Consider the following 54,967-nt stretch of genomic DNA (forward strand, 5'->3'; position numbering starts at 1 on the left):
CGCGGCTGTCCGGGGACAGCGATCACGGTGTTCGACTGGAAATTGGACCGCATCACGAGGCTGGACCGAGACGGCAACTTGATCGACACTCGGGCGCTTGCCGTGACCGGAGTGCAACCGTATGGCAGCCCCACCTGCTCGCCCGACGGCAATCTGGTTTTTGCTCCGTGGCCGGACGACGAGTGGAGCATCGAGCAGAGGGTAGCCGACCGTGAGGCATATCGTTGGAACATGACGGTGAGTTGGGAACGGTATAATGACGGCGTAGTAACGCTGGCGCAGGGAATCCCCGGAACGGAGCGCCGACGCTATGCCCACACTTCCGGTCCGAGAACGTGGGGGAAAGACATGGCCTTCGCGGTCACGGCCACCGGCGTCTGGTACGGATCGGCCGATGACTACGAACTCGAACATGTGGATTGGAACGGTAGAGTCACCCGCATCGTGCGATGGGCGGGGCCGGATCTCGAAGTCACGCGCGAGCACCTGAACCGCTTCCGGGACGCCTACCTGGCCCGGTACGAAACACCTGAGGAACGCCGACGCTTCGAGAGGGAACGGTGGCCGTGGATTCGGGACGACGTTCCGGAGCGCTTTCCCGCCTATGTATCAGAGGGCCTCGTGTCGCTCCCGGACGGCAGCGTGTGGGTGGTGCCACACCCCTGGCGAGACATGGGTGGCGACGAGTTCCACTTGTTGGGTCCGGACGGCGATTGGCTCCATCGCCTCACGATCCCGTCCGGCCGAACCCTGCTCGACGCCGGTCCGGGCTGGGTACTGCTGCTTGAACAAGGCGAGTTCGACGAACAGAGCGTGGCTGTCTACGAGTTGGTGGAGGGCTCCTGATCAGCGCATGACTCGCGAAAGGGTTGGCGGCTCGATTCCGAGCCGAAGGTTTCGCATCGGGGATTCCCTCATGTTCCCCGGTTGCTCCGACGCACCGGAACCTGCTACTCGACAGGATCCATCCACGCCGTCGGATGCCCCACGTGAAGTTGTGGTGACCACGACCATGACGACAGAAGATCTCGCGAGCGAACGCGTCTGTCTCGATCAAGGAGGACCTCACGTACTCGAAGCGGAAGCGGCATCTGAGAATGCGGCAACGGGCTTTCTGACCGTTGATCACGGAAGAACCTGCTCCTGCTCGTCGAATTCCAAGGAAGAGCCGAAAGGTTCATGGCGCTGCGGACGAGCACGTACGCGCCGGACGAACTCGTCCCGCTGGTGCTCGGGCTGGCCCGCAACCTTCAGGCGGAGGACATGGCGGCGCAGTTGGCGGCGGTTCGTCGGCCGGTGGACGAACACCGGGACCCGGAGCTGAGCCGATTCATGGCGGAAAAGGTGAACAACACGCTAGGTTTGAGGAAGTATCCGGAAGAAATGAAAACGGAGGGAGCGAAGATAATGGCGGAAGTGGTCGACGTGTTCCAGCGCAGCTTGGACGATCTGGTCGAGAGGGGAAGGCAGCAGGGCATGCAGCAAGGGGCTCGGGAAGAACGCGTGTCGGTCCTGCACCGGCAGGTCGCACGCAGGTTCGGCAACGATGCGGCCGGTTGAAGAGCCCCCCGAAGCCGAGGTGACTTACCCGTTCGGGGTCGATCCGAATATCGCCCGGGCGCGAACTCTCCCGGCGGAAATCTACCGAAGCGCGGCCGTCTTCGACCGGGCCCGCGAACGCATCTTCGCGCGCAGTTGGCAGCCCGTCGGAGAGCTGGCGAGTCTGAAGGCGCCCGGACGTGTCGTCCCCCTGACCATGCTCGAGGGCTGCCTGGACGAGCCCTTGGTTCTGACGAGGGCCGAAGACGGAGAGCCGCACTGTCTGAGCAACGTCTGCACCCACCGGGGGGCCTTGGTGGTGGAGGGCGAAGGCCACCGGCAGAGTCTCCGCTGTCGGTATCACGGCCGCCGCTTCGGGCTCGACGGCCGCATGAGGTTCATGCCTGAATTCGAGGAAGCGGAAGGTTTCCCCTCGCCGGCCGACGATCTGCCTCGCGCCCCGTTGCGGGAATGGGGGCCGCTCTTCTTCGCCTCGATCGACCCGGGATGGCCCTTCGAGGAGTGGATCGCCCCGGTCGAGGAGCGGACGGACTGGCTCCGGCCTCACCGCTTCATACTCGATCCGACCCGCTCGAGCGACTATCTGATCGAAGCCAACTGGGCCCTCTACTGCGACAATTTCCTCGAGGGCTTCCACCTTCCCTACGTGCACGGAGCCAGCCTCGGCGACAAAATCGACTACGCCGGCTACCGCACCGAGCTCTTCGACTGGTGTAACGTACAGGTCGGCACCGCACGGCGCGACGAACCTGCGTTCGATCCGCCCGTCGGCCATCCCGACGAGGGCGAGCGCGTGGCCGCCTGGTACTTCTGGCTCTTCCCGAACATCATGCTCAACTTCTACCCCTGGGGACTCTCGCTCAACGTGGTCCAGCCCCTGTCGCCATCCCGGACCCGCGTGCTCTTCCGGTCTTTCGTCGGAGATGCCGCCAAGCTGGATCAGGGGGCCGGAGCCGAACTTCACCGCATCGAGATGGAGGACGAGGAGATCGTGGAATCGGCGCAGCGGGGCGTCAGGTCGCGACTATACGACCGAGGCCGCTACTCCCCGACCCGCGAAGAGGGGCCTCATCATTTCCACCGCCTCCTTGCCCGATTCCTGGCGGTCTGGGCGGCGCTCTTCTGCCTTGCCGCCATCGCCGCTCCGGCCGACGCCCAGAGGCGCGGCCGACCCCAACCCGCGGAGCGAGGGTGGCCTCCCATCCTCGTCGGATTGCATGCGGGCAGCGACAACCTCTCCAACGCTAGCACTCTCGGAGCGCACGTGGTCATTCCCGTGCTCCCGGGCGGGCAGGTCGAGCTGGGAGGAAACGCGGACATCTTCTTTCTCAACGACCTGCGTGAGCGACAATTCAACCTGGACGGCTACCTTTACCCGCTCTCCTGGTTCGGAACGGAGGCGGGGCCCTACGCGGGCGGAGGGATCGGCTGGCGCAACACCATCTTTCTTGGAGATACCGAGAGGTCGACCCGGAGCTCCTACAGCGTCGTCGCCGGTGTGCGTTCGGCCGTGGTGGGGCCGGTAAGCTTGCGCATCGAGGCCCGTTGGATTTTCGTGGAGGACGTCGAGTACGATTCCCGCCATCTCACGATCGGGGCCAGCTTCCCGCTCTGGGGGCGCGGTAGTCGCGGACCGTTCCAGCCGGGAGGGTAACCGCCGCCTCGCCGGGCGGCTAAGCCGGCGACCTGCGGACGGACCTCTCACGGCATTCGAACGGCGCTGTATCCGCGGTTGGCCCCGGTCAGGCCAGAAGCTCGTCCACGTCGGCCCCGGTCGGGATCCCCCAGTCTTCGCGGTAGCCGAAGGTCTCGCGGATCGAATTTCCGTGGAAGTGGCCGTCCAGAACCTCGAGGTGATCGGCGGTGAGCAGGGCGGGGTGGGGGACTCCGCAGGCTCGGCTGATCAGCTTCAGCTCCTTGCGCAGGGTGACGACGTAATTTGCAAGCCTGCCTGCCTTGCTTGTCGGATCGAGCCCGCGCACGAGCCATCGGTTCTGGGTCGCCACGCCGGTCGGGCAGTGCCCGGTATGGCAGCGTTGGGCCTGGATGCACCCGACCGCCATCATCGCCTCTCTCCCCACGGCGATCATGTCCGCGCCGAGACTGAACGCCACGGAAGCGGTCTGTGGGAAACCCAACTTGCCCGAGCCGATCCAGACCACGTTCTGGTTGACGCCTCGCTCGGCGAAGACGCGATAGACCCTGCTGAAGGCGACCTTGAAGGGTAGCGCCACATGGTCGGCGAACGAGAACGGGGCCGCGCCCGTGCCGCCCTCGCCTCCGTCGATGGAGATGAAATCCACGCCCCGATCCTCCTCGGCCATATGCTCGGCCAGCTCTTCCCAGAACCCGAGCTGACCCACGGCGGACTTGATGCCGACCGGAAGGCCCGAACTCTCGGCCAGTTCCTCCACGAAGTCGAGCATCCCGTCCACGCAGGAGAACTCGCGGTGATAGTGCGGACTGACCACGCTGCGCCCTAGCTCGACCCCGCGGATGCCGGCGATCTCGGCGGTCACCTTCTCGGCGGGCAGCACCCCGCCCAGTCCGGGTTTGGCGCCCTGGCTGAGCTTGATTTCGACGGCCCTGATAGGGTGGGCGTCCACCTTCTCCATGAACTCGGCCCGATCGAAGCCGCCGTCCGGAGCTCGAGCGCCGAAGTAGCCCGTGCCGAGCTGCCAGATCAGCTCGCCGCCATTGAGGTGGTAGGAGGCGACGCCGCCCTCGCCGGTGTTGTGCAGACAGCCGGCGATCTCAGCGCCCCGGTTCATCGCCTCGACGGCGGCGGCCGAGAGCGAGCCGAAGCTCATCCCGCTCACACCCACGACCGAGCGCGGCCTGAAGGCGAGTCGCCGGCCCCGACGCCCACCCAGCACTCGCGCGCATGGCAGGAGATAGCGGTCACTCCCTCGGGCGACTCCGTCCGCGTCGGCCGTCCCGTCCTCCGGTCTCTGCAGGGTGTCGTGCTTGATGATCAAGTAGTTGCTGGAACGCTCCAGGTCGTTGTCGGTCCCGAAGCCGGAATAGTTGTTCTGCCCTTTCGCGGAGGCGTAGATCCAGCTTCGCTGATCACGCGAAAATGGGCGTTCCTCGTCGTTGGATGTGACGATGTACTGGCGCAGCTCCGGCCCGACCATCTCCAGGAGATACCGCAGATGGCCGATGATGGGGAAGTTCCTCAGGACCGCGTGTCGCTTCTGGGCGATATCGTAGATGGCGAGGACCACGAGTCCGCCGAAGACGAGAATGAGGATGAGCGGAGTCATGCCGAAGGTCCGCGAATGCTTCGTCCGCGGGCTGCTGGAGGTACGTCCACGGCCGTTACGTCCAGATGTGGTTTAGGTAGCGCTCGGGGGCGTTCAGGAAATCCCGAACCAGGTTGACCGGTTCGAGATCGTCGAAAGCGGCATGGACGATCGGGACCTCGTCGAACGAGAGCAGGTCGGCCCCGGGTATCGCCATGAGAATGGGCGAGTGCGTGGCAATGACGAACTGGGACCCGTCATCCACCGCTGCCTTGAGCATGCTCATGAATCCGAGCTGGCTCTGAGGCGAGAGAGCGGCCTCGGGCTCGTCGAGCAGGAAGAGACCTCGAGGCGAAAGCCGCTTGGCGAAGAGGTTGAGGAAGGCTTCGCCGTGCGACCGGGCGTCGGGATCGTTTCCGTAAGCGCTCGTCAAGGCGCCGAGCGAAGCGAGGTGGGTCCCCCGCGCCAGCGTCCGCGCCAGATCCGACGCTTCCGCGAATTCCTCGTCCACCCGGACCAGTTCGGCCTCGTGATCGCTCCGGGTGCGAGCGACCTTCCTCTGGAATCCGAAGAAATCCTCCGCTCTCAGAAAGAAGCCGCGCCGGTTGCGCCGCCTCCAGGTGATAACGAGCTCCTTGGCGAGCTCCCTCTGCCGGGCCAGCGTCGGGTCGGTCTCCAACCTTGCCGAACCTACCGCGGGCAACTCGCACGCGATCGCGAGCGCTTCCAGAAAGGTGGACTTCCCGCTGCCGTTCTCCCCCACCAGAAAGGTGACCTGGCTGGAGATTTCGAGCCGCTTCAGGGTGGCGACGGCGGGAACGGTGAACGGGAACTTCCCGGATCGCGCCGCAGGCGACGGGCGCCGGGTCACAGCGACCAACTGCGCGGCGCTCATTAACGGTCGGCGGTCCGCAGACAACGGCCGATGGTCCGCGGACGTCGTTCCGCAGGAGGCTCCACGGACTGCTCGGCTCCGTTCGGCATCCGCCTGGCTTCGAAACTCAGAACTCGCGCTTGAGCTGGAGAAGAAGAAGCCGTCCGATATCGGGGGCGCCCACGAATTCCGTGTGCCGGTGGTTCAGGATGTTGGATCCTGTGAGACCGATGCTGGTTCCCGCCCAGCCCGGAAGGTCGAACCGCACGGAGGCGTCGACGACGGCGTAGGCGTCTATTTTTCCGATGTAGACCCCGGAGTTCATGGGGAAGGAACCTGTGGCACGGACCTTGAGCCGAGCCGAGAAACCGCGCTCGAAGTCGTCGAAGCCGGCCCCGACGGAGCCCTTGTGGCGCGGCGCGTTCACCGCAACGTCGTGTACCGAGCCGCAGCTGCCGTCGTCGTTCAAATCGAAGCAGTCCGAGCTGAGGTGGGAGTATGAGCCGTCGATCTGAAATCGGTCGTCGAGCAGGAAGCGAAAGCCCAGATCCGCGCCCCAGTACTCGACCTCTCCGTAGTTCCTGTAGGAGAGTACCAGATCCGAACTCCCCTCCCCGTCGGGAGCCACCGTGCCCAGAGCGCCCGAGCTCAGCGAGCGAGCGAGCGTAGTCGCGCGGAGAGGCGTGATCGCGCCTTGGTCGATGAGCTCCTGCAGTCTGCTGAGAACGAAGCGCTCCACGCTGGCGGCGTCGAGGAATACGTTGGGCGACTCGATCTTGAGGCTGCCCATGAAATCCCGCGCCCGCGCAGCGAACAGATCCACGGAGACCAGGAGTTTGCGGCCCAGGACGCCCTTGTAGCCGACCTCGGCGGTGTTGTGGATGGTCGAACGCAGAGGCTCGGCCCCCTCGGGCAGGCCGTCCACCGCCACGTAGGGGTCGGTGGATCCGGACTGAGCGGCCACCAGGTCGAACGTGCGCAGTACGGTGACCAGTTCCGGGTCGCCCTCCCCGCCCGGACCGTACAGGAGTGCGCGAAGCTCGGCGGGTACCACGAGGTCCACAAGCCGATTCCAGACCGCCGTTCCGTTCGCCGGCAACCGTCCCGCGACGATCGGCGAGTACATGCAGAGCGAGAGATAGCCGCTCTCGCAGCGGTCCCCGTAGGTGAACCCGTCGACGGCGCCCCGCCCCCTGAGCTGGAAGGGCAGCGCCCGCGGCCCCATCGGAATAAGGCTGAGCGGCAGGTCTACGAAGAGGTTGTTGGTCGAGGGCGTCGCGAAGGCCCGGTTCACGGTGGCTCGGAAGCTGTGATCCGTAGTGGGTTTGACGACGAGCGCGATCCTGGGTGAGAGGTTCAGTTCATCGAGGCGGGCATGCCGGTCGATGCGCAGGGCCGTGACCAGGTCGAGCCTCTCGGAGAGCCGGGTGACGGAGTGGAGGTAGCCACCGACCTCGACCCAGTCATCGTCGTCCTCGAAACGGCCGTTGATGGTGCCTTCGGTACGTGGAGTGGTGGTGGTGAGATCGAGGCCGTAAATGAAGCTCTGCGCCCCGTCCCGAAGCTCGATTCCGTGCTGGAACTGGCCGCTCGACGAGCTGGAGCGGTCGACGAGTTTCTTGCCGGTGCGGAGGAGGTACGACTCGCCCGCATTGTTGCCGTTGTGGAAGAGCTGCGCGAAGAAACGTCCGCTCGAGAAGCGCGCCTGAGCGTACCAGGTCGTCCAGTCAACCCCCTGAAGAGCACCGATCTCACTGAGTTCGATGCTGCTCGGGGTCCGGTTGAGGCCGCTGGCCACCACGAGCGATCCCCCACCGAAGCGCCAGTCGACCCTTCCGTCCACCGATCCCCGCTTGTTCAAGGGAAGCCGGTTGCCGATGCGCGGATTCGACGGATCGATCAGGGCCGCGGCCTTTTCGAAAGGATCTTCGTGCTCGAAGTCGCGTCCCGAAAAGTACTGGCCGGAGATCTTGAAACCGAGATTGTCGCTGAGCGCGTGCGCGGTCCGGAACTGGCCGTGCAGAACGGTCCGCTCGCCTCCCATCAGAGAAACCGTCGTGCCGGTGCGGTCGAGCGGGGAGGTGGTGACGATGTGCATGACCCCGGAAGCCGCGTTTGGTCCGTAGAGGGCCGCGCCCGGTCCCAGCGACACCTCGATGCGCTCGATGTCGAGCTCGGTCGTGGGAATCATGTGGTGCGCGTTGAAACGCATGGACGGGACGCGGGCATAACGGTTGTCGACGATCGTCAGCAACGTTCCGGACATGACGGCGTTGAATCCGCGAGCCACCACGGTGTGCTGGTTCAGCCCGGTGCGAACCGCATCCACTCCCGGCAGCGAGCGTACGTGCTCGACGGGAACGAGGGTGGAGATTCTGGCCATCTCGAAGGCGGAAACGCTGCCTACCGACGCCGGTGCTTCCAACGCCTTCTCTCGGGTGCGCGAAGCCGTGACCACGATCGGATTGAGCTGCAGGGAGCGGGGCACTAGCGAGATCTCGATCGGACCGGCCGCGACGCGGGCCTCCACGCCCTCCATGCGCATCGTCTCGTAACCGATACGGGAAATGAACAGGGTGTGAGCGCCTTCGGCGACCGAGATCAGAAAACGCCCGTCGTCGTTGGTGACGTGCAGGTCTTCGCTGCCCGGCAGAGTGATCGAGGCTCCCGGCACCGCTTCGCCGGTTTCGGCGTCGACGACCCGACCGACGATCCGGCCGTCCTGTGCCGCGAGCTCCTCGCCGAGGCCGAAAAGCGAGGCTCCGCACACGGCTGCTAGGATTACCCGACGAAACCTGCTTTCCGGGGTGCGAATCGATCCGATCATGTCTCTTGCCCGGGTGAGCCGCCCCGCGAACCGGCGCCGCCTGTTCAAGGTTAGACGATAAGCGGGGCCGATGCAAATGGGGCAGCGGGGGTGGGGTGTGTCGGCCCGGCCGTCAAGGGGGAGCGCCTGGCCGAGGCGCGGTCCGCCTTCGGGGGTTTGGGGCCTTGGCGGACCACCGCACCGACGAGCGAGGCTGGCGCTGCCGGCACGCCTGCCCGATAATACATCCGCCGAGAACACATCCGGTCCCCCTCGAAGCGGCGCCCGACTCGAGGGATCGCCCGCGAACCTCCGAGCCCGCATCGCCATGTCCGTCTCCGCTTGTCCGAACCGTTTCGTACCCGTCCAGGCATCGTTGGTTCTTGCCTCCGCCTTGGCTCCACTCGCGGTCGGGCCGCTCGAAATCTCGGCTTCGCTCGAAGCCCAGGAGATGGTCGAAGACGTGCTCGACGTCATGCGGCCACGCGAGATAGGCCCGGCCCTGATGGGCGGCAGGGTCGCCGACCTCGCTCCCGTCGAGTCCGACCCCGAGCGCTTCTACGTGGGCTTCGGTTCCGGCGGAGTGTGGTTCACCGAGAACGCCGGCGCCTCCTGGACGCCCCTCTTCGACGACCAGCCCTGCGCGTCCGTGGGAGACGTGACCGTCTTCCAGGCCAACCCCAACATCGTATGGGTCGGTACGGGAGAGCCCCAGAATCGGCAGAGCTCCCAGTACGGCTGCGGCGTATTCAAGTCGATGGACGGCGGAAGAAGCTGGAACTTCATGGGCCTTGAGGAAACGCGGCACATAGGGCGCATGGCGCTCCATCCGTCCGATCCCGACATCGCCTACGTTGCGGCGGTGGGAGAGCTTTTCGGAGCGAATCCCGAACGGGGCGTCTACCGCACTCGGGACGGCGGCACGACCTGGGAGAAGGTCCTCTACGTGGACGAGCACACCGGGGCGATAGACCTGGTGATGGACCCCGACGACCCGCGCGCGCTCTACGCTGCCCTCTACCAGCGCAGACGTACGGCCTTCGGCTTCAGCGCGAGCGGCTCGGGCAGCGGGCTGTACCGCACTCTCGACGGCGGAGAGAGCTGGACGGAGCTCACCGACGGCCTGCCCGAGGGCGACAAGGGACGCATCGGCATAGACGTCTACCGCAGGGACGGGAACCTGATCTACGCCCTCGTCGAATCTCGCGGAGACGGCCGGGGCCTCTACCGTTCGACCGACCGGGGCGGAAGCTGGGAAAAGATATCCGACCGCAACCCGAGGCCCATGTACTTCAGCATGGTGCGGATCGACCCCGGCAACCCCGAGCGCATCTACCTGGGCGGGGTTTCGTTCTCCGCCTCGGACGACGGCGGTCGCACCTGGTGGGACGGAGACGCCGCCGAGGGCATCCACGTCGATCACCACGCCCTCTGGATCGACCCCGCCAACTCCGATCACGTGATACTCGGAAACGACGGGGGCGTGGCCGTCAGCCGCGACGGCGCCCGGACCTGGAGGCACCTCAACAACCTGGCCGTCGGGCAGTTCTACGAGGTCGGCGTCGACATGAGCGATCCCTATCTCGTCTGCGGAGGCCTCCAGGACAACAGCTCCTGGTGCGCACCGAACGAGACCCGCACCGGGTACGGTCTCCGCAACGGCGACTGGTTCGACGTCTGGGGCGGAGACGGCTTCTTCAACCAGTTCGACCCAACGAACCCGGACATCCTCTACACCGAGTCGCAGGGAGGGAACTCGGGCCGCGTGAACCTCGCGACCGGCGAGTCGGCTCCCATGCGTCCCACCCCTGCGGACCCCGAAGACGAGTACCGTTGGAACTGGAACGCGCCCATCGCGGTCTCGCACCACGCCGCCGAGGCCGGCGGCATGAGGACGGTCTACGTGGCCAGCAATTTCCTGCACCGCTCCACCGACGGCGGTGGGAGCTGGGAGGAAGCGAGCCCGGACCTCACGCGTGCGATCGACCGCGATACCCTTACCATCATGGGCGAGCTCGTGACCGATCGAACCCTCTCCCGCCACGACGGGCAAAGCCGCTACGGCACCATCGCCACGGTGTCGGAATCGCCGCTCTCCGCAGAGATTATCTGGGTCGGCACGGACGACGGCAACGTCCAGGTGACCCGCGACCGCGGGGCGACATGGACCAATGTGGCGTCGGCGGTCCCCCGCGTGCCGGACGGAACCTACGTGTCCCGGATCGAAGCCTCGAACCACTCGCCGGGTCGAGCCTACGTCACCTTCGACGGCCACTGGTCCGCCGACTACAGCCCCTACGTCTTCGTCACCGAGGACTTCGGCGAGAGCTGGCGCGACCTCTCGGAAGGACTGCCGGAATGGTCCGTGAACGTCGTGCGCGAACACCGGGACTCCGAGGGGTTGATCTTCGTGGGAAGCGAGAACGGCGCCTTCGTCTCGGTCGACCGAGGTTCGAACTGGCATCGACTCGAGGGTCTCCCTCCGGTCCCGGTGGACGACATGACCATCCACCCGCGCGACGACGATCTGGTCATCGGCACGCACGGCCGGAGCATATGGATCGTGGATGATCTGATGCCGCTGCGGGCGCTGGCAAGAAACGCCATGGACGCCGGGGCGGATGGCGATGATGGTGACGCAGCGGGTGGGGCGATGCTCTTCCGCCCGCCCGGGGCCCTCCTCCACTTCCCCATGGGAGGCTGGCCGTTCGCGGGCGAGATGTTCGAGGGCGAAAACCCGCCCGAGGGCGCGGTCGTCAGGTATTGGCTGGCTGCGGACGCCGACTCGGCGACGCTCGCGGTGGAGAGCGAAAAAGGGGTCGTGCGCGAGCTCGAGGTGTCGGGAGACGCCGGCGCCCACCAGGTGGTCTGGGACTTGCGCGAGGGAACTCCGGTGGAGGTGCCGGCCACCGGTGGCGGCTTCGGCGGCGGAGGTTCCTCTCGCGGCCCGCTGGTTCTGCCCGGCGAGTACGGCCTCCGCCTGATCGCGGGCGACGTTACCGCGGAGAGCAGCATTCAAGTGCGCATCGACCCACGGGTCACGACCACGACCGCCGCCCTGGCGGCACGTCAACGCGCTGCCCGCGAGGCGGCGACTCTGAGCGGGTCCGCGACCCTCGGGCTGAACGCGCTCAGGGAGGCCCGGACGCAGTTGAGCGCCGCGCTCGAGCTTCTTCCCGACGACGCCGACGAGGCCGAGGAGGGATCTCTGACCGCCACGGCCACCGAGTTGGAGGAGCAGCTCGACTCCCTGCAGGCGAGCCTCGGGCGAGCGCGGCCGGGTCGCGCGGCATCGGGGATCGAACGCCATGCCGGATCCCCGACCCCCGATCAGCAGCGGGCACTAGATTGGTCGTGGGAGACCATGCCCGGGGCGCTGCGGGAGCTGAACGCCCTATTGACGGATGAACTGCCCAAATTCCTGGCCAGGATCTACCGGCCCGAGCTCGTCCCCCAGACCATCGATCCCGTACCCGTACCCGAACGCTGAAAAAGACCATGCCGCTCAGCCATCGCTCGTTCTCCATCGCCATTGCTTTCGCCTCCGCCGTCCTCATCGCGAGTTTCCCAACCGGACTCCAGGCCCAGGATCAGCAACGACCGGAGGGCTGGGACGTTCGCTTCGATTCTCCGGAAGCCACTGAAGACCAGCTCGAGGCCTTCACCGTCATGACCCCCGGCTGGCACGTCACTTCCGGGCCGGCGGCCATCTACGCACCGCCGGAGGAGGCCTCGGGCAACTACCGGCTCGAGATGGAGGTCTTCCTCTTCGATCCGGGCCGGCGACGGGAGGCGTTCGGGATCTTTTTCGGCGGCATGGACCTGATGGGCGACGGCGTCGAGTACTCCTATTTCCTGATTCGGAACGGAGGGGAGTTCATCGTCAAGCGCAGGGAGGGGCCGGAGGCGCCCACCCTTCTGCCGTGGACCGCCAACGACGCCATCCTCGCCTGGGACGATCGGGACGAAGGCGGCGCCAGTGTGAAGAACGTCCTGGTGGTGGAAGCGGGCTCCGATAACGTGCGCTTCATGGTGAACGACGTCGAGGTCGCCTCGCTGCCGCGCTCGGAGGTTCCCGCCGACGGACGCTTCGGCTTCCGCGTGAACCACGGACTCAACCTGCATATCTCGCGGCTGGAGATGACCGAGCTCGAGGCCCATCCGGTAATGCGGCCGGCGCTCTGACCGTATAGGTTGAGGCTCCTGCGGGATTGACTCAGTTCGAACGGACGGTCCCCAGGTCTCGTCCCTCACATCCGGAAACGCCATGAAGCTCAATCTGCTTGCCAGCGCCTTCGTGTTGCTGGCATCGCCCGTCGCCGCCCAGGACCTGGGCCCGGCCGACGGCCAGGACCTGCCCGGAACCGACCTCGACAGGGTCGTCGCCGGCACCGAGGCCCCCGATTTCACCGCAGTCACCCTCGACGGCGACCACCTCACGCTCTCCGGATTCCGGGGAGAAAAGGACGTGGTGCTCTTCTTCTACCGCGGCCACTGGTGACCCTACTGCGCCAGGCAGCTAGGTGAGCTGCAGGATTTCCTGACCGAGGAGCAGCGCGAGACCACCGAGGTCATCGCCATCTCCGCCGACAACGCCGAAGATCTGCGGAAGATGGTGGACCGGGTCGCCGAGGAGAACGACGGCTACCGGATCGACTACACGATGGTGACCGACGCGGGCGGAGCGATCATCAAACGCTACGGGATCTACAACGAGAATACGCCGGAGGGTCGTCTTCCCTTGCCGCACCCGACCGTGTACGTCATCGACCGCGAGGGCATGGTGCGCTGGAAGTTCACCGAGGTGGACTACCGGGTCAGGCCGGAGAACGCCGACATCCTCGCCGAGCTCGAGAAGATCCGCTGACCTGAGGGGCCGTCGGACGAACCGGGGGGAATTTCCACGTCGATGCGGATACGCCGGTCCAGCAGGCGGGTAACCACCTTGGGGCCGGAGATCTTCCGCAGGGCCCCGGCCCGCCTGAAATTCCCGTTGCGCGACGTGGACCCCGCCCCGGAAACCTATCGACTGTCCGCCGGACTCTTCCGACCGAGGTACTATGAGGGTATCGGGAGAGGACCGGGAACCGGGTATCAAGGAGCCGTGGAGAGGTCGGTTTCCGGGATCGAAGCCGCCGTCCCCTTTACCACCTGACGACGTGGTGGTAAGCGCGCGCCGCCGGACGCGATCGGCCCGCACTCCGTTCGGCTGAGCCGGCAGCAGCCGGGCGCCTCACCCGCCTGCCGCCGAGACCGTCCGGCCTTCCACCAGGACCTCTTCCGCTTCCCGCCGAACGTATGCGAGCGCGACAGTCTCGCGGAAGCGGGGTGACCACGCGGACGAGGTGACGTAGCCGGCCGGCTTGCCCGTGTCGGGGAAGCTGAGCGGGGTTCCTGCGGGCGGGGGAGCCATCCCGCCCAGCCTCAGCCGTCGGAGATGACGGTTGACCCGACCTCGGTCGCGGATGCGGACTATCACCTCCTGGCCGGTGTAGCAGCCCTTGTGGTAGTCGATGGCGCGCAGGTTGATGCCGGCTTCCACCGGGATGACGGTATCGTCCATGTCGATGCCGTAAACCGGGCTGTGCTCGGCTTCGAGCCGGAGCGTCCGCCAGAGCTCGGCCGAGCCGTCGATCATACCGGACACCGTCAGTGTCTTCTGCACGCCCGAGACGAGATCGCGACGGCCCAGGATCGTGAATGCCGGCGGCCAGACCTCGTCGCTGCGTACGATGACGAGTCGGCTCGGGTCTCCGTCAGGCGCGGTCCATTCGCCTGCGGCGAGGCCGCCGAGCGCCTCGGCGGTCACTGCCGTCGAACCGTCGGCTCCCGCGCCCGCCGCCGACACCCCTGACACCGCTTCCGCCGCCTCGGCTCCCGTGATCGTCAGCGCGCCCATGTCGTCGGAGATGTCCGCGACCTTGGCGAACCTCGGCGGGACGTACTTCTTCAGATGGGCGATGAACGGCTCCGAACCGCTCACCGGCACGTCGAGCAGGAGGACCTCGGGATCCCTTGACACCAGCAGAGCCCGGAGATCCGTGACCATCTTGCCCTTCGGCGTGAGCACGGCGTGAAAGGTGGCCCTCCCGTGCCTGCGGTCACCCTCCGGCGCGGCACCGGTGAGAACGCCGTTGAGCATCCGCCAGGGCGCTCGTCCGGTAACACGGAGCAAGGTTCGACCGAGTTCCTCGTAACCTACGTCGGACGCGCGCAGACGTTTGAAACCGGCTGACTTTTCGGTGGCGGCGGGGTAGCCTGCCGGTGGATGTCCGTGCCGGCCCGGCTCGGCTCGATTCAATTGCGGCGTCTCCGTTTTGATTGAGGAACGAACAGTTGGAAATCTACCCAGCGGCAAGATGAAGGATACCCCCAGAGATTCCCGTCCGCGGATCAGGCTCTCCCAGCTTTCCCACGGAGCCGGGTGAGCCTGCAAGCTCGGCATCTCCGAGCTGACGCAGGTCCTGCGTCACGTCGCTCCCGTCACGGACCCGAACGTCCTCGTGGCTCACGCCACGGGCGACGACGCCGCCGTCTACCGTCTGGCCGCCGACCGAGCCCTGGTGGTGACCGCGGATTTCTTCACTCCCATCGTCGACGATCCCCACGACTACGGACGCATCGCTGCGGCGAACGCTCTCTCCGACGTCTACGCGATGGGAGCGAGACCGCTCTTCGCGCTCAACCTCGTGGGATTCCCGAGGGAGCTCCTGGGCGACGGCATCCTGGAGAGGATTCTGGAGGGAGGAAGCGAGGTCGCTCGCCAGGCCGGAGTTCCGATCGTCGGAGGCCACTCGATCGACGACGCCGAGCCCAAGTACGGTCTCGTGGCCGTCGGGGAGGCGCATCCCGACCGGCTGGTCACCAACACCGGGGCTCGGCCGGGCGACCGGCTCGTTCTCACCAAGCCGCTCGGATCGGGCATCGTCGCCACGGCCATAAAGAAGAACGCAGCGAGCGCCGAGGTGATCGCTTCCGCAGTCGCGACCATGAGCGCCCTGAATGCCGCCGCCGCCCAGGTCATGCGCACCCACCGAGTGAGCGCCGGCACCGACGTGACCGGTTACGGACTTCTCGGCCATCTGCGGGCGATGCTCCTGGCGTCAGGTTGTGCTGCGGAGCTGGACGCGGATGCCGTACCCGTGCTCGACGGTGTGCGAGCGCTCGTACGCGACGGCCATGTTCCCGGGGGCACCAGGCGCAATCTGGCCGATGTGGCCGCTGACGTCGATTTCGCGCCCTCGGTCGACGAAGTCACCCGGACCCTGCTGGCGGACGCTCAGACCTCGGGCGGCATCCTCATGTGCGTGCCGCCGCCGGCGCTGGAGGCCTGCCTTGCGGACCTGACCGCTGCGGGCGCGACCGCCGCGGTGATCGGCGAGCTCAAGGAGGGGCGAGCGACTATACGGGTTTCTTCTCCATGAGCGCCACCTCGAGCACGTCGTCGAGCGTGCGGGCGAGATGGATGGTGAGCTGAGAGCGGACCTCCTCGGGAATGTCCTCCAGGTCGGCGTCGTTTGCCTCGGGAAGGATGACCTCCCGGATCTCGGCCCTGACCGCGCCCAGCACCTTCTCCTTGACCCCGCCGATAGGGAGGACCCGCCCGGTGAGGGTCAGTTCGCCGGTCATGGCCACATCGTGACGCACCATCCGGCCCGAGGCCGCTGAGACGAGCGCCGTGGCCATGGTGATGCCGGCGGAGGGACCGTCCTTGGGGATCGCCCCCGCGGGCACGTGGATGTGCACTCCGCGTCCGTTAAGGGCGGCCGCCTCCACTCCCAGCTTCGCCCCGTGCGCCTTCGTGTAGGAGAGGGCGGCCCGACCAGATTCCTTCATCACGTCGCCGAGCTGGCCGGTCAGAACCAACTTGCCTTCGCCGGGCATGACGCTGACCTCCACGAACATGATGTCTCCGCCCATGGGCGTGTAGAACATTCCGGTGGCGACCCCGATTCGGGGCTCGTCGGCCATCCGCTCGGGGTGTACCTTGGGCCGACCGAGGATCTCGCGCACCGCCTCCTCGCCCACCTCCATGCTCTCGATCTCACCGGCGGCGATCCGCCTGGCCAGCCTGCGCGCGAGTGCGCCGATGCGCTGCTCCAATTGGCGGACCCCGGCCTCCCGGGTGTAACCCCTGATCACCGCCGAGATGGCGTCGTCCGAGAGATCGAGGTGCTCTTCGGTGAGTCCGTTCTCGTCGAGCTGGCGCAGCAGGAGGTAGCGCCGGGCGATCTCCAGCTTCTCGGCCTCGGTGTACCCGGAAAACTCCACGAGCTCCATGCGGTCCAGAAGAGGGGGCGGAATACGGTCGCGCCGGTTGGCGGTCGCGATGAACAGCACCTCGGAAAGGTCGAAGGGGATGCCTAGATAATGGTCGACGAAGGTCGAATTCTGGGCCGGGTCGAGGACCTCGAGCAGCGCGGCGCTGGGATCGCCCTGGAAGGAGACGCCCAGCTTGTCGGCCTCGTCGAGAAGGAAGACCGGGTTCTTGAATTTCGCCTGCTTCATCCCCTGGATGACCCGACCCGGCATTGCGCCCACATAGGTGCGCCGGTGGCCGCGGATGTCCGCCTCGTCCCTGGCTCCGCCCAGCGACACCCGCACGTACTTCCGGTCGAGCGCCCGCGCGATCGAGCGCGCTATCGAGGTTTTGCCGACGCCCGGCGGACCCGCGAAGAGCAGGATCGGTCCACGTCCGCCCTCCTTGCCGCGCTCCCCTTGCAGCTTGCGCACCGCGAGGAACTCGAGGATGCGGTCCTTCACCTCCTCGAGCCCGTAGTGATCCTCGTGGAGAATCTCCTCGGCGCGGGTGAGGTCGATCTTCTCTTCGGTGCGCTCGTTCCAGGGGAGATCCACGATCCACTCCAGGTACGTGCGGATCACCTGGTACTCGGCCGACTGGGGGTTCGTGCGCTCCAATCGTCTGAGTTCGCGTTCCACCTCCGAACGCTGTTCATCGTCGAGCTCCAGTTCACCGATGCGCTTCCGCATCTCCTCCCCTTCGTCGCGCTCCTCCTCTTCGCCCAGCTCCTTGCGAATGGCGCGCAGCTGCTCCCTTAGGAGTACCTCGCGCTGCCGCTCGCCCAGCTCGGACTGGACCTGTGCCTGGATGTCCTCGCGAGCGTCGATCCGAGCCAGGTCGTGCTCCACCGCGACCAGGCAGTGATGGAGCCGTTCGTGGTCGTCCACCATCTCCAGCAGCTTTTGCTTCTCGGGGGCCTTGAGAGTCAGATAAAAGGCGACCAGATCCGCGGCCGCACCGGGGTCGTCCACCGTGTTGAGCACCTGGCCCATGGCTTCTCCCCGCTCACCCCAGCGTACGCTCAGCTCCGACGAGCGTTCGCGGAGCTCGCTCTCGAGAACCAGGAAGGCCTCGTCGTTCGGGTCGGGCCGGATGCGCGAGACGCGTTCGACCTTGGCGGACCAGGTTTCGCCCTCGCCTATGAACTCGACCGCCCTGGCCCGACGCTCGCCCTGTACCAGCAGTTGCAGTCCGCTGCGTGCCCGGCTCGTCTGAATGATGCGCACCGTCGTGCCCATCTTGTGGAAGTAGGCCGGATCGATGGAGTCCACGTCCTTCGTCTGCGCCAGCGCGAGCATGCGCCGATCACCTTCGAGGGCGAGATGGACCGCCGCGACAGTTCCGGCCCGGCCCGCCGAGATGGGAACGGCCACGCCCGGGAAGAGGACGGTGTTGCGGAGCGGAAGAACGGGTAGGGTGTCACTCACCGCCATGGGCTCACCGGGGATCGGTCGGAGTATATTGCTGCGTCGAATCGTTCATCCCTAAAGATACATGGGTTGGCAAGATCCCTATACGTCCGTGTGCTCCCGGGTCCCGGAGCCCGTCCTGGCCGGCCGAGTCTCTCGCTCGGGCCGCTTCCCGCTCTCGTTCGGGGTGGGCCGGCTTCTCCTGCTCGCGCTGACGGCGTGCGCTCCTGCCGACGGTGAGTCCCTCCCGGGTCGGTCCGAGGGGGCCGGAGAGGGCTCGGTGACGCCGGCGCCCGTCACGAGCCCGGCCGCGAGCTCGGGCAGATCCACCGTCTACGCCCCTCGCGGAGCTGTCGCTACCAGTCACCCGTTAGCTACCGGGGCGGCGCTGCGCGTGCTCGAGAACGGGGGCAACGCGTTCGACGCCGCAGTGACGGCGGCGGCCGTCCTCAACGTGGTGGAACCCCACATGACCGGAGCGGGGGGCGACCTCTTCGCCATCGGCTGGGTGGCCGCGGAGGAGAGACTCGTCGGACTCGATGCCAGCGGACGCTCCGGCTCGCTGATCGACGTGGACGCCCTCGTGGCGGGCGGGGCCACCGCCGTCCCTGGGAGCGGGGCCCAGGCGGTGACGGTGCCCGGCGCGTTCTCCGGCTGGGACGCGCTCGTGCGCGCACACGGCACGGTCACCTTGGCGGAGGCGCTGGAGCCCGCCGTCCGCATCGCCGAGGAGGGCTTTCCGGTCAGCCCCATAGTCGCTTCCGACTGGGCGGGAGTCGCTGAACATCTCAGGAGGGATGCCGGAGCTGCGGCCACATTTCTTATCGACGGCGAAGCCCCGGCCGCAGGCGAGTGGTTCGCGAACCCCGACCTGGCGCGCACGTTCAGGCGGGTCGCCGAGGGCGGCATTGAAGAGTTCTACGGCGGCGATCTGGGGCGCGAGATCGTGGACGGACTGGCTGCGCTGGGAGGTTATCTGACACTGGACGATCTCAGGGAGCACGAAGTCCGCTGGGTGGAGCCGCTCTCGGTTCGGTACAAGGGGTACGTTCTGCACGAATTGCCTCCGGCCGGTCAGGGGATCGCCGCCCTGCAAATGCTGGCCATGCTCGAAGGGTTCGATCTGCGCGCGATGGGCCACAACACGCCCGAATACCTCCATCACCTGATCGAGGCGAAGAAGCTCGCGCACGCCGATCTGGCCCGCTACGTGGCGGATCCGGCCCATATGGACGTGGTCGTCGCCGAGCTTCTCGACCGGGAGTACCTCGCCGCCCGAGCGGAGCTCATAGATCCGGAAGCCGCCCGGGACCGTCCCGACCCCGGGGAGCCGGCCACCGCGTCCGAGACCATCTACCTCTCCGTGGCGGACCGACACGGCAACATGGTCTCGTTCATCAACTCCATCTACAGCTACTTCGGATCGCGGGTGGTGGTGCCCGGCACCGGGCTCGTGCTCCAGAACCGCGGCGCGGGTTTCACGCTCGAAGAAGGACACCCAAACCGGATCGGCCCGCGCAAGCGTCCGCTCCACACCATCATCCCGGCGTTCGTCACCCGAGAGGGCGAACCCTGGCTGGCCTTCGGCGTCATGGGCGGCTCCATGCAGCCTCAGGGGCATGTGCAGGTGGTGCTCAACGTGATCGAGTTCGGGATGGATCTCCAGGAAGCCATCGACGCACCTCGCTTCCGGCATCTTTCGGGGACCGAGGTCGCGATCGAGAACCTGACGCCTGAGGGCGCGGAGGCGCTCGCGGCTCTCGGCCACACGCTCCGGAGTCCGCTGGAAACGGCCTTCGGCGGAGCGCAGGCGGTGATGCGGCTGCCGCGGGGATGGGCGGCCGGTTCGGATCCGCGCAAGGACGGGATGGCGGCGGGCCACTGAGCGCCGAACCAGGGAGCCCGAAAGCAGGCCGTCCGGTGCGAGCGGAGCGCCGAACCGACCCTTCTTCCTGGCGGGAAGGCGACCCGGGAGACGGAAGCTTCATTCCGTACTCGCGCCTGCCCGAAGGATTCGTGGAACGCAGCGGGCGGCGGAGCAGGCCGGTCGAGCCTCGCCCTGCCGCCACGGTCGTGCTCTATCGGGAGGTGGAGCGGGCGCCGCCGCCCGGCAGCCTGCGGCGGAGCTCGCCTGAGCGCCGATCGCTACCGAGTGCCGCGACGGCGCCGGAGTCCGAGGTGCTGCTCGTGCGCAGGAGTCGGTCGGCGGGCTTCGTGCCCGGCGCTTATGTCTTTCCGGGCGGTCGCGTAGACGAGGCCGACACCGCCCGGGAGCTCTCGGAACTGGCGGATCCGTGCCGGATGGCGGAGCTCGCCGGTCAACTCGGTCTCGACCCTCGGCCGGCCTCGGGCTACCTGATGGCGGCGGTCCGGGAGGCCTTCGAGGAGACCGGCATCCTCCTCGCTCGGAGCGACGGGGCTCCGGTACCGCCCGGAGCGGACTCGCCACGGGTCGGCCGGCTCCAGCAGGACCTCCTGAACGGCCACGGCACGCTCGCCGACGTGTTCGTCGCTCTCGATGCCCGGGTCGACTTGGAAGCGGTCGCGTATATCGCGCACTGGGTGACCCCGCTGGCCGAACCGAGACGTTACGACACCCGCTTCTTCGCGGCCCGGGTCCCGGACGGCTCGGAGGCGCTCATCGACTCGCGCGAGATGACCGACGCCCTCTGGTTGACTCCGCGCGAGGCGCTCGCTCGCCACGCTCGAGGTCGGCTGCCGATGATCTTCCCGACGTTGCGCACGCTGGAGAACCTGGCCGGTCACCGCAATGTGCGGAAGGCCGTCGAGGCCATTTCCAGTGCGTCGGTTCCGCGGATAATGCCGGAGCTCGTAATGGAGAAGGAAGGAGCGCGCTTCCGCTACGAACGCCGGTAGCGGCGGCAGTCCGTGGCGAACCTCGCACGAGCGCTACGCCGACGTGCCGGAGATACTCACTCCGATCTGGCGCGCCAAGCCACCCACGGCGAAGAAGCGCTCCAGCGTGAGCGGCGCGGGCCTAACTGCGTGCCAAGTCTCGCACCTGCGGGTGCTGCACGTCCAGTTCGTCCGTCCAGATACCGAGGATCTCGTCCACGCCGATGTCCGTGACTCGGAAGTCCTCGGGAATCTCGACACCTCCGAGCCAGTTGCCGTCAGGGCCGAGCACCAGCCAGGGTTCCGGTCCGCCGCTCTCGCTCATGCCACGAAAGGGACTTAGCCAGATCGCGCCGGTGGGGTCCACCAGCATCCGGGCGTAGGCCGGGCGGGTTTCCGGTGACGGCAAGTCCTCCATTGCGTCAACGTAGTACGGAGGCAGAGCCGACACTCCCGGCGGCAGGGGAACGTTGAGGCGGGCCTCCCGCTCCGCCCGAACCTGCTCTGCGTTTAGGGCCAAGGGAAAGTCGGGGATCCGAAGGATGCGGACGGTGTCGCCGCTCGCGTTCAGCTCTTCGATCTGCATGTGGTCCGAAGAGCCGACGAAGATCCTGTCGCCATGGGTGTCAAGCACAGAGGATTTTCTGAAAAGGGGAGCCGCGCTGAGGATGTCGTTGGTGTACTCCTCCCAGCCGGGTGTCCAGCCGATGGTGTCGCCGTTAGTGCTTTCCAGGTCGAAGAGCACCAATACCGTGGGGAACCGCACCAAGCCAACGGCGTCGTAGTCGAGCACCGACATTTCGACAACCATGAGTCCATCGCCCACGTATCGAACCTTGTTGATGTAGCGGTCGGGCCCCATCGTGCGGACCAGCCCGAGATCGCCTCCGAACATGGCCATGCGGCCATCCCAGTTGATGCCGAGCAAGGAATCGCCGACGAGTTCGATCTGCCCTAGGCTGGTGAACTCGCCCGGACCCTCGCCGCTGCCTCCCGCCGAACCGACGAAGTCGCCGTCGGCCGAGAACTTCCGGATCTCGTCCGAGCCTCGGTTCGCCACGACGATGCCGCCATCCGGAAGCCGCCTCACGTCCCCCACCCGATTGAAGTAGTGCGCATCGCCCGTGCCCGATTCCGCCAAGTCGAGCAAGGGCTCCACACCGACCCGCCAGTGCGCCGAATCACCCCAAGCCGGCGCAAACGACTCGATGATCGTGATACCGGCGCTGTCGCGCTCGACAGAGAGTGGAGGCAGATCGTCGTCGGTGGAGCACGCGCCGAAAAGCGCGGCCAGGACTGTGAGCCGGACTGGGGAGCCTACGCTCCGGCGGGTGGAGTTGTTCGCCCTCGGCATCTACATCTCCCGGTAGGCTGGGCCCGTTCCGCCCTCGCGGGGACTCCAGCGCGGGCCGAGCACGTCCGTCGCGCGACAGTCGACGCAGTTGGGCGCGTTCACGACGAGCTTGTCTTCGCGGTACTCGTATACGCCGGCCGGGCACAGGGCTTCGAGCATGCGGGCGTGCTCGGCGTCTACCGGTCCGTTTCCGACGTCCAGGTGGGAGGGGATGTCGTCCCGGGTCCGATTGCCGGAGCGGAAGACGGCGTCGAGCTTAGAGAAGGTGAGTTCTCCGTCGGGCGTGAACGGCTCGCGCTCGGTTGGCGGGCGTCGGGAATGGGCCGCGTCTTCATCCACCGCGATGCGCCCGCCCGGGAACCTGCCCCCGGTGAGCGTCATGAGGCCTGCGCCGATCACGCCCCGCGCCATCCCGCGCTTGAAGGCGAGTCGCATGTTGCGTCGCTTGTGGAGATCGCGTCCGATCTCGCTCTCGTCTGCGGCGGCCGTATAGCCGGCCAGGGCTTCCTCGGAAGTGTCGTCGTTACGGAGCGCCGAGAACGCCTGCCTTGCGGCGAGGATCCCGGAAAGTACCGCGTAGTGGACCCCCTTGAGCGACGAGACCTCGACGTAGCCTGCGGCGTCGCCCACGATCAACGCGCCCGCGCCGTGGCGGCGTTCCGGGAGCGAGTGGTACCCACCTTCCGGGATCGTGCGCGCTCCCCATTCGAGGAGTTCGCCGCCTTGGAGAAAGGGCTTGAAGAGCGGGTGCAGCTTCATCCTCTGGAGAAGTTCGTGTACGTCCAGGCCGGCGTCGGCGCTGTCGAGCCCCGCCACCAGCCCGAGGGAGATCTTCCTGCCGCCCATGGGATACATGAAGGAACCGCCGAAGGCACCCTTCAGCGGCCAGCCCATGGTGTGAACGACCCGGTCGAGCGGCCTGGGCGCCTCCCAGAGCTCCTTGACGCCGAGGGCGTAGATCTGCGGATTGGCGGAACCCACGCCCTGCCAGTCGAGCCATGCCTGCGTCAGCGGTCCCCGCGCGCCTTCCGCTACGATGGTGACGCGCGCTGCGACGTCCATCGCCGGCATGGCCCCGGGGCCGGCCGCTCCCGAGCGATCCAGACCGGAGGGCGTGGTACGAGCTCCGATCACCGCCTTGCCCGAGGTCAGCAGCGAGGCGACCGGGAAGCCGGGAAAGAGCATGACGCCCATGGCTTCGGCTTGCTCACCGATCCAGCGCACCAGCTCGGAGAGGGAAACGAGGCGGTTCCCGTGGTTGCGCATGGTCGGAGGCACGGGCATCCGCAGTGCGCGTTCCTCGGTCAAGAAATACGTAGACTCCCGCGTGACGGTACCGCGGAAGGGCAGGGAGTCGGGGGAGATGCCGGGGAAGAGCGAGAGGAGAGGTCCGGGGTCGATCACCGCGCCGGAGAGCGAGTGCTCGCCTATGGCTGCGGCCTTCTCCAGGACTCCGATCTCGATCTCTCCGCCCGCCTCTCCGGCCTCGGCGGCGGTTCGCGAAAGCCGGGCCAGCTCGACCGCCGCCGCGAGGCCGGCAGGCCCGCCGCCTATGATCGCGACGTCGAGCGGAACCGCTTCGGAGTCGGGTTTGGACTCGACGACTCCGCCGCCCGCGAGCGCCGGCCTGTGCTCCAGCGGTATCACGGAAGGCGCAGCGCCGCCGGAATGCGTCTGACGACTATCGTTTTGGACAAGTCGGCGTCGATCGTCACCCAGGCCGCGAGTCCGTCCGGACCGAAGGCGTCGGGGAGCTTCGTGCCGGCCGGGAGGGTGCCGGCGTAGGTGTCGTCGGCGCCGACGATGTCGATGGGGCCGCCGGCAGGTGCGGAGAGTCCGCCGATCCCACCTGGAATAATGGTTGCGTCCAAGTCGGACTCCGATTCGAACATCGACAAGGGATCGCCGGTCCTAACCACCCAGAGAGCGCCGTCCCAGCCGACTCCGAGGCCCGAGAGCACCGGCACCTCCGGGAAGAACTCCGGGTTGACCTGGTCGGTGAGGCCTGCCAACAGACCGTCCATCACGGCCGCCGCGTCCGACGGCATGAGTTCTTCGATGCCGTCCAAGGCCGCGCTCTGCGCCTCTCTGATGCGGGTTCCGATCTCGGCCCTCATCTCCTCCGTCACAGGTGTCGGCGTCAGGGGGCGTCGGACTATCCGGTTCAGGCGACCGTCGGCGTCGACCAGTTTCACCTCCCAGGTGGTCGAGTCGATGTACGCCAGACCGTTGTCCGGCAGGACCCCGAAAGCGAACGGCGGAGGGAAGAGCCAGGCGGTTTGGGCCCGGTCCATGGACAGGAGCGAGCTCATGTCGGCAAACGCCATCTCTTCTTCGCTCAGCTGCGTGATGTCCGGGTTCATCTGAACGCCGATGCTCGTGGCCTCCCCTTCAGACGGCCGCCAGGCGCGAAGGGCAGTGTCCACCGTGACCCGGTTCCCTTCCAGGCCTACCCGTTCGACGATTCCCGTCGGTCCGGTGTTCAGAGTCTGCACGGAAAAGGTCTGCTCGTCGATGTCCATGTCCATGTCGCTGAGCACGGTCCTGTAAACGAAAGCCCCGTCCCGTCCGGCCGCGACCCGCTCCGCCAGCCCCGCCAGCCCCGGCACCATCCCCGTCAGCATCCCGCCGGACGGCCGCGGGAAACGTACCATGCGCTCGTAGGCCCCGTCGGGAGCGTAGACCAGGAAGGCGCTGTGCTCCCGGTCCTTCACCACGGATCTGCCGTCGGAGAGGACCCCGAAGTTCACGGGAGCCCGAAAATCTCCACGTTCCCAGCCCATCCGGCCGAATTCGCGCGCCACGGCGCCGTCCACCCCGAATACGACGATGCGGCCAGTCTGCGGCCGAAGCCCCTTTTCGAAGACGAGGAGCTCTCCGGCAGAGTTGAAGGCGAGCTGGAGCTCCTTCGTGAAATCCGCGAAATCGCCGAACGGGCTCTCGGGTTCGGGATCGTCGGACTTGGGCATCGCCACGCTGTAGACCTCCACGAAATCGGCCTCCAGCGCACGGTCCTGCGCCGGCAGCTCGACGACCTCCTGGGCCGGAGCGGCCGAGGTCGGGAATATGACCGCCAGCAGGGCGGCGACGCTTGCGTTACGTATCATGGGAACGATGGCTGGGATGAACGGGGCCGGCGGTACGTGGACCATCTCGCTGGAACGTCTTCGGGAGGCCTTGTCCTGAAGGCTGTGCGGAGGGTATAGATGTGAGGCGGGAATCAGTTCCTTCCTCTGAGCAGAATGCGGCTTGCAGGAGCTTGCGTCGACGGACCCGGCGAGAGCTCGATGAGCTCGATCGACGACCAGTCCGGGGCCATGTCGCGATAGTGCCTGTCGAGAGGATTGCCGGACTGCCCGGTGGGGAGCTTGAAGTAGCCCGCCGGCCCGGCGGGGTCCATCTTGGCGATGAAGCGCTGCGACTGGCCGGAGGTGCTGGTGCGCGGATAGCTCCACGAGGTCGAGTCGAGCGCGGTCCAGGTCGAGCGGTGCACGGGGCGAACGGTGTAAGGCCCGCCGTGCGCGGCGTAGGGACCGATGTTGAAGCCCAAGAGGCGGTCGAGGAGTTCGACGGTTCCCAGCGGGTGCTCCGACCGCTCCCGGCTGACCTCGCCCCACGCGCGCTCCGCGAGCGGGAGCGCCGCCTCCAGGGCTAACTCCTCCAGCCTGTCGACGGTTTCGATCGCGTCGGTGCGGATGTCGTCCGCCCAGAGCGCAGCCTGGCTCCCGGGTTCGTCTCCCTCTTCCATGAGCCTGAGGAAGGCGTAGTCGGGGAAGGTGGCGCTCTCGCCCAGCTCGTCGGCCACCACGAGCGCCCGGAAGCGATAGAGCCAGGCGAAGTAGGGAGCGGCGCCCGGCGACTCGGGCTCCAACGACAGATCCCAGCCCCCGATCAGCTCCGCCAGATCCGTCTCTCCGGCACGGTGGGCTGCGGCGACGGCGCGGTCCCGGTAGCGCGCGGCGAAAAGCGAGCGCGTGTCGAGCTGGAGCTCCGCCATCTCCGCCACATCCCAGTCCGTCGCGTTGGCCACCACCTCGTCGATCCTTCGCGCCCGGTCCGGTATGGGGTAGTCCGCGGCCACCCTTCCCCAGGCCTCCGGCGACTGCAGGTTGTTCGCCGTGACCAGATAGCCGGAGGGCGGGTCCACCACGCCGGGCATCGCTTCCGGCGGAAGCTCCGCGGCCCACCCCTCCCATTCCTCGAAGGCGATGGCGCCCACGGCCCCCGGAGGACGGTCGGGGAGGTGTCCGACGAGACGGAAGGCGATGCGCCCCTCCGTTCCGGCTACGAGGAGGTTCTGGTGAGGTGAGGCGAAATCTTCGCTGGCCTCCAGCATCTCGTCGACGGATTCGGCCCGATTCATCGCCAGCAGGGCGTTGATCGGTCCCTTGGGCCGGAGACCGGTCCAGACCAGCGAGAGGATGAGATCGGCGGTCGGGAAGAGGTCGGTGATCACGGGTCCGCGCTCCGTCGACCGCACTGTGAGGGTAAGGGGATTCGCGTCCCTGACCGCGATCCGCTCCCTGCGGAGCTCGAAGGGGCGCCACTCGTCACCCTCCAAGTAGCTCGATCCGTCGGCGCTGACGCTCTCAACGACGAAATCGGAGTCGTCGATGTTACCGTTGGTGAAGGTCCAGGCCACATGCGGATTCATGCCGATGACCACGAGCGGGGCGCCCGGGATGCTTAGTCCCGCGACGTCCATGCCCGGCTGACCCCCGTCGTCGTCGGCGTGCTCGGTGCGCAGCGCGTTCAGGTACCAAGTGGAAGGCGCTCTGAGCCCGAGATGGGTGTCGCCCGCGAGCAGCGCGTGGCCGTCGGCGGTCCGTTCGGGAGCGAGCGCCCACGAGTTGGAGGCGTTCAGCCCGATGCCGTCGAGCAGCCCCAAGGGGTCGAAGGTGTCCGGGGCTCGGGCGTGGAGTCCGTCCGGGGGTTCGACCTCGAGGTCCCGGGTCCGGTCGGACGGAGCCGCCTCGGCGGATGACCAGCCCGCAGGTGGATCCCAAGAGCCGAGATCGTCCGCCACCCAGAGCGGCTCGTCGAGCGGAGTCTGGGTCATGGTCGGGTCCGAGCGGGTGTGCCAGGGTCGCAAAAGTTCGCGGTGCGCGTCGTCGAGCTCGGCCAACTGGGCGACGTATTCCAGATCGGTTGTCCACGCGGTCAGGTCCAGGGCCATGAGACGGACTATCGCGATCGTGGCCGTCGGCTCCCAGCGCTGCGGCGAGATCCCCAGGATGAGAAACTCGGGCGGCAGCGGCCCGCTCCAGCTCTCCATTCGCGCGTTCACCCCTTCCGCATAGGCCTGGAGCATGACGATCGTCGCGACGTCCAGCGTGACCAGCTCCCGTTCGCTCGTTCCCCAAATGTCGAGCGCGCGCATCAGGCGGTCGACCTCGACCGCGGCTTCGCCGAAGACCTCTGAGAGCCGTCCCTGGGCCGTGAGCTGGAAGAGCTCCATCTGCCAGAGGCGCTCCGACGCGTGCACGAATCCCTGGGCCCGGACAAGATCGTCCAGGTGCTCGGCGGTGATGCGCGGAATCGCCCACTCGTCGTACTCGACGGTAACCGGCGCCCGGAGCGCGGCGATCTCGATCTCTCCCGATCGGGGCTGAATTGAACGCGCGAGGTAGGATCGGGTACCGAGGATCCCCACCGCGACGCACACGACCAAAGCGAGGAACACGACGACCGTCCAGCGCAGTCTGCGGGATTTGACCGAAGCAATCATCAACGAGGCGAGATCGGAGGGATTATGGACAATCTGCGAAAGATACATGTTCGGAAACGTCCAGACCCGGCCTTCTTCCCCGGTCGCATCCTCTATCTCGTGGATGACGCCCAGCTCCTCGCGGCTCAGCTCGAGGGCGGGGAGGATCTCGCGACGGAGGTGGCTCGTCCCCATCTGCGAGACCAGATTTCGACGGACGAGATCACTCCTGCCTACATCTGCTTCTTCTACGACGACGAGCTGGGGAGATATCCGTACCTGGGGTTGCGGGCCACGGATCGAGCCACGGAAGAAACCGTCTTTCCGATCGGGCCCGGCTCGGTGCGCGCCGGCGGCTTCGTCTGTTCGGTGGCCGGCAAGCGGCGGGGCAAGGGCAGCAGCAGGGAGCAGAGCCCGTACGCCGAGCTCAAGGCCGGCATCCGTCTCGTGGTCGCCGAGAGCATCGCGCGCATTTACGAGGAAAACTGTCAGAACCTGGGCATTCTGACCACGACCGACTTCGGTGTGCTGGAACTCGTCCGCCGCAGGGAGCCGATTCCGCTGAGCGTCTTCACCCGGGACTCGGACGAGATCACTCGCCAGATCATCGAGTACGGCGGTCTCTTCGAGTTCAACGTGGCCAGACTGCGGGGCGACGCGAGCTTGCCCGCCACCCGGTGCGAAGAGCCGGACGCCCCCGGCCGACGTCCGATGACCGTGGCCGAGAAGATCTTTGCCAGCCACCTGCTCAAGGAGGGCGCGGAGGCGGGCGTGCCCTGGGTCGAGCCTGGGGATGCGGGCTTTTTCCGCACCGACATCCGCTTCAGCCACGAGTACGTGACCCCGATGGCGTCGATCTTCTTCGAGGAGAAGCTCGGAGCGGAGGCGCGCATCGCGGACCCAGATTCCGTCCTCTTTTTCCGCGACCACCTCACCTTCCTCGACAAGGTGATGAGCCAGGAACGGGTGGAGCAGGGGCTGCTCGAGGCCGCCGACAAGCTCGAGGTCAGGCAGCGGGCCTTTGCCGAGCGACAGGGAGTGAAGCTCTACGGAGAACAGGCCGGGCACGCGCTGGGCTCGGAGGCCATTTGCCACTCGAAAATCCTGGAGGAGTACGCGGAGCCTGGGATGCTGATCATAGGCACCGACTCACACACGCCTCATGCGGGGGCCGTCGGGTCGCTCGCGTTCGGTGTGGGCACCACCGCGATCTTCAACTCGTGGATCACTCGGGACGTGCGGGCACGGGTGCCCGAGTCGTTCAAGGTCGTCATCAGCGGCGAACCGCAGCCGAACGTGACCGCGAAAGACTATATGCTGGAGATTCTGCGCCATCCCTACGTGCGTGACGGCGAGGCCATCGGCAAGGTGATCGAGTACGCCGGCCCTGCGGTGCGGGCCCTTTCCGTGGACGAGCGCGCGACCATGACCAACATGGCGGCCGAGGTGGGCGCCTTTACCGGGATCGTCGGCGCCGACGAGCGTACCGTCGACTTCCTCGTGGAGGAGCGCGGCATGGAGCCCGAGCGGGCGCGGGCGCTCGCCGGGGGCGTGCGAAGCGATCCCGACGCCGAGTACGTCAAGGTCATCGAGATCGACGCGTCCAAGCTCCGCCCCATGGTCGCGCTGCCGAACGATCCCGGCAACGGTCTCTACATGGACGAGCTCGGCGCGGAGCCGGTGCGCATCGACATCGCTTACGCTGGCTCGTGCACCGCCGGCAAGAAGGAGGACATGGAGATGTACGCCCGGGTTTTCGCGGCTGCCGAAGCCGAGGGGCTGGGTGTGCATCCCGACGTGCGCGCCTACATCCAGTGCGGCTCGGTCGAGGTGCGCGATTACTGCTCGCGCCTGGGCTACCTCGATCTCTTCCGGCGAGCGGGGGCCGAGTTCATCGAACCCGGCTGCGGGGCGTGCATCGCGGCGGGTCCAGGGGTCACGGTGAGCCCGGACCAGGTGGCCGTCTCGTCGCAGAACCGCAACTTCCCGGGAAGGTCGGGTCCGGGCCAGCTATACCTGGCTTCGCCCTATTCCGTGGCCGCAAGCGCGGTCGAAGGGCGGATCACGGCGTGGTCGCCGGAGGGCGGCTTCAATCCGGTGTCGCGACGGAAGCTGGCCGTGGTCTGAACGGACCCGAAACGCCAAGCGCCCTGATGGTCGCTGCAGGACTTGAACCTGCGACCCCTACGATGTGAGCGTAGTGCTCTACCAACTGAGCTAAGCGACCCTCGGGAGGTCGCGGCCTCCCAATACCCCCACGGGGACTCGAACCCCGGTCTTCTGGCTGAGAACCAGATATCCTGGACCACTAGACGATGGGGGCAAGGCCCGGATGAGGCAGGGCCGATCCGCGCACGCGACCTGCGACCACCCGAAACCGGACGCGCAAGCTATCGAATCCGGGAGTGGGTGTCAAGCGCTCCCGGGAGGCCGGCGCGGCCTGGATCGCGCGGGACGACTTCCAGGTTTGGAGCGTGTAGGTGCGGCCAATCCGAAGGTGACCGATCAAGGTTCAGTCCTACAGCAGCGGCACAACCTGCATCCCCATGGCGTGATAGCCCTTGTCCACATGGAGCACGGTGCCGGTGATCCCGGCGGCGAGCGGAGATACGAGGAAGGCGGCGGCGTTCGCTACGTCCTCGGCGGTGTTCGCCCCCCCGAGCGCCGAATTCGCGTCGTAGTAGTCGACCATGCGTTCGATCTCTCCGATGGCACGAGCGGCACGGCTGCCCAGCGGACCCGCGCTGATGGAGTTGACCCGGATGCCGCGACTGCGTCCCGCCTCGAAGGCGAGGGTGCGCGTATCGCTCTCCAGCGCGGCCTTGGCCGAACTCATCCCTCCGCCGTAACCGGGCACGACCCGCTCGGCGGCAAGATAGGAGAGCGACACCACTGCAGCTCCCCTGCTCATCAGGGGCGCCATGCGCGACACCATGCTCACCAGCGAGTAGGCGCTAGCTCCCACCGCGGCGAGGTATCCGGCGCGACTCGTTCTGAGGAGGGGATTCCGCACTTCGGGCCCGTTGGCGAGCGAATGCACGACGATGTCGAGCGTTCCCGGTCCGAAGTCCTCGCGCATCCGGTCGGCGACCCCTTGGATGGAGTAGCGTTGCAGGCTGCGGTAGCGCTTGTCTTCGCGGACCGCCCCGGGAACCTCTTCGTCCGTGTCGAACGCGGCGTCCAATGCGTAGATCTTCTCGAACTCCATCTTCCCGCCGTCGGGCAGGGAGCGGTCGAACCGTCCCTTCCTCAGGCTTCCATTGAAGATGCGCAACGCCGGAGGCCAGGTTCCGACGCAGACCGAGGCGCCTCCGGCGGCGAGCGCGCGGCAGATGGCCCATCCGTAGCCCTGGTCGTCGGCGACTCCCGCCACGAAGGCCCGTTTGCCGGTCAGGTCGATCGGTAGCATGGGGGGCGGTCCTCAGTCGATAGCGAGGTCGACGGCTTCCGCGAGCGCGAGATCCTTCTCCGTGACTCCGCCGGCGGTGTGGGTCCAGAGGGAGAGATGGACGGCGGAGTAGCGGATGTCGATGTCGGGATGGTGATCCATGTCCTCCGCAGCGTCGGCGACGCGATTCACGAAGGTGACGGCCTGAACGAAGTCCGGGAAACGGAAGGTCTTTCGCAGGCGGTCGTCGTCAAGCCGCCATCCGGTTCGCGTGCGCATCCATGCGGATATCTGGTCGGTCATGGCGAGATCATCTCATCATCGTCGGCGCGGTGGATCGTCCGCTTAATCTAGCGAACCTCCGCTCGCAAATCCCCATTTCGACCTTTCCTCCGACCTGACCGCTCTCTAAACCTTGAGGAGCGCGACCACGAGGAGGAGGTACACCGTGAGCAGGGCGGCTGCCTCCCAGCGCCTGATGCTCCAGCGATGGCGCATCATCCCCCAGAGAACGAGCGAGATGAAGAGCACGGCCAGAAGTTCGCGCCGGAGGACGCTTCGATCGATGCTGACGGGCAGCGCCACCGAGACGGTTCCCAGGATGGCGGCGAAGTTGAAGATGTTCGAGCCCACCACGTTGCCCACCGCCAGGCTGAGCTCCTTGCGCGCTGCGGCCACGAGCGCGGTGGCGAGCTCGGGGAGAGAGGTTCCCACGGCCACAAGCGTGAGTCCGATGACGACCTCCGAGACTCCCAGCGCGACCGCTATCTCTCTGGCTCCCTCGACGACGGAGTAGCCGCCTACGACCAGCCCGGCCGAGCCGATGAGGATGAAGACGAGGTTGCGGATCAGCACGCCGGGTTCCCGGGGCTCCTTTCGGATCATCCCCTTCACCTCGTCGACGATCGCGGTGTCCCCGGCCTTCGCGTTGTAGAAAGTGTAGAGCAGGTAAAGGATCAGCACCAGCAGAAAGACGGCTCCGTCGATGCGTCCGATCATCGGCGTCTCGTCCCAGATCACCATGGGGACGATGGCCAGAGTGACCAGGATCATCGCCGGGGCGTCCCTGCGTACCACCTGCCGACTCACCTCGACCGGGGTCACCAGCGACGTGAGGCCGAGTATGAGGCCGATATTGGCCAGGTTCGAGCCCATCACGTTACCGATGGCGATGCCCGGGTTGTTCTCCCACACCGCCACCGCGCAGGCCACCAGCTCGGGAGCCGAAGTTCCGAAGGCGACCACGGTGAGTCCGACCACGAGCGGAGGTATGCCCATGGTTGCCGCGAGCCGCACGGAACCGCGCACGAGCCAGTCGGCGCCGTAATACAGGCTGCCGATTCCGAAGACCAGAAGCAGGACGTCGGTGGTCACCCGGCCTCCTCGGCTTCGCCCCGAGATCGGGCCAGCTCCACCCTTTCCAGGAACGCCTCCCAGTCGACGGTCTCCACCCCCAGCGCCGCGGCCTTGGCCGCCTTGGATCCGGCGCCCTCGCCCGCCACCAGGAAGGCGATCCTCTGCGATACGGAACTCGCTACCGAGCCGCCTGTGGATTCCCAGATCGCGCCGGCCTCGGTCCGGGTCACGGGAAGCCTGCCGGTGAACACGACGGCCCCGAGCGCCGGTCGAGCCGACGAGACCGGAGTCACGCCCCGGGCGAGGAGCGCGTCGATGGCCTCGGCGTTCCTGGGTTCGGAGAAAAAGCCGGTGATCGCGGCGCTCATCTTGGGACCTATGCCGTCCATCTCTTCCAGCTCGTCCGCCTCCGCCGTCCGGAGCGCCTCGAGCTTCCCGAATTGCAAGGCGAGCGAGCGTGCGACGGCGGCCCCGACCTCCGGGATGCCCAAGGCGACGAGGAAACGGTCCAAAGGTGGATTTCTGCTCTCCCCGACAGACGCGACCAGCGCTTCCGCCGACCTCGCGGCGAATCCCTCCAGCTTCTCCAGCTCTTCGGCGGTGAGCGCGTAGAGGTCCGCGAGGGTGGCGACCAGTCCCTCGTCCACCAGCGACGAGGCCACCTCCTTGCCGAGGCCTTCGATGTCGAGCCCAGCCCGCGAGCCGTAGTGCAGGAGGCGGCCCTTGAGCTGCTCGACGCAGCCGAAGCGATTGGGGCACCGCGACCTGGGACCGTCCTCGACGATCCCCGCGCCGCAGGACGGGCACTTGTCCGGCATGACGAACGGCTCCGAACGCTCGACGACGGAGACGACCTGCGGGATCACGTCGCCGGCCCGCTGAACCACGACCCGATCCCCCACGCGAATGTCCTTACGGACGAGCTCCTCGCGGTTGTGGAGCGAAGCCCTCCTCACCGTGACGCCGCCGATCACGGTGTCGACGAGATGCGCCACCGGTGTGACGACCCCCGTTCTCCCGAGCTGCACCTCGATCTCCTTGACCCAGGTGACCGCCTTTCGGGGCGGGAACTTGTAGGCGAACGCCCAGCGCGGATGATGCGAGGTGCTGCCCAGCTCGCGTCTGGCCTCCAGATCGTCGAGCTTGACGACGATGCCGTCGATCTCGTACTCCAGCTTCTCGCGATTCCGTTCGATGCGGCTGCGGTACGCGACTATCTCGTCCACCGCGCCCAGGCGCTCGATGCGTTCCGGCAGACGGAACCCCCACGATTCCAGGGCGGCGAGGACCTCGGTGTAGCTGGTGAAATCGGGTCCGCCCGTGATCCCGAGCAGGTCGTAGCCGCAGACATGGAGGTTCCTCCGGTGGGTCTTCGCCGGATCGAGCTGGCGAAGTGCGCCCGCAGCGGAATTCCTAGGCGAGACATAAGGCTCGTCGCCGGCTTTCGTCAACCCTTCGTTGTAACGTTCGAAGTCCGATATGTACATCATCACTTCGCCGCGCACCGAGAGCATTTCGGGAACGGGAATCTTCTCGGACGAGAGCTGCAGGGGCAGGCCGGAGACCCGACGCATGTTGGCTGTCACCACGTCACCTTCCAGACCGTTTCCCCTCGTCACCGCCCGGACGAAGACGCCGCCCTCGTAGACGAGCTCGATCGAGACGCCGTCGAGCTTGGGCTGAACCGAATAGGCCGGAGTTTCCACCTTTTCGCCGATGCGTCCGTGAAAGCGGGCGAGATCCGCTTCGTCCGCCGATGAATCGAGCGAGAGCATCGGGCCGACGTGACGCGCGGTCTCGAAAGACTCGGCCGCGACCGCGGTTCCCGGCGCCCGGGTGGGCGAGTTCTCGGCGCCGGCGCCGGGATAGGCGGCCTCGACCATCCGCAGGAGCTGGAAGAGTTCGTCGTAGCGTTCGTCCCCTATCGCCGGGCGTCCGTCCTCATAGAGACGCCCGTGCCGGCGGAGCTCCCTCTGGAGCGCCGAGGCCAAGGCGAGCGCGGCCTTCTCCGACGCTTCGGAGCTCTCGGAGACGGCGGCCTCCGACCGGTCCTGCGGTGTCGACAGTGGAGTCGCTTCCTCGGTCAACGGCTGCTGGGAAGCCGTGAACCCGTGGGGCTCCCAGCCGTCGGACCGCAAGCCGCTACCGGCATCTCTCGGTATGTGTCAACGCTCGGGATAGGCGGCTCGGAACGGGGAGGGAAGCGAAAAGGCTCTCACCCTACCCCGCTTCGGTCGGATCGGGTTCCGACCCGATGGGGCAGGCGCCGACAGCGCCGACGCATATGAAACAGGTCTCTCGTCCCGCTCGTAGAATGGCCCGACCGAAAACTCGATGGCGGGCCGCGCGCGCCCGAGCCGGGTCTTCGGCCGCTAAGATTTTCGTTGGCGGGCGGATGGACGACTTGGGCAGGATCCGCCCCGTCGGAACAGCTTCAACTGGTCGGAGGACCGCTCATGAGCAAGATGATGAAGGTGGGGATGGCCGTCGCGAGCCTGGCAACCTTGGCGGTGATCGCCAACTACGCGAGAGGAGAGGCGGGCGAGACTTTCGAGAAGGTCCAACAGGTCTTGGCCGGGAGCTCGCAGGAGTGTCCGTTCGAAGCGACACGAGCGGTGTGGAGCGACGGGTCGTCCCTGAATGTGGATGCGGCCGCCGGTACGCTGACGGTCGTCGGCGTGGAAGGTCTCTCGCGAATCGAGGTCGAGGCGAAGGCGTGCGCGTCCCGGGAAGAGTGGCTCGACGATCTCGAGGTCACGCTCGCGACGAGTGGCGGCGAAGTGATCCTGGAGACGCACTATCCCGACCGGCGAGGCGGCTGGCGCAACATCGACAAGGCGAGCCTCGACGTGGAAGTCCGGGTGCCCACGGGCCTGCCCGTCGATGTGAACGACGCCTCCGGCTCGATTCAGGTCGCCGGCACCGGTGATCTATGGATCGACGACGCTTCGGGCTCGATCAAGGCCGAGAGCATCCTCGGTAGCGTCCGGATAGAAGACTCCTCCGGCAGTCTGACGGTGACTTCCGTGGAAGGCGATGTCGACATCGAGGACGGTTCTGGCTCGATCACCCTTTCCGACGTGGGCGGGGACGTGACCGTGGACGACGGCTCAGGCTCCATCCGCATCTCCGGAATCGGAGGCAGCGTTCTCATATCCGAGGACGGAGGCGGCTCGATCCGGGTCGAGGACGTGGCCGGGGATTTCGTGGTGGAGGGCGACGGAGGTCGCGGCTCGATCCGCCACAGCGACGTGAGAGGCGAGGTCCGGGTACCGGCGAAGCGTCGCGGCGGCGGAGTCTAGAGTCTACCGAACCTCACGGCCCGGTCACCTGTCCAAACCGTACGCCCGGACCGTCTCCACGCCGAGGGAATCCGAATGCACTCCGAGGACGAACTGTGCGCCGATCCAGGTGATCCGGAAGTCGCCAGGAGTCGCCAGAGAGCCAATGAGCCTGCCCTCGTCGTCGAAGATGTCCCACTCTGGCTCACCGGAATCCTCGACCAGGCCGCTTCGATACCGTTCCACCCACAAGTTGCCTGCTTCGTCGGAAAGGACTCTTCCGTGGACAGGGTGGGTGCTCGCGAACTCGGTCGCCCGGATTCGTTCCACGGCAGGACCCGACATTCCCCGGAGGCTCTCCTCGGCCGCAGCCCGCGATTCGTCGATCTCAGCTTGGGTCACTGCCCTCGGGACCCGGTCCACACGCACGATTCTGCGTACGGATCCCGATCGGTCATGGCCGACCAACTCGAATCGGCTCGATTGGCCATACCAGGCAAGGTTGCCGCCTGCCGCGAACTCTGCCCGCCCGCCGAAGGCCATTCCATAGCCGTTGCGGCCCAGCTGCTGGCCCGCGAACTCGCCGAGGGTCCCCAGAACCTCGCCATCACGGTCAACCGCGTACAGGAAGTGCGTGGACTGATCGCGGGTGTCCCGCGAGGGAGATTGAGTGCGGGCGTCGATGAGCAGGGTCCCGTCGTCGAGCCAGCCAATCACGTTCGGTGCAGACGCCCCCGGAAGCCGGGGAATAGGAAATGACCGAACGAACGTTCCAGAGGATGTGAAGTGGGAAACCCGCCCGCCCAGAGGATCGATCGCCACAATCGTATCGCCCGGCAATTCCGCAATCGTCCAGAGGATTGCGAATTCTCCAGGTCCTTCACCGCGTCGTCCGAACGTGCGTAGATGCCCTCCGTCATCGTCGAAAACTCGTATCTCGCCCGCCAGGCCTTCTGCCACGGCGATGTCTCCGCTCGACAGCCGTATGACCTGCATGATGCGTCCGAAGAGATCGGGTCCGTCATCCCCTCCCTCGCTTCGCCCGATCTGGAGTACGGGGGGAAGCTGAAGCCGCCATTGGTCGCCCGAGGCTTCGAGGGGACTCTCGGCGATCATAACACCGGCGCTGTCGCTAACGATGGTCGAGGAAGGGTTGTCGGGCGAGGCGCACGAAGCGAGGAGGAGTGCGGCTGCTGCGAGGCGGAGGGGACGAGGGGACGGGGGCAAAGCCGCTCCGCTGGCGACGCGCGCCATCAGCGACCCTCGGGAGTTATCAGGTCATACAGACCGATGTAGGGAATATCCAAATTGGTTGTTCCGGTGCCCCACACGCGATCCCCATCGGCAGCCTTGAAGGTCACGCCCGGCGGTGCGCTCACCCGGAACTCCGGCGAGCCGTCCGCCCCAATGACGACCCACTCGCTCCGGTCGTTCTCGGAGGTGGCCACGCGCAGCCAGACCTGCCCTGAGCGGGTCACGAAGAAGCTCTCGATCGGGGGGTAGTGGTCGGGAATGATCGATCCCTGGATGACGGCGCCCCGCAGATTCGCGGGCACTTGCTCGCCGACGGTTTCAGGCAACGATTCGGCCGTGCGCTTGACCATGGCAACGCCCTCGTCGATGTATGCTTCGCGAACGTCGTCGGGGATCTCGCGGAGCTTGAAGTCGAGCGTGCTTTCGCCGGCTGGCCGGCCATCGAGATCGTAGCGCCGGAGGGTCAGGCGGTCCGGGACATCGATTGCCCAATCAACCACGAGGACACCAGTTCCATCGGGCAATCGCGTGTGACGCGGCGGCGCGACCACCAGCCGGTGGGCGAAGCTGCCGACCCCTTCGATCTCCATGCTGGAGCTCTCCAGGACGGAAGCCACGGTGTCGCGCCCGGGACCGTCGCGGGGCCCGATTGCGACGGCCATCCTGGTCCGCTCACCTCCAGCGGCTTCGCCAGGTGGTCCGACGACCAGCTGCCGTCCCCCGGCAAGGGGCATCTTTCGCGCGTATCCCGATCCCATCTCGGGGCGTCCGGTATTCGCCTCGGTCCTGACATGGATGCCGGCTGTATCGAAGAACGACGTCCGCATCGCGAACTGGTCCTGGATCCAGAGTGTGTCCCCGGCAAAGCCCGCCCTGTATAGAGACGCGAACTCCCCGGGTCCCGTTCCACTGCCGCCGATGTATCGTATGAAATCGCCGTCCTGGTTCAGAACCCGCACCCTCGGGTCCCGTCCGGGGACCACGAACAGTCGTCCCGCACCGTCCAGCATAAGGCGTGGTTCGGACACGAAGGTGAGCCAGTCGGGCACCTCTACGGCGTCCCCCAGGCGGAGTAGCTCGCGCGCTTCGCGGACCGGCGCGTTCCTGACGGTCTGGCCGTCCGCCGTGCGGGTGGCCGGCGGGGTCAGGCAAAGCGCGACCATCGCGACCGCGTGGAAGGTCGTTGCGACGATGCGAGTCTTCATCGGTTTCTCCCTCGGTAGAGCATGTGGGGGTGCTCGCCTTCGCCAGCCCCGATCGACACGGCTGGCTCGGGTCCCACCTGCCATACCCGGGACCCTTCCGGAGGTTATGCGTTCTCAACTATCCACGGACGCGGGGCTTCATCGCGAACTCCCTCATGGCTCGTTCCTCTCGAGTTGATGGACGACCAGCCGCTCAATTCCAAGCGGGCCGGTCAGGACGGCCAGAACCCAATCGGATCCGAGGTCCTGGAGGACATCGTGGCGACACGGGTTCCATCGTCGTCGAAGCCCCGCCAGTGCTGCTCCGTCTGGCCGGGTGGGCGAAAGTGCCGCACCCAGATCAAGCCATCGGCGATGATGATGTCGTCGTAGGCGGGGAACCTGGTCGGCAAGGCGGGACGCTCAGTCTCCCAGTAACTATTGAACCGTTGCTCCCAATCGTCACGTCCCCCGCTTCGGTACGCCTCGTACAACTCGTCACGATAGGCGTCAAGGTGATCGTCCGTGACTTCGAGGTCGGGGCTGTCCCACCGAATCCGGTCGATCGTGGTTCCTGTCCAGTCAACCAGTTCGATCTCGTGACTGTCGGCCGTTCCGATCCAGGCGCCTTCGTCGGTCGCGGCAATGGACAGGGTGCGTCCCCACGTCAGCGGCCACGCACTGGACGGCACGCCACGCACGAAATACAGCATCCGGTCGGCCCCGGGAATCCCCTGGCGAAATACTCGGGGACTCGCCCCCTCACCGTCGTGGTAGACGATATCCGCAACCCATCGGTAGGGACCCTCACGGTCCGGCATCTGACTTTGGTCTGCGTATGGAGCCGCGTCGGGGAGCACACTTGATCAGGCGGTAGGGTGTCCGGTCACCGAAATTAAAAAGGTAGTCGTCCACCAGCTCTCCATCGTTGTCCAGGATGGTCACCCGGTATTGGGAACGGTCGTAGATGACGATCCGGTTGTCCCTTGAGCAGGTGGTCAACAATACGGGAAACTTGAACTCTCCGGGGCCTTCACCGTGACGCCCCCTACTCCACAGGTGGGCGCCGTCCGGTCCGAATCCGCGTACCTCGTAGTGGCCTCGGACCATCACCACGACACCGCCGTCGGGAAGACGCATCGCTCCGTCCACCTGGAACAGTTCGTAAGGCGAATCCACCCCTTGGCCGGGGCCGATGGAGAGGACGGGTTCGACGCTCGCACGCAATGCGCGCACCGGTGTCTCCTGTCCCCCGGCCAGGGCGACCGGTAGGCCTGTAGCTACGAGTCCCCCCAAGAAGACAGCGGCCACGAGCCGGGTCGGTTTGGAGCGACGGGGGCGGCCGGTGAGGAACGGCGCTGCCGCCCCAGCCGGGAACCTCAGCGTCGAGATCGTCAATGTGCCACTTCCTTTGATTGTGATTGGAAATGGTGCACCCGGGACACGGATTTCCCCGGCATCCCAGTGTTCCGCCAATCGGTGGAAAGCTCTAGCACGGGATTCAGGCCCGTTCTACCACTGCAACCGGCCGAGACGCCAAAGCGTGCGATCATCGCCGCTCCAACGGCCACACCTGCACCGACTCCACACCAAGTTCCTCGCTCACCGCCCTGCCCAGAATGTAGTCCCTCCCGATCTCGTAGATCTCCAACTGTTCTGGTGTTTCGACGAACCCCAGCACCCGCCCGCCTGGATCGAAGACGGTCCAGATTATGCCCGGGCGCTCTTCTCCGGGGGCTTCGTATTCCTCGACCCAGAGGTGGTTTATGGCATCGGACATGATGGAAGAAAAGGCCGGGAGGTACTCGGCTACCGGCACGGACTCGAGGAGTTGCATGAATAACTCCGTCTGAGAGTCGCTCGCGATCCGGGATACGTAGTCATCCACGTACGCACCGAGGTGAGCTGTCGTGGGCGTGCGCCGTTCAAGGTCAAGCCGGACGATCCGCGCCAGCCTGCCGCTCGTCGAAAACGCCTTCATCTCGTAGCGGTCGGTCCCGCCGATGACGACGAGTTCGCCCCAGGAGCCCAATTCAAGGGTCCGGCCGAAGGTTTTCGGGAAGTTCATTCTGGTGAATGATTGCATGAGGTGTCGCTCCGAACCCGGGTGCGTTCCCAGGGAATTCCGAAGCTCTCCGTCCCCATCCCAGAGTTCAACCACGACGGGATCGACGGAGATCGGGTCCTGGCTCGCCAGAATCGTGCCGTCGCGCAGGACAGTCGCCGGGCCCAGGTCATAGCGATCGTGGAGACTTCTCGCCAGGGGGATGGTCCGGACGAAGTTCCCTTGCGAATCGAACACGCTCATGCGCTTCGCCGGCCATTCCCAGGCGACGATCGAGTCACCCGGGAAGATCTCGACGCGAACAAGATTGCGAAACTCTCCCGGCCCTTCGCCCCTTCCGCCCCAGGTCGTCAGGTGAGTTCGCAGAGCGTCGCACACCCGCAGCTCCATGGTGCCGGCGTTCACCACGACGCTCCGCCCGTCCGGCAATTTCGCCGCATCCCGTCCGCCGAAGAGCAGGTAGGGGTCATCGCCCGCCCGCGCACGCCGATAGAGATCGCCGGCTCCGGTCCGATCCGCCAGTCGAGCCGCGAGTCGTCCCGAGGGCGGGAGTTTTCGGCGATCTGGATGCCGGCGCTGTCCCGCAGTTGGTACTGGGGCTCCGGGGCTGCGAAATCGTCGGGGTTGTCGACGCAGGCAGCAAGGGTGAACAGGATCGTCGCCGGCAGGAGGGGTGGGCGGATTGGGGATTTCATGGTCGGCTGTCCTCCTTCAGTGAGGATTCCGGCGTGTATGTGTGTAAGCTACAATTTACAGAAAGCGATCTACACATAACGGGCCTGATGGCTTCGGGATTCATTTCAGCTTGGATGACCCGACCCGATAGAGCTCCTCGAAGTCGGGGGTCAGGGGGCTGTCTTCCCCGAGGAGGGTGATGATCTCCTGGGGGGACCGTCCCGCCGGAAACCGGGTCAGAGTGGTTGAGCCGTTCGCCGGATTCGGTTTTCGAACCTTCGCCCTGCGCCCGGCCTACTTCTCCAGCCCGTACATCCGCACGTATTCCACCCCCTGCTCCCCGCTCCACACACCCAGAACGTAATCCTCGCCGATTTCCATGCCGGTGTTTTCCCTTCCCACGGCCAGAATTAGCCCCGGTGGCATGGCGACGGACCCCAGCCAGGTGCCGTCCGGTGCGTAGACCTCGAAGGGGGACCTTTCGGAACCGTAGACGGCAAACGGCTCCACCCAGAGGTTTCCGGCTGCGTCCAGACGGATCGACCCGAGGACCGGGAGGGTGGGAGCCATCGGTGCCTTGCGCCAGACCGGCTTGCTCGCTTCCGCTTGCTCTTCCGAATAGCCACCGTAGGCGACGTTCCGCCTGGCCATCCATTCGACGTAGGCCTCCACATCCTCGGACGTCACCTCCCGGGCCGGCTCATCCCGGCGCAGGATCGCCTTGGTGGCACCGTCGTCGAGGGAAACCGAACGCACAGAGAACACCTCGGTATCGACCAGGGCGAGCCGCCCGCCCGCCGTCGCCAGTTGGGGTCCCCTTCCGAACTCGTACCCGCGATAGCTGATGCTCGACTCCATCCGAGTGATGTATTGCTCGGCTCCGGGAATGTCCATCAACGTGGCCACAGCCCCGTCGTCGAGGGAAAAAGTGGTGATCCGGATGCCCGGCCACCGCACGACTCCGATTGGAATCTCCCCCTCCAGGTCCTGGAAGATCAGGACGAGACGGCGCTCCGACACGCCGACGACCCTGGTCGGCGGGGATCCTGACCAGGGAGATTCGATGCGCATGGTCCGGGCAACAACGCCTTCGGGCCCGAATATCTGCACGCGGCCCAGAGCACCGTCGTAGGTGACCACGGAATCGCCTGGCAACAACCCCACGAAGGTAAGGAAAGCGTGTTCTCCGGGACCCTCTCCCTGGCCCCCCGTTCGCCACATGAACGTGCCGTTTCGGTCGTATCGGCGCAGTTCGCCACTCGCCCACTCACCGAGAACGATGTCGCCGTTGCTCAGGCGGACGGCCCCCATCACCCCGTCGAGCAGGTACTCGTCTGATCCGTCTACGGCGCCGATTTCGAGCAGGGGTTCCTCGCTGATCGTCCAGCCTTCACCGGATCCCCACTGGGGAGCCAGTGCGGTGGTGATGGGGATTCCGGCGGAATCGGTCCTGATCGTGGTCCTGGACTCCGAGGGCGAATCGCAGGTGCCCAGTGCGAGAGTCGCGACGCAAAGCAGGACCATGCCGGGCGCTGCGAGCCGCCGCCTGATCGATTCAATCCGGCTGTTGCGTTGACCTCTCTTGACGATCCATCGCTCGACAACCATAGGTCTGAGGCGGAAGTAGGGATGGATGGCCGGGGCTTCGATCCCCGCCCTCTCAATTCACCGCTCGAAACCGCACCCGCGCCACCCGCTGCACACCGAGCGAGTCGGCAGTAACCCCGTACAGGGCGGAGTCGAATACCCGGGGCGTCGGAAAGTCTCGAACCCGGCTCGGCCACCGATACACTGCCACCAGCGTCGTTCCCTCGTAGACGTCGGCCTCGCGCATCGCCGCTCCGTCCGCCGCCGTCTTCTCGATCCACAACCGGCCTGCGGCGTCAAAGAACATGCGTGCCAGCGGAGCCTTGCGGTCGGGAATCCCGAACGGGTGCTCGTCGAGTCCGGCGCGGTCCCGCTCGCGTTCCATCTGGCGTTCTGCCGCAGCCAGCTCGTCCGCGCTCGGTGCCGGTCCCCGGAGCGCGGGACCCTCGATCACGGAAACGGTGCCGTCCGGACCATGGTAGTTGATCGCATACTCCGTGCTCACCGCCTCCGCCCATGTGCCCCCGTTCGCGTGGGCGCGAACCCACCGCGGTCCGAAAGGCGCATGGACGTAGACAATGCCCCGCATGTTCCCCATTTCGAACGGCACCGTCTTCTGGCCGGCTTTCTGCCGCTCCGAATCCGCCATGACCACGGTGTCCACGACCCCGTCGTGACGCAGTCGCAGTCGCGCCTCCAGGCTCACGTCATCGTCGCCTCGCACGGGTCCGACGGCGACCAGCTGGCCCTCCGCGTCGAAGGTGAACGGATCGTTGAGACCGACATGTCCGGGGTTCAGACTTCCGAGCACCCTCCGGTACTCCGCCTTCTCCGACTCCAGCCTGAACACGCTGTACCGAACACTCTCGCGCACCCATAGTTCGCCGTCCGGACCGAACTGCAGACTACTGGGGTCCGACAGCTCGCCGGGACCCTCCCCCGGGCCACCGAAGTGGAACGCGAAATCCCCGTCGGGCTCGAAGACCCGGATCTCGCTCGTATGCCTGTCGGTGACGATCACCCGTCCCCCCTCGTCGGCCACGATGTCCCCGATCGAGGAGAACAGGTAGGGATCCTCCCCGTCGAGTTTGCCGATCTCGAGCTCGATGGTGCCCTCGTAGGTTGGGACTTCCTCCAGGACAACTTCCGAATCCTCCTCCACCGAGCAGGCGGCCGGGATCAGGAAGAACGCCGCCGCAACGGTCGGTCGAGATGGAACCCGCTTCATGTCAATACTCCTTCACTGAATTTACCCGGTTGCACATAAGCCACATCCGTTCGGCGTACGCCCGGTGCCGGAAAATGTTCATCCAAGGAAGGCGAAACACTGTTACCCCGTCCAACGCACGTCATGGATCGCTACCGTGCTGCGATCCATTTCGTCACGCACAATCGTCAGCACTGACTGTCCGCTCACCTGCACCGGCCAGACGTTGGAGGGCAGTCGCAAATGGCCGATGAAGACGCCCTCGGCGTCGAAAACGTCCCAGACTTGATCGTCTTCCGGGACGCCCACCGTCACCCCTTCGGCATCACCAGGCCGCAGGAGCCACACGCCGCCTCTATCCGTGAACAACACGGCATCCCAGGGCCGTCGTCGTGCTTCGGGAATCGGCATGTCGGACAAGTGTCTTTCGTAGAAGCGCACCTGGGATTCGGGAAAGCCGACGCCTCGCAAGAACTCAACGAACTTGGACGCGGAGAAGTCGTCGATCTGGCGAGGCGCTCGATCGATCTCGACCCTGCGCTCGAGACCCGCCGGGCCGTACACCGAATACGACGCCTCCCCGGCGGCATCGGTCACGTAGACCCGGTCGTCCCGGAGCCCCCAAAGTGAACCGCCGGCGTAAGGTGCTGGAAGGACCCCGGTGTACGGCACGACGACCTGCACTCCATCCCGGAAGTACCACAGTGCGCCCGGGGCCTCCCACACCAAAGTAGGGGCCGCACCGTCCAACGGCATCGTCCAGATTCTGACGGTATCCCTGAAGGTCGAGCCGTTTGCCGGTAGGCGCTCCATTACCTGCGGAATCTGGCCAAGAAGGGTCCCAGCTCGGGTCACATGAAGTGGCCGCGGCGAGATGCCGAGGGACGACGGCATCAGTTTGCTGTGCAGGAACTCACCGTTCTCGGAAAAAACCGATAGTCGCCGGTGCTCAGAGTCATACGCGTAGGCACTTCCTTCTCCATCGAACCCGAGGAACGCGCTCCGCCGGAACTCACCGGGGCCGTCGCCTCTCCCACCGATCGTGAACAGATGCGCACCGGAGCCGGGGTCGAATACGCGAATCTCCTGGGCCTGCGAATCCGTGATCCACAGCGATCCATTCCGATGCAATCGAGCGGTGCCGACTCTACCGAAGAGATCCGGGCCTTCTTCCTCGGAACCGAAGACGCGCCCGGCGGGCTGAACGAGTTCCCCGCGAGGCCGCAGCTCATCCGTGTTCCGGACGATCTCGACCCCCGCACTGTCCGCGCGGCCCGGACCGATTGCCTCGCCCCGGTCGGAAACGCCGCACGCTGCCGAGAGCAAGACGACGGCAACGTGAGATCCCCGAAGGGCACAATGTATACCGGACATGACATACTGTAACGTGGATCTTGCATCGCGAACAGGTTGAGCGACGGGGCCCAGTCCGGTTGTATCGCCGGTCGAATGCCGGGAGGTGTTTCTTCCACCGCTAGACTCACCCCATGTCCTTCACCTCTTCCAGGCGGGAACGCCGACTCTGGGTCTGGACGGCGGTCGTCGTGGCGACATCCTGTTCAACGTCGATCCGTTGAAGCTGAACGCCGCTCCCACTATCTTCACCTCCGCCGTGGTGGTTGGCGAGTGCTCGTGGTTCTTCTAGCACCTTGAATCCAAGGCACTTGCCGCCTCACGTCGCCTCGCCTCCAGATCATTCGTGAACAAAGGGGGGCGAAGGAGGGCCGCGTTCGGCCCGGCAACCCTCTTCAGGCGCTATCCTCAATGAGATCTCGAAGAACTTTCGCGACCACCCTTGTCGTCGCCGCGTCGCTGATGCCGATCGCCTCGCCGACCTCGGCTCAGACCGAGGTTCAGTTCCAGTACGGCAACCTTCTCGATCAGTTCTCCAACGAGAGCGCGGGCTCCTGGGTGCTGACCCTCCAGCACGCCTCCTTCTGGAGCCACGGCGACAACTTCTTCTTCGCCGACTTCGTCACCGCACCCGACGACCGCGACCACGACGTTCAGGACGTGTGGATGGAGTGGTATTCGAACTTCAGCCTGGGCTCGATCTTCGGAAGCGGACCCGGCGACGGAGTGATCAGGGACGTCGGATTTCTCCCCGGCATCAACATCGGAGCCGATCCCAACATCCTGCAGATACTCCCCGGCGCGCGCCTCTCGTGGAAGTTGCCGGGCTTCCTCTTCCTAAACACCGATTTCAGCCTGGCCCTGGACAGGAGCGCGGGACTGGCCGGACGCGGGGCCCCGTCGACTGACGCTCGCTTCTTCTTCGACTTGAACGGCACTGCGGTCTTCGGAGGAGGACCGCTCCAGTTCATGCTGTCGGGCCACGCCGAATACGCGGCTTCCACCACCAACGAGCTCGGCGAGGAAGTGCCGTTCTGGGTGCTCGCGCAGCCGCAGCTCACGGTGGACGCGGGTGGGCTGGTGGGCGCGGAAGGCAAACTCTTCCTCGGGGTCGAGTACCAGTACTGGAAGAACAAGCTCGGCAGCCGCAACACGGAGAGCGTACCGCAGTTTCTGGCCATCTGGCGGTTCTGAGCCGGCCGACCCGTACGATGGTGACCCGGGTGTCGGATCCGTGGCCCCGGGACCACCCGCGGATATGGGCCCGGCCGGAGGATCGCGTTAGGTTATCCTGACCCTTCGCCTCCAACCTCAGCCCAAGATGTCCATGCGAAAGATCATGACCGCCGTGACCGCGGCCTGCCTCCTCGCTCCCTCCCTCGCCTTCGGCCAGATGGAGGAGACCTCCCCCCGCGGCGCGAACGAGGGCGACGGCCCTCACGAGCGTCTCATCCTGCGGGGTGTGACGGTGATCGACGGCACCGGCGCCCCTCCCATGGGCCCTGTGGACATCGTGATCGAGGGCGACCGGATCGCCGAGGTGCGTTCGGTCGGCTTCCCCGGCGTGCCGATCAACGAGGGACGGCGGCCCAACGGCGCCACGAGAGAGCTCGACCTCTCCGGCCACTTCGTCATGCCCGGGTTCGTGGACATGCACGCGCATACCGGCGGTTCGGGGAAGGCTCCGCAGCCCGAGTACACCTACAAGCTGTGGATGGCGCACGGGATCACCACCTCCCGCGGCGTCGGCCACGGCCCGATGATGTGGGCGCTCAACGAGAAGGCCCGAGCGGCGCGGAACGAGATCGTGGCGCCGCGCATGTTCGCCTACGCCCGCCCGGGCGAGGGGTGGGACCAAGGTCCCGTCAGGACTCCCGAGGTCGCCCGCGCCTGGGTGCGCTGGGCAGCCGAGCAGGAGGTGGAGGGCCAGAGGATCGACGGCCTCAAGCTCAACGCCTTCGATCCGCCCATCATGGAGGCGCTCATAGACGAAGCGAAGCGGCACGGCCTCGGCACCGTCGCTCACCTGGCGCAGACCGGGCTGGCCCGCATGACGGTGATCGACGCGGCCGAGATCGGCCTCGACATGATGACGCACTACTACGGTCTCATGGAGTCCATGTTGACCGACTATTCGGTCCAGGACTGGCCGCTCGACTACAACTACAACGACGAGCAGCATCGCTTCGGCCAGGTAGGTCGGCTCTGGTTTCAGGCGGCGGAGCCCGGCAGCGAGCAGTGGAACGCTCTCGTCGACCGCTTGGTGGAACTCGGCTTCGGCATCGACCCGACCATGACCATTTACGAGGCGAGCCGCGACGTGATGCGGGCTCGGGAGGCGGAGTGGCACCAGGACTACACTCTGCCCAGCCAGTGGGACTTCTACGCGCCTTCGCGCAGGGCCCACGGTTCGTACTGGTTCTACTGGACGAGCGAGGACGAGTACCACTGGAACAAGTTCTACGAGAAGTGGATGCGCTTCCTGAACGACTTCAAGAACGCAGGCGGCGTGGTGACCACGGGCTCGGACTCGGGTTTCATCTACAAGCTCTACGGCTTCGGCTACATCCGCGAGCTGGAGCTCTTGCGCGAGGCGGGATTCCACCCGATCGAGGTGATCCGGGCCGCCACCTACCACGGCGCTCTCCAGCTTCACAAGCCGAAGGGGCTCGCGGACGAGCTCGACTTCGGACTGCTCCGGCCGGGGCTCAAGGCCGACCTCGTGGTGGTCGACGAGAATCCGCTCCAGAACCTGAAGGTCCTCTACGGCACCGGCGCGGTCAAGCTAAACGACGACACCGGCGAGGTGGAAAGGGTGGGGGGAATCAAGTACACCATCAAGGACGGCATCGTCTACGACGCCAGGCAGCTTCTCGAGGACGTGCGCGAGATGGTGACCCGGGCTAAGGCCTCGACGGCGATAAGCGAGCGTTAGCGGCGGAAGCGGGGCGGCGCGACCGATCGGAGTGGGGCCGGCGGTGCTCGGAGGCAGGGCCCCAGCTTGCGGGAGCTTGGTCCACGCCCCGCCGATCCAGCCGTGAACGTGGCCGAGCTGCGCGCCGACACCCCGGGTTGCGAGAAGCGGATCCACCTCAACAACGCCGGTGCGGCGCTCATGCCCCGTCCGGTGCTGAACGCGGTGACCGACCACTTCAGGCTGGAGGCGGAGCTGGGCGGCTACGAGGCGGCCATAGCCGCTGCCGACGCCGTGGAGGACGCCTATCGGGCCGTGGCCGAGCTCGTGGGAGCGCGGGCCCGCAACGTGGCTTTCACCGAGCACGCCACCTCCGCCTTCGTCGCCGCGTTGTCGTCGATCCGTTTCGGGGCAGGCGACCGCATCGTCGCCACCCGGGCGGACTACGTCTCGAACCACCTCCAGTTCATCTCGCTGGCGGAGCGTTTCGGGGTAGAAGTCGTGGTCGCGCCCGATCTCCCTGAGGGCGGAGTGGACCCGGACGCCCTCGCCTCCATCGTGCACCGCCAACGCCCCAGGCTGGTGACCGCGACCCATATGCCGACGAGCTCGGGACTGGTCCAGGACGTGGCGGCTGTCGGCCGGATCTGCCGCGCGCGCGGCGTCACCTATCTGGTGGACGCCTGCCAGTCGGTGGGGCAAATGCCCTTGGACGTGGGCGAGATCGGCTGCGATTTCCTCTCGGCCACCGCTCGCAAATTCCTGCGCGGTCCGAGGGGCGCGGGCTTTCTCTACGTCTCGGACCGGGTGCTCGACTCGGGACTCCATCCCCTGTTTCCCGACCTGCGCGGCGCGAGCTGGATCGCCGAAGATCTCTACCAGCCCGATCCGAGCGCCCGTCGCTTCGAGACCTGGGAATTCGCTTGGGGGCTGGCGCTGGGGATGGGCGAAGCCGCGAGGTACGCCCTCGACCTGGGGCTCGACCGCATCTCCGAGCGGGTGCGGGCGCTGTCGGACCGGCTGCGGAGAATGCTGGCGGAGCTGCCTGGTGTCCGGGTCCTCGATCGGGGGGCGGAGCTTTCGGCGATAGTCACTGCGTCGGTGGAGGGCCGGGAGCCCCGAGAGCTCGCCGGGGCGCTGCGTCGGGCGGGCGTGAATGCGACCGGCCAAGGGCGTGCCGACGCCCTTCTGGACTACGACGCCAAGGGTGTGGAGGGAGCCCTGCGTCTCTCGCCGCACTGCTACAACACGGTTGAAGAGTTGGAAAGGACGGTCGCCCTCCTCTCCGAGCTGGCCGGGCAGGCGAGAACGGGCTTCGACCTACCCCAAACCTGAAGGCGGGGAGAATTGCAACCCGACGTCGAGCGCGAGCTGATCCGCAAGTGTCGCAGCGGCGAGCACCGCTTCTTCGAGCCGCTGGTGCGAGCGTACGAAGTGGCCGGACTGCGGCTCGCCGTGGCCATGCTCGGCAATATCGAGGATGCCGAAGACGTGCTTCAGGAGGCCTTCCTCAAGGCGTACTCTTCCCTCGAATCCTTCGAGGACGGGAAGCCGTTCGGACCCTGGTTCTTCCAGATTCTCCGCAATCGCTGCCGGGACCAGCTCAGACGCCGGAAGGCGAGATTCGCCCGCGAGCTCCTCGACGAACCCGATCCTGCCACGACGATCGCCAGCGATGCGACCCACCCGGAAAGGATTCGGCAGAAGAACGCGGCGCGCGAGCTGCTCTGGCGAGGTCTCGGCGAGATCTCGGCCGACCACCGCGAGGTCATCGTGCTCAAGGAACTCCAGGGTTTCCGCTACGGCGAGATCGGGGAGATGCTCGGCGTGCCGGAGGGCACCGTCGCCAGCCGGCTCTTCAATGCGCGAACTGCTCTCCGAGATGCTATAATAAGACTCGGTGGGAGAGACACCTGAGGACGTACCATGAGAGATCAGATTTCGAAGGACGACATCATGCGGTTCCTCGACGGCGAGATGACGCCCGAGGAGAGCGGCGAGTTCAAGGCCAGGATGGCCGAATCCACCGAGCTCAAGCGCGAGGTGGAGCTATACCGCAAGATGCGCGAGGAGCTGCGGGAACTTCCGCTGCGCTCGAAATCCCGCGCCGCTTCGGCCTGGGACAAGGTGGGCCACAGGCTCGAGCGTCCGGTCGGGTGGATCTTCCTGATCGCCGGCACCGTGGCCTGGCTCTCGTACAGCGCGTACACCTTCGCGGCCTCGTCCGCGGATCTCTTCGAGAAGCTCTCGGTCGCGGCGATCGTCATCGGATCGCTCACCCTCCTAGCCTCGATCATCTACAAGCGGCTGCGCCAGTGGCCGCGCGACCAGTACAGGGACGTCGAACGATGATTCTGACCACCACGGAGGTGATTCCCGGACGACGGATCAGGACGACGCTCGGACTCGTCCGGGGAAGCTCGATCCGCACCCGCCACATCGGTACCGACATCATGGCCGCCCTGCGAAACATCGCCGGGGGCGAGATACCCGAGTACACCAAAATGCTGGCCGTCGCTCGCGAACAGGCGGTGGACCGCATGGTGGAAGAGGCCGTCATGCTCGGAGCCGAGGCCGTGGTCACCGTGCGCTTCCAGACCTCGATGGTGGCCAGCGGCGCCGCCGAGATGCTGGTGTACGGAACCGCGGTGACGCTGGAGTAGGGGGGGATGGGCAGGATCGCGCGGCTCGCTTCAACCATTGAAGATCTTCGGGAAGGTCTCGCGGGCGGCATGCCGGTCGGGCGGCGACGGCCAGGACGCAAGGGTCGCTGACTTTCTGCGAGAGAGCCAACTTCGGAGACGCCCTCTCGGTCGCGTGGAGCGGGCCGCCATCGCCCCTTCGCGACGGACGGCTCTAGTTGATCGGCTCGGTCTGTTCGACCGGGTACTGTCGCCTGATGAAGCTTCCGAGAAGAGGAACCGCGAACGAGTACTTCCCGCGCCGGTTCCTGAAGACGATCTCCGATTTGATGAGTGCCGCGAGAATCTGGCTCGCATGACTGGGGCTGAACGCCTTCACCGACAGCTTCCGTGCGAGCTCCACGATCTCTTGAACGGTGAACTCGGCCTCGGGGTCGTCCAGTCTCGAAACTACGTGCAGGAGGTCGCGCTGCCGGTCAGTGACCCTCGACCATCGGCCCGCGAAGAAGGTGCCGTCCAGCTTCGCGGTGATCGCATCGATCGGGACATTCGGGTGCTTGGAACCTGTAGTGATCTGTGACATGAATACATCGAACGCCTCATGGCAGATGAACTGGATGAAGTACGGGTATCCGCCGGAGTGCTGCTCAATCTGGCGAACGGATTCTTCGGTAAACCGGATTGGGCAGCCGTCCTCCTGAATCGGCCTCGTAATCGCCTCTCGAACGTCGGAGGGATCCAGACGACTCAGGAACAGCACGCGAAACATCCGCTCCGAGTAGGTTCTGGCCTCGACCAGCTTCGGGAAGAGCGTGGGCAGCCCTGTCAGGACGAGAAGAAACGGCACGCCGTGTCTCTGGATGGATTGGAACACGTCCAGCATCACCGAGAGCGGGTATTCGTCCTTCCTGGCATGGTCGGCCAGGTTCTGGGCTTCGTCGTAGGCGAACACGATGCCGCGAGGCGGGTTCGGCGATGCCCGCAGAGCCTGCCAAACGAAGGTCAGCGTGGCTTTCAGGCGATCAGCCACCAGGCCGCCCGCCTGCTCGTAAACCGCTTGAAGCGTCTGATGGTTTAGGGTGGCCTCGAACAGGTCCGCTTCGCGATCGAAACCGAGACGTCGAACCTCCCGCCTCTCGTAGACGAAGTTGGACGTCGCCAAAGCGACGTCGTTGAGAATCCTTGTGGCCAGACGTTCTTCGTCGACGGTCGCGCTCTCGGAAAGATCCGCGCCCACCCAGAGCCAGCCTTCGTGCACCGTCAAAGGCTTGAAGGTGTCTAGCAGCACGGTCTTCCCGACACCGCGGAGCCCGGTGAGGACGAGATTCGAGAGGACGACGTCCTGGTTCAGGAGCTTGAGAAACTCCCGCCGCTCCTCCTTTCGGCCCGCGAGATAAGGGGGCGTATGGCCGGCCCCGGGACGGAACGGATTTCGGAACGCTACGCCGTTCATGGTTACTCCGATTCGTCAGGTGTCGTTAGGATAAAATCTAAATTTAGCCAGACGTATAACGATATCTGAATCCGAGGCCGGACGCAACACGGGGTAGTCGGTGCGAAACGACTTCAGCCCTCGAAGGTGGGAGGCGCGGACGCGCCGAGCGTTCTTGACCTCTATGGCGTGGAAGCCGGTCTTTCCGTAGATGATGAAGTCGACCTCGGAGCCGGCCTTGGTCCGCCAAAAATGCAGGGACGTTCGGGTTGGCGCGTAGGCGGAACGGCTGAGGCTCGAATCACGGCAAGAGATCAGGTAAGTTCAATAGGGACTGCACGATCTGCCACTCTTGCCGATGGCCTATAGCCGTTCCCGTCAAATCATGAAAGCGGGAAACCAGGTTTGATCGGCGGGAATCCCGGTCGCTACCGAGCGGCGTTCCGTCACGCCACCGCGATCGGCACCGACCACGTGCTGACCGTCCGCCGGGGCGACTCGAACTTGCGGTCCGATCACGATAGTATTACCATGGTAGTATGCAGTGCGATCACAGCGACAACCGCACAGGAGGGAGAAGTGAGACGCAGATCACTCAGCAGGCTGGGAGAGACGGAGATGGAGGTGCTCCAGCGGGTCTGGGCCATGGGGGAGGCGTCGGTAGCCGATGTGCATGACAGCATCCTGAAGGCTCGTCCGGTCGCCTACACCACCGTGATGACCGTCATGAAGAAGCTCGCGCGGAAGGGATTTCTGCACTGCGACAGCAGCGAGTCGCGATACATGTACACGCCCGCGCGTCCGCCCGCGCAGGTTCGCCAGGAGCTCGTGCAGGACCTTCTCGACCAGGTCTTCCACGGGTCGGCCGCCGCCCTGGTGCAGACCCTGGTGCGCGGCGAGACGCTCACGGCGGAAGAGAGCGCGGAGATCCAGAAGATGCTGGCCCGCATTGCAGCCGAGGAAGAGGAAGAGGATGCCTGAATTTCCGGAAGGGATCGGAAGCGCGAGCGTGCGGGCGTTCTGGGCGCCTGTCGTAGCCTGGACGGGGCTTGCCGGGGTGGCGGTGGTCGTGCTGGCGCGGGTGCGCGGACTTCACCCCATCGCCGGATACCGTCTGCGACAGGCGCTGCGGTTCTGGCGGCGCCGTGGGTTCCGGGGTTGTTGCCGGTCGCGCCTGCCCCCGTCAGCCCGGTGCTGTCGGCGGACGGAGTTGCAATGGCGCCATCGGTTACGGGTGGCGTCGTCCTCGCCGCCGATGGCCCCCCTGGCGCGGACATCGCCCTGGTATTGCTCGGCGCGGCTACGCTCGCGATTGTCCTGCCGGCGATAGGGCGGCTCGCCTCTTGGCGACCGACCTGCGACAGCTTCGGAGGCTTCGGCGGGTGGCCGCGCGGGTCGACGATCCGGCCCCGCGGAAAGTGCTGCACAACCTGGCCGAACAAATCGGCGTCCGCCGGCCGGTGGAGCTGCTGGAAGGCCCACCCCCACGCAATTCCCGATGCCTGCGGTGGCGGCGAGCCTGTTGGCGCTATCGCTCAAACTCAAGGAAAGGTTGGAAACCATGAAGAATTTTGCCCACAAGAGGCTCACCTTCCGGCAGCGTGTCGGCATTGTGCTCGGCGATGCGGGCGGCCGTTCAGTCGATGACCGAGGCCCAGCGCGCCGGGATCGAGTCCTTGGAGTTCTACCCCGAGTTGCCGGTCGTGCTCGCCCTGAGGACGGACTGGGAAGGGACCGTATGGGTCCACCGCCGAAGCGAGGAAGGGGCGGGGGACGACCCCATCGATCTGATCACGGCCGACGGACGCTACCTGGGGACATTCGCGGCCGGCTCCACCGCGCCGCCCGAGGCGTTCGGCCCCGACGGGCTGGTTGCCCTTGTGGAGAAGGACGCCCTCGATGTGCCGTACGTGGTGGTGAAGAGATTCCGGAGGCCGGAAGGGGCGCCCCAATGAGCCGATTCGCAATGAAGCTGGCGCAGCAGGGGTTTGGGCTTGTTCTCCTTTCAGCGTGCGGGGTTCCCGAATCCGACCTTCTCCCGCCCGGTCCCTTCCTAGGCGACTGGACCGAAGTCACCCGGATCGGCGAATACGAGGCGCCCGCGGAAGAGGTCTTCGGAAGCATCCGGTCAGCTGCGCTGATCGAACGTGGCGACGTGGTGATTCTGGATGGCCAGGGGGCACGAGCCGTCGGTTTCGACGACCAGGGCGGCTATGCATTCACCTTCGGTGGCAGGGGTCCGGGTCCGGAAGAGTTCGTGGACCCCACCGCCTTGTTCCGGATCGCCGACGACACTCTCGCATTCCTGAACCGAAGTGCACGCACCCTGCAGCTGTTTGCTCGGGACGCGACAGGGCCGTTCAGCGAAATCGGACGCCACCAACTGCCGTTCTGGCCCTCTGCCGGGTGTTCGATGGAAGGCCGAATCTTCATCCTGGGAGGCCACGAGGATCGCGCGGTGCACGAGGTCGACCGGGTCGGCGTCGTCCTCAACTCCTTCCCGCCGAGCGACTACG

46 protein-coding genes and 2 tRNA genes are annotated in these 54,967 nt (G+C 66.2%); 23 read left to right on the forward strand and 25 right to left on the reverse strand.

What is annotated here, in order from left to right:
* From J4G12_08000 to J4G12_08010, 3 genes are all read left to right on the forward strand, one after another.
* A partial coding sequence (locus tag J4G12_08000) for a hypothetical protein (protein MCE2455738.1) occupies positions 1 to 846 on the forward strand: 846 nt, incomplete at its 5' end.
* A gap of 333 nt (positions 847 to 1,179) precedes the next feature.
* Entirely contained in the window at positions 1,180 to 1,560 is a 381-nt protein-coding gene (locus J4G12_08005; protein ID MCE2455739.1) for a hypothetical protein, read from the forward strand.
* Entirely contained in the window at positions 1,547 to 3,214 is a 1,668-nt protein-coding gene (locus tag J4G12_08010) for a Rieske 2Fe-2S domain-containing protein (protein ID MCE2455740.1), read from the forward strand. Before J4G12_08005 ends, J4G12_08010 begins: the two co-directional genes overlap by 14 nt.
* A gap of 88 nt (positions 3,215 to 3,302) precedes the next feature.
* On the opposite strand, the gene J4G12_08015 is transcribed toward J4G12_08010, so the two are convergent.
* The 3 genes from J4G12_08015 to J4G12_08025 all read right to left on the reverse strand — a co-directional run bounded on the left by J4G12_08015 (position 3,303) and on the right by J4G12_08025 (position 8,506).
* Positions 3,303 to 4,826, reverse strand: a complete 1,524-nt coding sequence (locus J4G12_08015) for an FMN-binding glutamate synthase family protein (GenBank protein ID MCE2455741.1) — start codon at positions 4,824 to 4,826, stop codon at positions 3,303 to 3,305.
* A gap of 55 nt (positions 4,827 to 4,881) precedes the next feature.
* Positions 4,882 to 5,700: an AAA family ATPase gene (locus J4G12_08020; protein ID MCE2455742.1), complete on the reverse strand. Its 819-nt coding sequence runs from the start codon at positions 5,698 to 5,700 to the stop codon at positions 4,882 to 4,884.
* Positions 5,701 to 5,806: 106 nt separating this feature from the next.
* Positions 5,807 to 8,506: a TonB-dependent receptor gene (locus J4G12_08025; protein MCE2455743.1), complete on the reverse strand. Its 2,700-nt coding sequence runs from the start codon at positions 8,504 to 8,506 to the stop codon at positions 5,807 to 5,809.
* A gap of 307 nt (positions 8,507 to 8,813) precedes the next feature.
* Between J4G12_08025 and J4G12_08030 the strand changes: the two genes are divergently transcribed.
* The 4 genes from J4G12_08030 to J4G12_08045 all read left to right on the forward strand — a co-directional run bounded on the left by J4G12_08030 (position 8,814) and on the right by J4G12_08045 (position 13,352).
* The gene (locus J4G12_08030; protein MCE2455744.1) at positions 8,814 to 11,975 is read left to right on the forward strand and encodes a hypothetical protein; all 3,162 of its coding nucleotides are present in this window, start codon (positions 8,814 to 8,816) and stop codon (positions 11,973 to 11,975) included.
* 8 nt (positions 11,976 to 11,983) lie between these two features.
* Positions 11,984 to 12,670, forward strand: coding sequence for a hypothetical protein (locus J4G12_08035; GenBank protein MCE2455745.1), 687 nt, complete (start codon positions 11,984 to 11,986; stop codon positions 12,668 to 12,670).
* Between the two features lie 82 nt (positions 12,671 to 12,752).
* On the forward strand, positions 12,753 to 12,986 hold the full coding sequence (locus J4G12_08040; GenBank protein MCE2455746.1) for a redoxin domain-containing protein: 234 nt from the start codon (positions 12,753 to 12,755) through the stop codon (positions 12,984 to 12,986).
* 27 nt (positions 12,987 to 13,013) lie between these two features.
* Positions 13,014 to 13,352: a redoxin domain-containing protein gene (locus J4G12_08045; protein MCE2455747.1), complete on the forward strand. Its 339-nt coding sequence runs from the start codon at positions 13,014 to 13,016 to the stop codon at positions 13,350 to 13,352.
* A gap of 366 nt (positions 13,353 to 13,718) precedes the next feature.
* Here the strand turns inward: J4G12_08045 and J4G12_08050 are convergent, their stop codons facing one another.
* Positions 13,719 to 14,786 (reverse strand): hypothetical protein, encoded by a 1,068-nt coding sequence (locus J4G12_08050; GenBank protein MCE2455748.1) that lies wholly within the window; start codon positions 14,784 to 14,786, stop codon positions 13,719 to 13,721.
* Positions 14,787 to 14,844: 58 nt separating this feature from the next.
* Here J4G12_08050 and selD point away from each other — a divergent pair, with 58 nt between their 5' ends.
* Positions 14,845 to 15,909 carry a selenide, water dikinase SelD gene (gene selD, locus J4G12_08055; GenBank protein ID MCE2455749.1) on the forward strand — a complete coding sequence of 355 codons (1,065 nt, stop codon included), beginning with the start codon at positions 14,845 to 14,847 and terminating at the stop codon, positions 15,907 to 15,909.
* Here selD and lon read toward each other — a convergent pair.
* Positions 15,887 to 18,220: an endopeptidase La gene (gene lon, locus J4G12_08060; GenBank protein MCE2455750.1), complete on the reverse strand. Its 2,334-nt coding sequence runs from the start codon at positions 18,218 to 18,220 to the stop codon at positions 15,887 to 15,889. The two genes, selD and lon, sit on opposite strands and share 23 nt — an antisense overlap.
* Positions 18,221 to 18,476: 256 nt before the next feature.
* Between lon and ggt the strand changes: the two genes are divergently transcribed.
* On the forward strand, positions 18,477 to 20,081 hold the full coding sequence (gene ggt, locus J4G12_08065; GenBank protein MCE2455751.1) for a gamma-glutamyltransferase: 1,605 nt from the start codon (positions 18,477 to 18,479) through the stop codon (positions 20,079 to 20,081).
* Positions 20,082 to 20,116: 35 nt separating this feature from the next.
* Positions 20,117 to 21,073 (forward strand): NUDIX hydrolase, encoded by a 957-nt coding sequence (locus tag J4G12_08070; GenBank protein ID MCE2455752.1) that lies wholly within the window; start codon positions 20,117 to 20,119, stop codon positions 21,071 to 21,073.
* A 121-nt stretch (positions 21,074 to 21,194) separates the two neighbouring features.
* On the opposite strand, the gene J4G12_08075 is transcribed toward J4G12_08070, so the two are convergent.
* The 4 genes from J4G12_08075 to J4G12_08090 all read right to left on the reverse strand — a co-directional run bounded on the left by J4G12_08075 (position 21,195) and on the right by J4G12_08090 (position 28,137).
* The gene (locus J4G12_08075) at positions 21,195 to 22,406 is read right to left on the reverse strand and encodes a hypothetical protein (protein MCE2455753.1); all 1,212 of its coding nucleotides are present in this window, start codon (positions 22,404 to 22,406) and stop codon (positions 21,195 to 21,197) included.
* Positions 22,407 to 24,053 carry a 4Fe-4S dicluster domain-containing protein gene (locus tag J4G12_08080; protein ID MCE2455754.1) on the reverse strand — a complete coding sequence of 549 codons (1,647 nt, stop codon included), beginning with the start codon at positions 24,051 to 24,053 and terminating at the stop codon, positions 22,407 to 22,409.
* The gene (locus J4G12_08085; GenBank protein MCE2455755.1) at positions 24,050 to 25,513 is read right to left on the reverse strand and encodes a hypothetical protein; all 1,464 of its coding nucleotides are present in this window, start codon (positions 25,511 to 25,513) and stop codon (positions 24,050 to 24,052) included. The genes J4G12_08080 and J4G12_08085 overlap by 4 nt, the downstream gene beginning before the upstream one ends.
* Before the next feature lie 113 nt (positions 25,514 to 25,626).
* The gene (locus J4G12_08090) at positions 25,627 to 28,137 is read right to left on the reverse strand and encodes a penicillin acylase family protein (protein MCE2455756.1); all 2,511 of its coding nucleotides are present in this window, start codon (positions 28,135 to 28,137) and stop codon (positions 25,627 to 25,629) included.
* 21 nt (positions 28,138 to 28,158) lie between these two features.
* On the opposite strand from J4G12_08090, the gene J4G12_08095 reads away from it, so the two are divergent.
* Positions 28,159 to 30,240 carry a 3-isopropylmalate dehydratase gene (locus J4G12_08095; protein MCE2455757.1) on the forward strand — a complete coding sequence of 694 codons (2,082 nt, stop codon included), beginning with the start codon at positions 28,159 to 28,161 and terminating at the stop codon, positions 30,238 to 30,240.
* A 27-nt stretch (positions 30,241 to 30,267) separates the two neighbouring features.
* On the opposite strand, the gene J4G12_08100 is transcribed toward J4G12_08095, so the two are convergent.
* The 6 genes from J4G12_08100 to ligA all read right to left on the reverse strand — a co-directional run bounded on the left by J4G12_08100 (position 30,268) and on the right by ligA (position 34,944).
* Positions 30,268 to 30,340: transfer RNA gene (locus J4G12_08100), tRNA-Val, on the reverse strand.
* Between the two features lie 23 nt (positions 30,341 to 30,363).
* A tRNA-Glu gene (locus J4G12_08105) sits at positions 30,364 to 30,436 on the reverse strand.
* A gap of 195 nt (positions 30,437 to 30,631) precedes the next feature.
* A complete protein-coding gene (locus J4G12_08110) occupies positions 30,632 to 31,522 on the reverse strand; it encodes an enoyl-[acyl-carrier-protein] reductase (protein MCE2455758.1) in 891 nt (296 codons plus the stop codon).
* A gap of 12 nt (positions 31,523 to 31,534) precedes the next feature.
* Positions 31,535 to 31,804 carry a 4a-hydroxytetrahydrobiopterin dehydratase gene (locus J4G12_08115; protein MCE2455759.1) on the reverse strand — a complete coding sequence of 90 codons (270 nt, stop codon included), beginning with the start codon at positions 31,802 to 31,804 and terminating at the stop codon, positions 31,535 to 31,537.
* Positions 31,805 to 31,909: 105 nt separating this feature from the next.
* Positions 31,910 to 32,875, reverse strand: a complete 966-nt coding sequence (locus J4G12_08120; protein MCE2455760.1) for a calcium/sodium antiporter — start codon at positions 32,873 to 32,875, stop codon at positions 31,910 to 31,912.
* Positions 32,872 to 34,944 carry an NAD-dependent DNA ligase LigA gene (gene ligA / locus J4G12_08125; GenBank protein MCE2455761.1) on the reverse strand — a complete coding sequence of 691 codons (2,073 nt, stop codon included), beginning with the start codon at positions 34,942 to 34,944 and terminating at the stop codon, positions 32,872 to 32,874. Before ligA ends, J4G12_08120 begins: the two co-directional genes overlap by 4 nt.
* Positions 34,945 to 35,313: 369 nt before the next feature.
* On the opposite strand from ligA, the gene J4G12_08130 reads away from it, so the two are divergent.
* Positions 35,314 to 36,159 (forward strand): hypothetical protein, encoded by an 846-nt coding sequence (locus J4G12_08130; protein ID MCE2455762.1) that lies wholly within the window; start codon positions 35,314 to 35,316, stop codon positions 36,157 to 36,159.
* 24 nt (positions 36,160 to 36,183) lie between these two features.
* On the opposite strand, the gene J4G12_08135 is transcribed toward J4G12_08130, so the two are convergent.
* The 9 genes from J4G12_08135 to J4G12_08175 form a co-directional block, all read right to left on the reverse strand.
* Positions 36,184 to 36,855 (reverse strand): hypothetical protein, encoded by a 672-nt coding sequence (locus J4G12_08135; protein MCE2455763.1) that lies wholly within the window; start codon positions 36,853 to 36,855, stop codon positions 36,184 to 36,186.
* A 536-nt stretch (positions 36,856 to 37,391) separates the two neighbouring features.
* Positions 37,392 to 38,597: a hypothetical protein gene (locus tag J4G12_08140; protein MCE2455764.1), complete on the reverse strand. Its 1,206-nt coding sequence runs from the start codon at positions 38,595 to 38,597 to the stop codon at positions 37,392 to 37,394.
* A 212-nt stretch (positions 38,598 to 38,809) separates the two neighbouring features.
* Entirely contained in the window at positions 38,810 to 39,289 is a 480-nt protein-coding gene (locus J4G12_08145) for a hypothetical protein (GenBank protein ID MCE2455765.1), read from the reverse strand.
* A gap of 94 nt (positions 39,290 to 39,383) precedes the next feature.
* Positions 39,384 to 39,812: a hypothetical protein gene (locus tag J4G12_08150; GenBank protein ID MCE2455766.1), complete on the reverse strand. Its 429-nt coding sequence runs from the start codon at positions 39,810 to 39,812 to the stop codon at positions 39,384 to 39,386.
* Between the two features lie 313 nt (positions 39,813 to 40,125).
* Positions 40,126 to 41,046, reverse strand: coding sequence for a hypothetical protein (locus J4G12_08155; protein MCE2455767.1), 921 nt, complete (start codon positions 41,044 to 41,046; stop codon positions 40,126 to 40,128).
* On the reverse strand, positions 41,043 to 41,336 hold the full coding sequence (locus tag J4G12_08160) for a hypothetical protein (protein MCE2455768.1): 294 nt from the start codon (positions 41,334 to 41,336) through the stop codon (positions 41,043 to 41,045). The genes J4G12_08155 and J4G12_08160 overlap by 4 nt, the downstream gene beginning before the upstream one ends.
* A 274-nt stretch (positions 41,337 to 41,610) precedes the next feature.
* Positions 41,611 to 42,840: a hypothetical protein gene (locus tag J4G12_08165; GenBank protein MCE2455769.1), complete on the reverse strand. Its 1,230-nt coding sequence runs from the start codon at positions 42,838 to 42,840 to the stop codon at positions 41,611 to 41,613.
* A 136-nt stretch (positions 42,841 to 42,976) separates the two neighbouring features.
* Positions 42,977 to 44,131, reverse strand: coding sequence for a hypothetical protein (locus tag J4G12_08170; protein ID MCE2455770.1), 1,155 nt, complete (start codon positions 44,129 to 44,131; stop codon positions 42,977 to 42,979).
* Positions 44,132 to 44,233: 102 nt separating this feature from the next.
* A complete protein-coding gene (locus tag J4G12_08175) occupies positions 44,234 to 44,923 on the reverse strand; it encodes a hypothetical protein (GenBank protein ID MCE2455771.1) in 690 nt (229 codons plus the stop codon).
* A gap of 132 nt (positions 44,924 to 45,055) precedes the next feature.
* Here J4G12_08175 and J4G12_08180 point away from each other — a divergent pair, with 132 nt between their 5' ends.
* The 8 genes from J4G12_08180 to J4G12_08215 all read left to right on the forward strand — a co-directional run bounded on the left by J4G12_08180 (position 45,056) and on the right by J4G12_08215 (position 51,040).
* Complete coding sequence (locus J4G12_08180; protein MCE2455772.1) at positions 45,056 to 45,496, forward strand: hypothetical protein; 441 nt, start codon at positions 45,056 to 45,058, stop codon at positions 45,494 to 45,496.
* A gap of 73 nt (positions 45,497 to 45,569) precedes the next feature.
* Positions 45,570 to 45,755, forward strand: a complete 186-nt coding sequence (locus tag J4G12_08185; GenBank protein MCE2455773.1) for a hypothetical protein — start codon at positions 45,570 to 45,572, stop codon at positions 45,753 to 45,755.
* A 119-nt stretch (positions 45,756 to 45,874) separates the two neighbouring features.
* Complete coding sequence (locus J4G12_08190; GenBank protein MCE2455774.1) at positions 45,875 to 46,657, forward strand: nucleoside-binding protein; 783 nt, start codon at positions 45,875 to 45,877, stop codon at positions 46,655 to 46,657.
* A 133-nt stretch (positions 46,658 to 46,790) separates the two neighbouring features.
* A complete protein-coding gene (locus J4G12_08195; GenBank protein MCE2455775.1) occupies positions 46,791 to 48,398 on the forward strand; it encodes an amidohydrolase family protein in 1,608 nt (535 codons plus the stop codon).
* 180 nt (positions 48,399 to 48,578) lie between these two features.
* Complete coding sequence (locus tag J4G12_08200) at positions 48,579 to 49,712, forward strand: aminotransferase class V-fold PLP-dependent enzyme (protein MCE2455776.1); 1,134 nt, start codon at positions 48,579 to 48,581, stop codon at positions 49,710 to 49,712.
* Positions 49,713 to 49,724: 12 nt separating this feature from the next.
* Entirely contained in the window at positions 49,725 to 50,294 is a 570-nt protein-coding gene (locus tag J4G12_08205) for an RNA polymerase sigma factor (GenBank protein MCE2455777.1), read from the forward strand.
* A gap of 9 nt (positions 50,295 to 50,303) precedes the next feature.
* Positions 50,304 to 50,729, forward strand: a complete 426-nt coding sequence (locus tag J4G12_08210) for a hypothetical protein (GenBank protein MCE2455778.1) — start codon at positions 50,304 to 50,306, stop codon at positions 50,727 to 50,729.
* Positions 50,726 to 51,040, forward strand: coding sequence for a YbjQ family protein (locus J4G12_08215; GenBank protein ID MCE2455779.1), 315 nt, complete (start codon positions 50,726 to 50,728; stop codon positions 51,038 to 51,040). Before J4G12_08210 ends, J4G12_08215 begins: the two co-directional genes overlap by 4 nt.
* A gap of 193 nt (positions 51,041 to 51,233) precedes the next feature.
* Here the strand turns inward: J4G12_08215 and J4G12_08220 are convergent, their stop codons facing one another.
* Positions 51,234 to 52,472: an AAA family ATPase gene (locus J4G12_08220; GenBank protein MCE2455780.1), complete on the reverse strand. Its 1,239-nt coding sequence runs from the start codon at positions 52,470 to 52,472 to the stop codon at positions 51,234 to 51,236.
* Positions 52,473 to 52,982: 510 nt separating this feature from the next.
* Here J4G12_08220 and J4G12_08225 point away from each other — a divergent pair.
* The 3 genes from J4G12_08225 to J4G12_08235 all read left to right on the forward strand — a co-directional run.
* Positions 52,983 to 53,432, forward strand: a complete 450-nt coding sequence (locus tag J4G12_08225) for a BlaI/MecI/CopY family transcriptional regulator (GenBank protein ID MCE2455781.1) — start codon at positions 52,983 to 52,985, stop codon at positions 53,430 to 53,432.
* A gap of 641 nt (positions 53,433 to 54,073) precedes the next feature.
* The gene (locus J4G12_08230; protein ID MCE2455782.1) at positions 54,074 to 54,406 is read left to right on the forward strand and encodes a hypothetical protein; all 333 of its coding nucleotides are present in this window, start codon (positions 54,074 to 54,076) and stop codon (positions 54,404 to 54,406) included.
* Positions 54,403 to 54,967, forward strand: a 565-nt coding sequence (locus J4G12_08235; protein MCE2455783.1) for a hypothetical protein, incomplete at its 3' end; no start/stop codon positions are given. The genes J4G12_08230 and J4G12_08235, both read left to right, overlap by 4 nt.

Source organism: Gemmatimonadota bacterium, from assembly GCA_021295815.1.
GTDB lineage: Bacteria > Gemmatimonadota > Gemmatimonadetes > Longimicrobiales > Gaopeijiaceae > JAGWBQ01.

Excerpts from the sequence above, each read along its gene's own strand:
- J4G12_08170 (MCE2455770.1), bottom strand. The coding sequence starts at position 44,131 with ATGAAGCGGGTTCCATCTCGACCGACCGTTGCGGCGGCGTTCTTCCTG.
- J4G12_08085 (MCE2455755.1), bottom strand. The coding sequence starts at position 25,513 with ATGATACGTAACGCAAGCGTCGCCGCCCTGCTGGCGGTCATATTCCCG.
- J4G12_08005 (MCE2455739.1), top strand. The coding sequence starts at position 1,180 with ATGGCGCTGCGGACGAGCACGTACGCGCCGGACGAACTCGTCCCGCTG.
- J4G12_08160 (MCE2455768.1), bottom strand. The coding sequence starts at position 41,336 with ATGAAATCCCCAATCCGCCCACCCCTCCTGCCGGCGACGATCCTGTTC.
- J4G12_08210 (MCE2455778.1), top strand. The coding sequence starts at position 50,304 with ATGAGAGATCAGATTTCGAAGGACGACATCATGCGGTTCCTCGACGGC.
- lon (MCE2455750.1), bottom strand. The coding sequence starts at position 18,220 with ATGGCGGTGAGTGACACCCTACCCGTTCTTCCGCTCCGCAACACCGTC.
- J4G12_08035 (MCE2455745.1), top strand. The coding sequence starts at position 11,984 with ATGCCGCTCAGCCATCGCTCGTTCTCCATCGCCATTGCTTTCGCCTCC.
- J4G12_08140 (MCE2455764.1), bottom strand. The coding sequence starts at position 38,597 with ATGAAGACTCGCATCGTCGCAACGACCTTCCACGCGGTCGCGATGGTC.
- J4G12_08165 (MCE2455769.1), bottom strand. The coding sequence starts at position 42,840 with ATGGTCCTGCTTTGCGTCGCGACTCTCGCACTGGGCACCTGCGATTCG.
- J4G12_08220 (MCE2455780.1), bottom strand. The coding sequence starts at position 52,472 with ATGAACGGCGTAGCGTTCCGAAATCCGTTCCGTCCCGGGGCCGGCCAT.
- J4G12_08010 (MCE2455740.1), top strand. The coding sequence starts at position 1,547 with ATGCGGCCGGTTGAAGAGCCCCCCGAAGCCGAGGTGACTTACCCGTTC.
- J4G12_08075 (MCE2455753.1), bottom strand. The coding sequence starts at position 22,406 with ATGCCGAGGGCGAACAACTCCACCCGCCGGAGCGTAGGCTCCCCAGTC.
- J4G12_08230 (MCE2455782.1), top strand. The coding sequence starts at position 54,074 with ATGCGGGCGGCCGTTCAGTCGATGACCGAGGCCCAGCGCGCCGGGATC.
- J4G12_08215 (MCE2455779.1), top strand. The coding sequence starts at position 50,726 with ATGATTCTGACCACCACGGAGGTGATTCCCGGACGACGGATCAGGACG.
- J4G12_08095 (MCE2455757.1), top strand. The coding sequence starts at position 28,159 with ATGGACAATCTGCGAAAGATACATGTTCGGAAACGTCCAGACCCGGCC.
- J4G12_08020 (MCE2455742.1), bottom strand. The coding sequence starts at position 5,700 with ATGAGCGCCGCGCAGTTGGTCGCTGTGACCCGGCGCCCGTCGCCTGCG.
- J4G12_08195 (MCE2455775.1), top strand. The coding sequence starts at position 46,791 with ATGCGAAAGATCATGACCGCCGTGACCGCGGCCTGCCTCCTCGCTCCC.
- J4G12_08115 (MCE2455759.1), bottom strand. The coding sequence starts at position 31,804 with ATGACCGACCAGATATCCGCATGGATGCGCACGCGAACCGGATGGCGG.
- J4G12_08190 (MCE2455774.1), top strand. The coding sequence starts at position 45,875 with ATGAGATCTCGAAGAACTTTCGCGACCACCCTTGTCGTCGCCGCGTCG.
- J4G12_08025 (MCE2455743.1), bottom strand. The coding sequence starts at position 8,506 with ATGATCGGATCGATTCGCACCCCGGAAAGCAGGTTTCGTCGGGTAATC.
- J4G12_08175 (MCE2455771.1), bottom strand. The coding sequence starts at position 44,923 with ATGGAGCGCCTACCGGCAAACGGCTCGACCTTCAGGGATACCGTCAGA.
- J4G12_08040 (MCE2455746.1), top strand. The coding sequence starts at position 12,753 with ATGAAGCTCAATCTGCTTGCCAGCGCCTTCGTGTTGCTGGCATCGCCC.
- J4G12_08145 (MCE2455765.1), bottom strand. The coding sequence starts at position 39,289 with ATGCTGTATTTCGTGCGTGGCGTGCCGTCCAGTGCGTGGCCGCTGACG.
- J4G12_08015 (MCE2455741.1), bottom strand. The coding sequence starts at position 4,826 with ATGACTCCGCTCATCCTCATTCTCGTCTTCGGCGGACTCGTGGTCCTC.
- J4G12_08225 (MCE2455781.1), top strand. The coding sequence starts at position 52,983 with ATGGTAGTATGCAGTGCGATCACAGCGACAACCGCACAGGAGGGAGAA.
- J4G12_08130 (MCE2455762.1), top strand. The coding sequence starts at position 35,314 with ATGAGCAAGATGATGAAGGTGGGGATGGCCGTCGCGAGCCTGGCAACC.
- J4G12_08030 (MCE2455744.1), top strand. The coding sequence starts at position 8,814 with ATGTCCGTCTCCGCTTGTCCGAACCGTTTCGTACCCGTCCAGGCATCG.
- J4G12_08110 (MCE2455758.1), bottom strand. The coding sequence starts at position 31,522 with ATGCTACCGATCGACCTGACCGGCAAACGGGCCTTCGTGGCGGGAGTC.
- J4G12_08200 (MCE2455776.1), top strand. The coding sequence starts at position 48,579 with ATGCCCCGTCCGGTGCTGAACGCGGTGACCGACCACTTCAGGCTGGAG.